Origin of the sequence: Longimicrobium sp., from assembly GCA_036377595.1 — a bacterium.
Taxonomy (GTDB): domain Bacteria; phylum Gemmatimonadota; class Gemmatimonadetes; order Longimicrobiales; family Longimicrobiaceae; genus Longimicrobium.
Genome location: DASUYB010000026.1, coordinates 55,407 through 108,929 on the forward strand (window position 1 = coordinate 55,407; position 53,523 = coordinate 108,929).

Genomic DNA, 53,523 nt, shown 5'->3' on the forward strand with positions numbered 1-53,523 from the left:
TCTCCACGCCGCCGCGCATGTACAGCCGCCCGGACGCCTCCGGCAGCGGCTCGGGGATGACGTTCACCACGCCGCCAACCGCGTCGGAGCCGTAGAGGAGGCTCGCCGGCCCGCGGATCACCTCCACCCGCTCCGCCAGCCGCGCGTCGACCGACGGCGCGTCCTCGTCGCTCCACGAGTAGTCCTCCAGCCGCAGCCCGTCGGCCAGCGTGGCCACGCGCGAGCCGAAGAGGCCGCGGATCACCGGCTTCCCCACCTGCTCGCCGGTGGTCAGCGCGCGCACGCCGGGGAGCGTCGACAGCGTCCGCGCGAGCGACACCGAGTGCTCGCGGCGCAGGCGCTCCGGCCCGAGCGTCGACGTCGCCAGCGGCGAATTGGCGATGAGTTGCGGCGAGCGCGACGCGGTGACGGCCACGGGCTCCAGCTCGAACGAGCGCTCCTGCATCACCACCTCGCCGACGGCCTGGCTGGCGGTGACGCGGAGCGAGGTGGACGCGTACCCCGGCGCGGTGACCCGCAGCGTGTACCACCCCGCCGGCAGCCCGCCGATGGCGAAGTTGCCGTCGCGGTCCGCGCGGGTGGCGCGCTCCAGCTCCAGCACGGACACCTGCGCGCCCGCCAGCGGCTGCCCGCTGGGGCCGAGCACGCGCCCGCGCAGCGTGTCGTCCACGACGGCAATGGCGGCGGGGGATGATGCGCCCGCGTGCGCGTTCGCCGGCATCGCGGCACCCAGCGCGGCGGCAAGGAAGGGGATCGCTGTGATCATCGATGGAGATGGTGGTGATCGATGGAGATAGCGGTTGATGCGCGATTGGTGGGAGTTGAATTGAAGACTAGACTTAGCGCCGCGGGCGGGCAACCCGGGAGGACGGCGCCGGGCACCGGCCGGGGACAGGCGGTAAACCCGCGGCTGGAACATTGGAAAGCCTCGCAAACCGCGCGAGGCTTCAACTGCGTGAGGGGGACATGGCGGCACGAATGGCCGCCGCTTGCGCGGGTGCCAGCCGTGGAGCCTGCGCAGCAGGCTTCCCAATGTTCCAGCCGCGGCTTTAGCCGCCCGTCTCCCACACCCGCCCGGCGCCCTCGTTGCCGCGCACCGCCGCCGCATCTACCATGTAACGATCCCGTCACATCTCCGTATCGCCATCCCCATCTCCACCCGACCCGACATGCCCCGTGACACGCACCTGCTGGTCCGCTCGACGCTCCTGATCGCCGCGGGGATCGCGGTGCTGCTGCTGGTGCAGACGCTGGCCGACGTGGGCTCCATCCGCGGCACCCTGGCCACGGCGTTCTCGTTCAACCCGGACGAGGCGCGGCTGCTAATGACGGCGCTGAACCGCAGCTTCAACCAACTGATGGCCATCATCCTCACCGCCGTGGCCATCGCCGTCCCGCTGACCGCCAACACCTACTCGGTCAAGCTGCTGGAGACCTTCATCGACGACCGGGTGAACCGCGCGGTGCTGCTGGCGTTCGTCTTCGGCGTGTGCAACAACCTGTGGCTGCACCACGTGATCGGGCATGGCGTCGTCCCCCGCGTGCAGCTCGCGATCTCGCTGGCGATGGCGCTGCTCTACCCGTCGCTGCTGGTGCCGTACCTCTACTACGTCTTCCGCTTCCTGCAGCCCGACACACTGCTGCGCCGCCTCTCCGGCGAGCTGCTGGCCGGCGTCGAGGCCGCGGCGGCGACGCCATCGCGCGCTGCGGAGGTCGCGGAGAATGCGCCGGCGCTGGTGGAGCACGTGGGGAGCATCGGCATCCGCTCGGTGGACCGCATGGACCGCACGACCGCGGTGGAGACGGTGCACACGCTGCGGGCCATCGTCGAGCGCTACCGGACGGAGAAGCGCGGGCTGCCGCCGGCGTGGACCGAGGCGGGGCGGCACGCGTTCGGCGGGAGCGCGCACGACGCCGAGGTGTGGCTGGAGGCGCGGGTGTTCGCCGAGCTGCGGGCGCTGCTCTCCGCCGCCGTGCCGAAGATGCACGCCGCCGTGGCGGCCATCGCCGACGACGCGTGCGCCATGGGACTGGCGCCGGACGCCCGCGGCGACGAGGACGTGGACGAGCTGGTGGTGGAGTACTTCAACACCTTCATCCGCCTGGCCGTCAGCCGCAAGGACGTGCGCTCGCTCTTCATCCTCTTCCACCGTTACCGCGACTACGCGGCGGGGATCAACGCCGATCGGCCCGAGCGGGCGCTGGAGATCGCCTTCTACTTCCAGTACTACGCGCGCGCGGCCTGCGACGCCGGGATGCCGTTCGCGGTGGAGACGGTGGCGCACGACCTGGCCGTGCTGGTGCGCCGCGCGTGGGAATCGGGCGCGCCCAACCGCGGCAAGCTGCTGGAGCGGATGCTGGCGTTCGGGCGCGAGGCCACCCCGCGGCCGCTGGCGGGGGTGAAGAAGGCGGAGGCGATCCTGGCCGCGTTCTTCCTTCTGCGGGGGGATGGAGATCAGGCCGCGCGCATCGCCGAGGGCTTCCGCGGGCTGGAGCGCGGCTTCGTGGACCGGCTGCGCGACGACATCGTGCACGTGCGCCGCGAGCGCTACTGGGAGGTGACGGACCGCCGCGTGAACCTCGATTACGTCCCTGACGATCAGCGCGCCAAGGTGGAGGAGTTCTTCGCGATGGTGACGGAGGCGGAGAGGACCGTGGAGGCGGCGCCGGCGGAGGTGGGGGATTGATGGCCCGCGGTTCGACGGATATCCCCACATCGATGGGTCGCGATGCGGATATCCCGAGAATGCGAGTGAACTCGCGGCTACAACCACACGCAGTCCGCCTTCGCGGACTTTATCGGCAGCTAGGCTATTTCGGTTCGGCGTGGGTGAAGGCGGCGAGGACCTTCTCTTCCGACAGCGGACGCAGGACGTTGTTCGCGGCGAAGTCCTCGGCCTGCGGATAGGCCGTCGCGCGGATGCGTGCGGCCGCGGCGGCGAGGTCGTACGGCGTGCGGCGGAGATCGACGGTGTCGCCGAGGAGCAGCCAGTACGCGCCGGGCTCGCCGAACGGCATCCCGACGCTGCCGGCGTTCACCACGCGCGTGCGGCCGGCGGTGCGGTCGAACTGCATGTGCGTGTGACCGCAGGTGACCAATGGCGTCTCCACCCCCTCGAACAGCGGCGCGAGGCGCTCGTCCGGTGTCAGCCGGGTGAAGATCTCCGTGTCGCTGCGCGGCGTGGCGTGGCAGAAGAGCACCTCGCCGATCCCCCCGATCTCCATCTCCAGCGTCGGCGGCCAGCCGGCGAGCAGGTCCTCGCGCCCCGCCAGCTCCCGCGCGGACCAGCGGATCACGTCGCGGAACGGCTCGGGGACGTCGGCGGGCTCCATCCCCCGCATCACCTCCAGCACCGACCGGTCGCCGTTGCCGCGGATGAAGCGGGCCGGGAGATCGAGCTCCAGCAGCACGTCCATGCACTCGCGCGGCATCGGCCCCGGCACCACGTCGCCGCCGACGACGACGAGGTCGGCGCCCGCGCGTCGCACGTCGCCGAGCACCGCCTCCAGCGCAGGGAGATTGCCGTGGATGTCGTACAGCGCCGCGACGGGCATAAGCGTGCCTTTCGAGCTGGATCGATCGGCGGCGGGCATGGCCGGGCGAATGAATTCACGGCAACAACTGCACAAAGTCCGCGGCGCGGACTGCGGCCGCGGCATCCGAACTCGCACCTGATCTCCGCGCGAATCCAACCTACCGCCGCGCTTCCGGAGACGCAGCCCCATCGCCCCCGCATGTAGTTGAAGCCTCGCGCTGTTTGCGAGGCTTTCCAATGTTCTAGCCGCGGCTTCAGCCGCCCGTCACGATGGAGACAGGAGCCGTAAGGGCCTCCGCGGCGCACCGCGGAGGCCCTTCCTGCTCCCGCCCTCAGCCGCGCGTCAGTCACGCACGCAGCTGCACTTGCAGTTCGTCGGGTCGGGCGTGCAGTCGCAGCACGCGTGGAACCCCGGGATGCAGAGGATCTGGCAGGTGGAGCTGCTGCAGTCGGTGCTCCCGTCGCCGGGGCATCCCGGAGGCGTCCCGGCCCGCTTCGTAGCGCCGGCTTTGGCCGCACTCCCACCGCAGCTCGCCAGGACCTGCCGCATCGTGGCCGCGGAGAGCCCTTCCGCGCCGATGCGCACCTCGCCCTTCCGCAGCGCGAGCCCGCGTCCCGTCCAGCGCTCGCCGACCCGCGTGGCGCCCAGGAACGACGCCGAGGCCGGGGAGAGCGCCTCGCGTCCGGCCAGGGACAGCACCACCGCCGGACCGCCGTCCGCCGGCGCGACGAGGATGGTCCCCTGGTCGTAGAGGACGCGCGCGCCGGTGTAGCGATGCACGCCGTTCCCCGCGGGCGCGCCGTCGCGCTGCAGCACGAACACGCGGTCGGCGATCCCGTCCGCGGCCTCGCCGCGGGTCCCGCCGTCCACCGCCACCACCACGCTGGGGCTCGACACCGAGCGCTGCACCACCACGGTGCCCGTCCGGGCCTCCCGCAGCGGCATCGGTGCGTGTCCGCCGCCGGGCGGGCGAGCAGCCACGGCCGCACCGGCGCCGGCCCATCCGGCGAGACCCAGCGCGCCCACCAAAAGAATGGCGGATCTCCTCATGGCACCCTCCTGTGGGTTCGGGGAGAGGGAGGAAAAAAGCGGGTCTGGATGATGCAAGAACTACACCTTTCATGATGCACTAAGGCGCAATACGGACGGTTCTGCGGGATTGGAGAAATGGTGAGCCGGAGCCCCACCTGGTGGCGAAACTCCGGCTCGATCCGGTGGAAGGCTCGTCAGACGGGCGATGATTCGAGGAACCGCCGCTCGGCCGCGGCCTTCACCACGGGGAGCGAGAGGCGGCGGACGAGCCTGATCCCCGGCGAGAAGACCGACCAGTAGCGCCGGAACTTCGCCCGCGCCCTGGCGTCCGTCGTCCGCACGCGCACGCGCGTCCGGGCGATGGACGCCTCGGGGCCGATGGGCTCCGCCTCCAGCGTCCACACGATCTTCACCCACCCCGGCTCGTTGAAGCCGCGGAACGTCTCCGGCTCCAGCGCGTGGAAGGTCACGTCCGCCTCCCACGGCTTCGTCACCGCGCCGACCACGATCTCCCGCCCCGGCACCTCGGCCAGCACGCCCCACCCCATCGCCAGCGTGGACGTCAGCAGCCCGCGCGGCAGCTCGCTCGCGTCCGCCTCGGTGCCCAGGATCAGCGCGCGGGCCTTGAAGATGGCGTGCACGAGGGGGATGCTCTCCAGGTCCGTCTCCTTCAGGGCCTCGAGGGCGAATTCCGCGGGCGCGGCCACCCGGATCTCGTGCCGGTCGCCCACCTCGTATTCGGGGATGAAAGTGTCGATCAGGATCGACTCGCCTTTCCCCGCCCCGCCGTTGCGGCGATGGTGGCCGTAGCGCAGCCAGGTGGCCGCCGCGTAGCCGCCCCATCCCAGCGCGAACGCCCCCGCCGCGCCCGCCAGCAGCCGCGCGGGGCGATGCTTCCTCGCGTGCGCGGACGTGCCGTTCCGCCCGCCATTGCTCGTCATCAGCATGGAGACACCTCCTCGTCCAGAGTCGATGCGAACCGCCTCCGAACGATCCGTCCGCACGCCCGCCACGGGAGTGGGGGAAAGGTCGCGCACGTGAGCGCAGATCCACGTCGGGTGATTGGCGGACGCGGTGCACTGGGGGCATTCGGGGTTTCTACGCTGGCATCCTGCCCGCCCGGCTGGCCCCCTCCCCCGCTTCGCAGGGGCGGGGGAGAACTCAGCGTGGACGCGCCGCGGGTGCGGAGTGCGATGTCGCCGAGCGGCGCACCCACCCTCTCCCGGTACGGGAGAGGGCGAGCTCTAAGGCGCGGGGAGAGGGCGGACCGATGCCCGCCACCCGCTACCCAATCTCGATTCACGACCCTTGCGCCCGAAGCATCTTCGCATTTTATTCGGATTGATATACCGAATGGAAGCCGAAGTAGACGAACGAGGAAGTACCGGGGCGACGGGACGAAGGAGGCGCAGATGGACGCGGACATGCCGCTGGAGCAGAAGCTCGACATCCTGATGGAGCTGGCAGCCGACGACCACGACGGCGCGGGCGGTCGCGCGCGCGTGCTGCCGCCGCGGCTGCGGCACGCGAAGGAGGTGGGCGCGCTGCGGCCGCTGAACATCCGGCAGCTGCGCACGTCGGTGGGCAAGGTGGCGCTGATGCGCATCCTGATGACCAACGCCTGCTCCTTCAACTGCCACTACTGCCCCATGCGGCGCGACCGCAGCATGCCGCGCACGTTGCTGAAGCCCGAGGAGCTCGTCCGCGTCTTCCTCGAGGCGCACCGCCGCGGCTGGTGCAGCGGGCTGTTCCTGACCACGGGGATCCCCGGCCGCCCGGTGAAGGTGATGGACGACCTGATCACCGTGCTGGAGCTGCTGCGCGTGAAGCACCGCTTCGCCGGCTACGTGCACGTGAAGATGGTGCCCGGCGCCGAGCCCGCGCAGATCGAGCGGCTCACCGCGCTGGCCAGCCGCGTGTCGCTGAACCTCGAGGCGCCCTGCGGCCAGACGCTCACCCAGATCGCGCCGGAGAAGAGCTTCGACACGGCGATGACCTCGCTCGACCGCGCCCGCCGCCAGGTGCTGCGCGGCAAGGAGGAGACGGCGATGGGGCGCCCCGCCGACCCGCTCGCCCCCGGCGGCGCCAGTGGGATGACGATGCAGTTCGTGGTCGGCGCCACGCCCGACACGGACCGCACCATCGTGGGCAAGGTGACGGAGCTGTACGCGGGCGGCGGCATCCACCACGCGCACTTCAGCGCCTTCCGCCCCATCCGCGAGACGCCGATGGAGGACGCGCCCGCCGCGCCAGCGTTGCGCGAGGTGCGGCTGTACCAGACCGACTACCTGCTGCGGCAGTACGGCTTCAGGCACGACGAGGTGGTGTTCGACGGGCGCGGCAACCTGCCGCTGGCCAACGACCCCAAGACCACCTGGGCGCTCGCCCACCCCGAGCGCTTCCCGGTGGAGGTGCGCACCGCGCCGTACGAGGAGCTGGTGCGCGTCCCCGGCATCGGCCCCGGCGCCGCGAAGAAGATCGTGGCTGAGCGCGGGCAGGCGGTGCTGCGCACGCTGGCCGACCTGCGCGGGCTAGGGGTGGTCACCACGCGCGCGGCGGGATTCCTGACGCTGAACGGCCGCCGCTTCCAGGACGTGAAGTGGAGCGAGCAGCTGGGCTTCTGGGGCGCGGACGACGACACCGGCGCCCACCATTTCGTCTACGACGTCAGCCCGGGGACCTTCCGATGAGCGCCGACGCGCACCCCATCGCCGCGATCGGCGACGGCTGGGACGCGTCTCCGGCGCATCGTATGGCGACGGCCGCGAGGGAGGCGATGTTGCCGCGCATCCACCGCATGCGCCTCATCCCCCTCTGCGACGGCTACCCCACCGCGCGCGGCGGTGAAGCCTATGCCGCGCGCGAGTACCACCCGTACGGCCTGATGGTGTGGCACGGGTACGACTGATACGAAATCCGGGAATTTGGTTGATGTACCCAGGCCGATCCAACGCTGACGTCATCCTGAGGCCGGCCAGACCGTAACCAGCGTCTGCGCAAGAGCTTGCAGGCCGAAGGATCTATCATCGCATCAGCACGAGCTTCGATCGGACGCGCCAATGCTTCACCCGGACTTGGTATGAGTCCGTCGAAGACCTCAGCGGCAGCAAACAGCAACGCCGCCGGATCGCTCCCGCGGCGTTGATCCTTTCGATGCCCGTCGCGTGCCTGGATGCAGCGTCATGCACGCGATTCTGTAGTCCGCGAAGGCGGACTTCGTGTGGTTGTTGCCGCGAATTCATTCGCCCCGACCACCCTCGAATCCCGCCCCCGGACGCGCCTCACATGATCGGCGCGAGCTCTGTCTCCGTCAGCGCGCCGCGGCGGGGGAGGAACCATGCGAGCGAGGCGGCGCAGAACGCCACGCCGCCGGCGGCGGCGAAGACCGGGAGCGCGCCCGTCCAGCCGAGGACCGCGCAGGCGGCGCCGAGCACCAGCAGCCGCGCGGTCTCGATCGGCCCCGCCCACTTCGCGGACTCGAACACCCCGCCCACGCCCGCCAAGCTGATCGCCACGTAGAACCCCGCCGCGGCCACGTGCGCCCCCGGCATCCCCGCCGCGCGCTGCAGCAGCACGAAGCTCCCCGCCAGCGCGGCGGCGAACTGCACGAAGCCGTAGAGCGCCAGCCCCGCAGGGACGGCCGGGTCCCACGCCTCCGCCGTCTCCGCGGTCACCTCGGGCGGCGCCTGCGGTCCGCCCTCCGCGGCGGAGCGCCATCCCGGCGGGCCGAACACGTACATCAGCCGGTCGCGCCATCGGCCGGCGCGCCGCGCGTCGCGCACGATCTCCACGAAGCCGTGCACGTTGGCCCACAGCGGGTTCCAGCTCCGCAGCGGCGTCGTGATCCCGTACACCGGCTCCTCCTCCTCCGCCTGGAAGGTGCCGAACATCCGGTCCCACACGATCAGCACGCCGGCGTGGTTGCGGTCCAGGTACTTGGGGTTGCGCCCGTGGTGCACGCGGTGGTGCGACGGCGTGTTCATCACGAGCTCCGTCAGCCGTCCCATCCTCCCGACCGCGCGGGTGTGGATCCAGAACTGGTAGAGGAGGTTGAGCGCGTACGAGGTGACGTACATCACCGGCGGGATGCCGATCAGCGCCAGCGGCACGTAGAACACCCAGGTGAACAGCCCGTGGATCGAGCTCTGCCGGAGCGCCACGGCCAGGTTGTACTCCTCGCTGCTATGGTGCACCACGTGCCCCGCCCACAGCACGTTGATCTCGTGCGACAGCCGGTGGCTCCAGTAGTAGCAGAGGTCCACGAGGAGGAAGACGATCGTCCAGCTCGCCAGCTCGCGCGGCTGGATGGCAATCCACGGGAATCCGCCGCCGGTCCGCACGAACGCCGCGCCGTCCGCCCACGCGGGGAGGCCCGGAAGCCATTGCTGCACAGCGAGATGGCGATAGACCCAGACGTAGATCCCGATCGCGAACAGCTTGGAGAACACGCCCGAGACCTGGCTGAGGATGCCGCAGCTCAGGTCGGCGATGGAGTCGTTCAGCCGGAACAGCCGCCGCCGCGCGACCGCCGCGTACGCCAGCTCCGCGCCCATCAGGACGAAGAAGAAGGGGATGGAGAAGAGGATGATGCCCATGGGCCGGATTCGGGCGGGCGGGAGACGTGGGGATGCCACGCCAACGATATCCAACCCCTTGCGGCGCAACAAGCCCCGCGCGGTGATGCTCAGCCGGGGTTGAACGGAGACGGGTCCGCCGCGCCCCAGCGGAGGCCGGTGGCCCCGCGCGTCTCCACCACCTGCTCCACGGCGAAGGAGACGATCCGCTCGGCGCCGGGGAAGCGGACCGGGTCCGGCGCGTCCCACTCGATCTCCGCGCGTCCGGTCAGCTGCAGCGTCGCCCCGCGTGCGAAGTCGACGAACAGAAGCCCGCAGCGCGGGTCCACGGCCAGGTTGCCGAGCGTGTTGAACATCGTGTTGCCCGAGTAGTCCGGAAACCGCAGCTCCCGCGCGTCATCCACCCGCACGAAGCCCGGCGCGCCGCCGCGGTGCGACGCGTCCGCGCCGCCGCCGTCCGCGCGGCTGGCGATGAAGAAGGTGTCCGCCGCCGCGATCCATGCGCGCTGCAGGTCCGTCATCTCCGTCCCTCGCGCCGCGATCGCCGCGGCGGGATCGAGCGAACCGGCCACCACACGGGCCTGGATGTACTTCGGGCAGTTGCCGTACGCCTGCCGCACCGCGAGCCGCAGCCCGGCGCCGGCGCCCTCCACCCACCCGTTCACCCGCACCCGCCGCCGCGCCGCCAGGTCGATGGCCACCAGTCCGGCCTCGGCGCCGGCCGCAAGCACGTCCGCCAGCGGGTCGCCGGCGGGCGGGCGCGCGGAGATCTCGAGCACATGCGCGTTCGCGGCGCGCAGGAACCCGGGCGCGCCGGTCAGGAGCGACGCCCACACGGCGCCATTCCCGTCCGCGGCGGCGATCACCGCCAGGTGCTGGTCCTCGAGGAAATCCGCCGCGGCGGGCCACAGCTCGGGGTGGATGCCGCGCCCCACCCGCGCCGCCATCTCCTGCACGCCGGCGCGCGCCTGCACGGCCAGCTCGCCCGCATGGAACGGTGATGCCATCGTCTCCCTCCCCCCGTGTGCGAATCCCATCCCTCATCCAGTTGGAGGTTTCGCGGTTACGGCCGGAGACGTACCGGCTTGCGTTCCTGGCCTCGCCGCGCGCACGTTGTGCCTCACCATCCCACCAACGCCAACCCGCCGCTCCCCCGCACCGCCATGATCCGTGCACGCCGCGGCTTTATCGCCGCACTGGCCGTCCTCGCCGCCGCATCCGCATCGCCCCTGGACGCGCAGCTGAGCCCGCGGATGCTCGGCGGGCTGCGGTGGCGGATGATCGGGCCGTTCCGCGGCGGGCGAACAGTGGCGGCGGTGGGGGTACCGTCGCGGCCGGGAGTGTTCTACATCGGCGTCAACAACGGCGGCGTGTGGCGCACCACCGACTACGGCCGCGTCTGGACGCCGATCTTCGACGGACAGGCGACGGGCTCCATCGGCGCCATCGCCGTCTCGGAGTCGAACCCGGACGTGATCTACGTCGGCAGCGGCGAGGGGCTGCAGCGTCCCGACCTCTCCACCGGCGACGGCATCTTCAAATCGACGGACGGCGGGCGGACGTGGACGCACCTCGGCCTGGCCGACGCGCAGCAGGTGCCGCAGCTGATCGTCGATCCGCGCGACCCCGACCGCGTGTTCGCCGCCGTGCTCGGGCACCCGTACGGGCCCAACGCCGAGCGCGGCATCTTCCGCTCGACCGACGGCGGGCGGACGTGGCAGAAGGTGCTGTATCGCGACGAGAACACCGGCGGGATGGACCTAGCCTTCGACCCGCGCGACTCGCGGACGGTGTTCGCCGTGCTCTGGTCCGCGCGCCAGGCGCCGTGGGAGATCGGCGGCTCGTGGACGATCTCGCGCAACAACGGGCTCTACAAGTCGACGGACGGCGGCACCACGTGGCGGCAGATCACCAACGGGATCCCGTCGGCGGACGACGGGCTCGGGAGGATCGGGATCGAGGTGTCGCGCAGCGACCCGCGGCGGATGTACGCGGTGATCGGCGCACGGCGCGGCGGCGGCGTGTACCGCTCCGACGACGCGGGGGAGAGCTGGCGGCTGACGAACCCCGATCCGCGCCTGTGGGGCCGCGACGGCGACTTCAACGAGGTGCGCGCGGACACCAGGAACCCCGACGTGGTCTACGTCGCCAACATCGTCACCTGGAAGTCGACGGACGGCGGGCGGACGTTCGAGGCGCTGCGCGGCGCGCCCGGCGGCGACGACTACCACCGCATCTGGATCGACCCGAACAACCCGCGGGTGATCCTGAACGCGGCCGACCAGGGCGCCGTGATCTCCGTCAACGGCGGCGAGACCTGGAGCTCGTGGTACAACCAGCCCACCGCGCAGGTCTACCACCTCTCCACCGACAACGCCTTCCCGTACAACGTCTACGGCTCGCAGCAGGAGAGCGGCTCGGTCGTCATCTCCAGCCGCGGCAACGACGGCGAGATCACCTTCCGCGACTGGCACCCGGCCGGCGCGGAGGAGTACGGCTACGTCGTTCCCGATCCCCTGAACCCCGACCTCGTCTACGGCGGCAAGCTGAACCGCTGGGATCGCCGTACCGGCCAGGTGCAGGACGTGGCCCCGCGCGCCTTCCGCGAGAACGGCTACCGCGTCGTGCGCACCGAGCCGGTCGTCTTCCATCCCGCCGACCCGCGCACGCTCCTGTTCGCCAGCAGCGTGGTGTGGAAGACGACGGACGGCGGCGCGCACTGGACGCAGATCTCCCCCGACCTCACCCGCGACGCGTACGCCGTCCCCGCCAACCTGGGCGCGTTCACGGAGCTCGACCCGGAGAAGGGGCGACACCGCGGCGTCGTCTACGCGCTCGCGCCGTCGCCGCGGGACGCGGGGCGCATCTGGGCGGGGACGGACGACGGACAGATCCACGTGACCGCCGACGGCGGCGCGCACTGGCGCAACGTCACCCCGCCGCAGCTGGCGCCGTGGGCGAAGGTGTCGGTGCTCGAGGCGTCGCGCTTCGACACGGCGGTCGCCTACGCGGCCATCAACACCTTCCGCCTCGACGACCTGCGCCCCCACCTGCTGCGCACGCGCGACGGCGGGCGGACGTGGCAGGAGATCGTGACGGGGATCCCGAACGCGGGGATCACCAACGTCATCCGCGAGGACCCGGCGCGCCGCGGGCTGCTGTACGCGGGAACGGAGCGCGAGGTCTACGTCTCGTTCGACGACGGGGATCACTGGCAGTCGCTGCGGCTGAACATGCCCGCGACCTCCATCCGCGACCTGGTGATCCACGACCAGGATGTCGTCGTCGGCACCCACGGCCGGGGGTTCTGGATCCTGGACGACGTCTCGCCGCTGCGGCAAATGGATTCACGGACGGAGGGGACGGCGGCGATGCTGGTGCGTCCGCACGACGCCGTCCGCGCGCGCTGGAACACGTGGACCGACACGCCGCTCCCCGCCGACGAGCCGATGGGGCAGAACCCGCCCGACGGCGCGGTGATCGACTACTGGCTGGGCCGCACATCCTCGTCCCCCGTGACGCTGGAGATCGTGGACGCCGCGGGCCGGGTGGTGCGGAGGTTCGCCAGCACCGACTCGGTGACGCCGGTGCGGACGGAGGGGAACGTCCCCTGGTACTGGGTGCGCCCGCCGCAGCGCGTCTCCGCCGACGCGGGGATGCACCGCTTCGTGTGGGACCTGCACTACGCGCCGCCGGCGGTGCTGGAGCACGAGTATCCCATCTCCGCCACGCCGCACGACACGCCGCGGGAGCCGCGCGGGCCGTGGGCGCTCCCCGGCGCGTACACCGTGCGGCTGACGGTGGATGGGCGCGCGTACACGCAGCCGCTGGTGGTGCGCATGGACCCGCGCGTGCGCACGCCGATGCCCGGCCTCCGGCTGCAGTTCGAGACGGCGATGCGGCTGGTCGACGGTCTGCGGCGCGACGCGGAGGCGCTGGGGCAGCTCCGCGGCGTGCGCGCGCAGCTGACCGCGCTCAAGGGGAAGGGCTCGGCCGGGCTGCAGAGCGGCCTGGCCACCTTCGACCAGCGCGCCGCCGCGCTCGACGAGGGCGGCGACGGGCCGCGCGAGGCGAACGCGCCGATGAGCCTGGCCGCGCTGAACGGCGACCTGGCCACGCTCTACGCGCTCATCCAGAGCGCCGACGCCGCGCCGACGAGCCAGGCGCTGGAGGCCGTCGACCAGCGGCTGCGGGCGCTCGACGCGGCGCTGGCCGCGTGGCGCACGCTGCGCGAGCAGAACCTGGAGGAGCTGAACCGGCAGATCCGCGCCGCGGGACTCTCCCCCATCGCCGTGCGCGCCCTCGCCGAGCCGGACGACCCGGACCACGCCGCGCCCGAGGAGGAGGACGAGCCCTGAATCAATATCCCAAAAGAATTTGGCTCACGCAGAGGGCGCAGAGGACGCAGAGAAAAGCCGTATGATGCGGTGAGTTCTCTGCGTCCTCTGCGCCCTCTGCGTGAGCTAAAAAGATCGGCGGGCGTCGGAGATGTCTCCGCCGCCCGCCGTTGCCCTCACCTCGCCGTGCTCAGCAGGCGCAGGTCTCCCAGGTGCACCCGTCGCACGTATTGTACGCCGTGCAGAAGCGCGTGACCGACGCCAACTCGCCCACCGGCTGCCCGCCCAGGGCGAGGCTTTCCACGGTGAGGGTCTCGAGGTCGAGCCTCATTTTCTTCATCGTTCCCCCAGGATGTAGTCCGTGCTCAGCAGATGCAGGAGTCGGCGTTGCAGTTGGTGCAGGTGTCGTACAGCGTGCACCAGCGCGAGATCGACGCCATGTCACGCGCCGGCTGCGCGCCGGTGGCGAAGGTCTCCACGGCGATGGTCTCGAGGTCGAGCGTGTGCTTCTTCATCGTTCCTCCTGGCGAGTGGATGGTTCAGAGGCAGACCACGGGCGGGCACGAGTAGGTCGGGCAGCCGTCGCAGGTGTTCAGGCAGTCGCTGCGCCGCGGATCGGTGATCTGCCAGCCGCGCACGGTGCCGCCTTCCTGCTCCACCCGGTCGGTGTCGAACGTCTCCACCGCGAGCTTCTCCACGTTCAGCCGGATCTTCTTCATCGTGCCCCCCGTGGCTGGGAGTGAGCGGCGTTCCGTCACAGCGTGGCAGGTCGCGAGAGACGAATCGCCAAGGCGCATAAGGGATGCGTATGTAGGATAACTTCAATACTTCAGATGTTCAATGGAGATGATTTGTCTCCAACTGTGAAGAGGGAGCGGGCGCCGGATCCGCTCCGGGCGCCCGCTCCTGTCTTTCTCCATCAAGATCGCGTCAGTAGACGCGCGCTTCCCAGTAGTTCTCGACGGCGTCGGGCAGGCTCGCCAGGAAGTTGTAGCCCGTGTACCCCTCCAGCGCGTCGACGGTGGTCTTGTAGTTCGTCCACGGCGCGGAGATGATGCCCGTGGTGTTGGGCATGTCCACGGCGATCACCTGGATGCTGCTGGTGGAGGTGGCGTTGGCCAGGCCCTGACCGTACGGCATCACCACCACGATCTTCCAGGTGTAGGTGGGGATCTGCACCTTCCCCGCCCCGTTCAGCGTGCCCTTGCTGCCGCTGGGGCCGGAGATCACGTACAGCTCCTTGTTCTGGTTCTGCGCCAGGTCCTGCAGGAAGTACTCGAAGTCCAGCCACGGCCCGGCGTTCAGGTCGTGCGTCTGCGGCACGATGTTGGTCATCAGGAAGGTCGACTTGTTGTCGGTGACGTCCCAGGTGCGCTCCTCGCTGCGCACCTGGTGGCCGCGGTCGTAGCCGCTGTTGGTGTAGTCGCTGGTGACCACGTGGTAGCACGACGTGGGGAGCGAGGCGTCGCTGCTGAAGCTGGTGGAGCGCGGCGCGTCGCCGTAGTGCGTCTTGTTCAGGTTCCAGCTCACCCAGTTCGGCCGCCCCTTGGCGCAGTTGTAGGAGACGTAGTACTGGCGCTTGGAGAGGTACAGGTCGTCGGCCGAGTTGGAGTCGGTGGGCCTGCCGAACTCGATGTGGCTGCGGTAGATGGCGCTGGGGTAGGTGACCGCCCGCGGCGCCTGCGGGGTGACGGGTGCGGTGGGTGATGCGGGACGGTCGGCCGAGCAGGCTGCGAGCACGGCGGTGGCGAGCGCGGCCGCAAGGGAGCGGACGCGCGCGGGGGCGAGGCGCAGGGACATGACGTCTCCGGTCGCGATGTGTAGGGGATTGTCACGCAGGACGCGACGAAACTAATGTCGTCCCCCTCCGAAGGCGAGCATTTCGTGTAACACCCCAGCTTCAGGCGTGAACCGTGTCGCCCACGCGATTCTGATCGTCGCCAGACGCACGCGCGCGCCCGGCCGGTGGATGTCGGCGGGCGCGCGTTTTCATCCTTCTCATGATCCGATGGAGATCGTCGACGCTTACGCGACCTCGGCCAGCGGCGGCTCCGCGGGCGCGGCTTCCTTCGCGGGGATGAGGGACATCGCGCGCTCGGCCAGGGCGCAGATGGTGAGCGACGGGTTCACGCCGGGGTTGGCGGAGACGGCGGACCCGTCGACCACGTACAGGCCGGGATAGCCCCACACCTGGTGCCGCGCGTCGATCACCCCCTCGGCCGGCGAGGCGCCCATGGTGCAGCCGCCCAGGATGTGCGCGGTGGTGGGGATGCCGAAGAGCGTCTCCGTCGCCAGGCTCGCCGCGTAGCCCTTCGTCTTCGCCGCGATGCGCTCCGCCAGCTCCGTCGCCTCGGGGATGGCGGCGGTGGGCGCGGCGCCGTGGGTGAGCACCGACCGCATCGCCCCGAACAGCCGTCCGGGGCGCAGCGACAGGTGGCTGTCGATGCTGCGCATGTACAGCAGGATCATGGTGTGCCGCGCGAAGTCCGGCACCAGGAACGCCTTCAGCGACCGCCATGGGTGCCGCAGCGTGTGGCGCAGCGCGTTCCACATCCGCTCGAACGCCGTCGCGCCGGGACCGTGCGGCGCCATCAGCACGCGGAAGAAGCCGGCGCCGTCGGGATAGCGCACCGGCTCCAGCGTGGAGTGCTCGTCGGTGCGCAGGATGGAGGTGATGGCGATCCCCTCCGACATCTTCACGTCGCGCCGCTCGCTCACGATCCCCATCAGCACCTCGGAGTTCGTGCGCACGAAGCTCCCCAGGCGGTCGGAGACGAGCGGGAGCCCCCCGGCGCTCGCCTTGAGCCGCATCAGCAGCGGCACCGTCCCCAGCACGCCGCCGGCGAGGACCACGTTCCTGGCGTGGAAGACGCGCTTCTTTCGGGGCCGCCACCACCGCGCCGGCCCCTCCAGCGCTGTCACCTCGTAGTAGCCGCCGTCGGCTGGACGGATCCACACCACCTCGTGCTCCGATTTGATGCGCAGCCCGCGCTTCTCCGCGAGCCAGAGGTAGTTGCGATCGAGCGTGTTCTTCGCGTTGTGCCGGCACCCCAGCATGCACCCACCGCACTGGTTGCACCCCGTGCGCTCCGGCCCCTCGCCGCCGAAATAGGGGTCGGCGACGGTGACGCCCGGCGCGCCGAAGTACACGCCCACGTCGGTGGGATGGAAGTGCACCTCCAGCCCCAGGTCGCGCGCGAGCTCGGCCATCACCTCGTCGGGATAGGTCCTGCCGGGGAACGGCGTGGCGCCCAGCATCCGCCGCGCCTCGGCGTAGCAGGGGGCGAGCTCGCGCCGCCAGTCGGCCAGGTGGCGCCAGGTGGGGGATTCGAAGAAGCCGTCGCCGGGGACGGGGAGGGTGTTGGCGTAGACCAGCGAGCCGCCGCCCACCCCCACGCCCGAGAGCGCGGTGATGTGGCGCAGGAACTTCATCTGGAACGGGCCGCGGAAGCCCAGGCGCGGCATCCACAGCCAGCGCGGCAGGTTCCAGTTGGTGCGCGGGAAGTCGTCGGGGCCGAAGCGGCGGCCCTTCTCCAGCATCAGCACGCGGTAGCCCTTCTCCGCCAGGCGCAGCGCGCTGACGCTTCCGCCGAAGCCCGAGCCGACGATCAGCCAGTCCCAGCTCTCCATGACCGCTCCGCGTGCTGGAAGGGCGAAGAACGAAAGTTCTCGCCAGAAGTCTCGCGCCGATGCAGATTTGGGTGTCGGCAGGCGCACGCCCCGCCGTGGGGATTCCACGGACACCTCCAACCACGCACCTGCCGATCTCCGGTGATCCTACGGAGCTTACGGATGAGCGAGGCTCAGACAACACCGGGCCGCGCCGGCACGGGTCTCCTCTTCTCGCCCGTGCTCACGGCCAGCCTGGAGCACCGCCGCTCGCTGACGACCGCGCTGGTCCGCGTCCTCGAGTGCCGGCGCCTGGGCGCGGCGGAAACGGCCGCGCTGCTGGGCATCGGCGAGCCGCGCGTCCGCGTCCTCATGCGCGGCGACGCGGACGCGTTCAGCATCGAGGAGCTGGTGCGTCTCCTGGCCGCGGTGGGCATCGACGTGTGATCCGATCTCCGGGCTTGTCGGCGGCCGCGCCGGCGCCCATACTGGCGTGCAGCGCCGCCTTCATCGAACCGTATTTCCGCCTCCCGGCGTCCGCGCTCCGAGGCTCCCACCGAGCGAAACGATCGAGGTATCCCATGCCGACCCTGTCCGTGGCCACCGTCCTGCGCGAGCTCTACTCGGCGCCCCTCGAGGCCGCCGTGGCCGCCGAATCGGAGTACCGGCGCATCTGGGCCACCTGGCTGCGCGAGCAGCTGGCGCTGGTCACCGACGCCGCGGGGGACCTGCGGCCGGGTGTGGACCTGGCCGCGCTGCTGCAGACCGCGCCGGTGGTGCGGGTGGACGGGAGGGTCGACGTGGCCATCACCATGCGCATCGCCGCCGTCCGCGAGTCGCAGGGCGGCGTGAGCGGCGGGCTGCAGCTGGGCCCCATCCACGCCAGCGGCTCGTTCGGGTTCATGAACCGCACGACGGAAGAGAGCGTGCTGCAGGCCAGCACGGTGGTGGTGATCAGCAACACCGACCAGAGCCTGGTGGACTACCTGGCCAAGCACAACGTCCCGGTGCCCGACGCGGACGGGGTGAAGAACGCGATCGCGTTCCTCGACAAGGCGCAGGCCCCCGCCGGCGGCGGAGGCGGGAACGACAACCCGGCGGACGGCGGGAACGGAGGGGGCGGGAATGCCTGACACGCCGATCGACCCCACGCTCGACGACGTGCTCGTGGCGCTGCAGAAGTCCTTCAGCCGGGTGAGCGCGCGCTCCGCCGACCTCCCCGCGGATGCGGCGCGCGCCCTTGTCGTGGGGAAGGTGAACTTCGACATCGGGCTGAAGACGAACATCATCGCCGACCGCCTGGTGGTGAACGCCGGCGGGGCCATCGAGCTGAAGCTGAGCGGCACCATCCAGCAGGACATCCGCGAGGTCGCCTCGCCGCCGGCCGGCGAGACCACGCCGATGCCGGACGTCCCGCCCGCCCCGCCACCGGCCGACCAGCCCGACGCGCCGATCCCGGCGGACGCGTCGCCCGCGCCCGACGGTCCGGGCGCCGCCAGCGACGAAGCGATGGGCGGACCCCTGCCCGTCGCCTGAGCACGACGAAAGGCGAACCGATCGATGCCCGCACCCCCGACCGTGGTCGAGAGCCCGCCGATCTCCGACGTGTTCCAGCAGCTGGCGACCGACCTCCAGAAGGTGGTTACGGCCACCAACGCGCCCGTGGACCTCAAGCTGACCTTCACCGCGGTGACGATCAGCTCGAGGGGCGTTCCCCTCTTCTCGCGCAAGAAGGAGGAGACGAGCATGGAGATCACCCTCGCCACGCGGATCACCCCCTGACGCGAGGCCGGCCGGCCCGAACGACGGAGGCGCGGAGATGTTCTTCATCTCCGCGCCTCCGTCTTTTCCTGCCCCTCTGGAGCCTGCTACTCGAACTCCCGCATCAGCTCCGTCAGCGCGGCACTTCCAGGGCACAGCTGCTCGTAGGGGAGATCGTAGAGCGGCGCGGCCACAGTCTGGTTGAGCGCGTGCATGTCGTCGGCGTCGTCCTCCAGGTACAGCAGGCCGGTGACGACCTCGCCCTGCTCCTGGTGCCGCTTCACGTGGGCGTACGCGGCGTCGCGGTCGGTGGGATCGTAGTCCTCCGCCAGCTTGCGGAAGCGCACCAGGCTGCCGTCGTGCATCGGCACCGTCATCGCCCCGCCGGGGTCGTACGACGCCTGGATCTCGCGGCGCAAGGGGATGAAGTCCACCGGCGCCAGCTCGCGGTGCCGCTCGCGGGTGCTCGCGTAGCTCTTCGTCGACCCCTCGTGGTCGTTGAAGGTGACGCAGGGCGAGATCACGTCGATGAACGCGAACCCCTGGTGCCTGAGTCCCGCCTTGAGGATGGGGACCAGCTGCGTCTTGTCGCCGCTGAACGAGCGCGCGACGAAGGTGGCGCCCAGCGTCAGCGCCAGCAGCACGGGGTCGATCGGCTTCTGCCGGTTGGCCTCGCCCTTCTTCGCCTTCGACCCCACGTCGGCGGAGGCGGAGAACTGGCCCTTGGTGAGGCCGTAGACGCCGTTGTTCTCCAGCACGTAGAGCATCCGCACGTTGCGGCGGATGGCGTGGCAGAGCTGGCCCAGGCCGATGGAGAGCGAATCCCCGTCCCCCGACACGCCGACGATGGCCAGCTCGCGGTTCGCCGCGGAGACGCCCGTCGCCACGGCGGGCATCCGCCCGTGGACGGAGTTGAAGCCGTGCGCCTCCTTCAGGAAGTACGCGGTGGTCTTCGACGAGCAGCCGATGCCGGAGAGCTTGGCCACGCGGTGCGGCTCCACGTCCAGCTCGTGGCAGGTCTGCACCAGCGCGGCGGTGACGCTGTCGTGGCCGCATCCCGCGCAGAGGGTGCTCATCGCCCCCTCGTAGTCGCGGCGGGTGAGGCCGAGCGCGTTGGGCTCCAGCGCCGGGTGGCGGACCGGCGGCTTGGCGATGGAGGTCATGCCGCCACCTCCGCGAGCTGGGCCATCACCCCCTCCACCACGGCGCGGGCCGAGAGCGGCACCCCGCCGTAGTCACGGAGCGACAGCAGCCGGTCGCCCGCGATCCCCGTCTCCAGCTGCAGGAGCGAGCGCAGCTGCCCGTCGCGGTTCTGCTCGACCACGAAGACGCGGTCGTGCGCGCGCAGGAAGTCTTCCACCGGCGCGTCGAAGGGGAAGGCGCGGATGCGCATGTAGTCGAGCGCGATCCCCTCCCCCGCCAGCCGCTCCACCGCCTCCAGCACCGCGCCGTGGCAGCCGCCGAGCGCGATGATCCCCATCTCCGCCCCCTCGCGTTCCCTGATCTCCGGCGCGGGGACGGCCTTCGCCGCCGTCGCCAGCTTCAGCGCCAGGCGGTCGACCACCTCGCGGTACGCGTCCGCATCCTCGGTGTACGCGGCGTGCTTGTCGTGCCCGGAGCCGCGGGTGAAGTACGCGCCCCTGGGATGCACGCCGGGGAGCGACCGCGCGGCGACGCCGTCCCCATCCACGTCGAGGTAGCGGCTGAAGCGCTGCATCGCCGCCAGTTGCTCGGCGGTGACGACCTCGCCGCGGTCGGGGCGATACGCGTCGTCCCAGGTGAGCGCGGGGATCATCCAGTCGTTCATCCCGATGTCGAGGTCGGAGACGACGAACACCGGCGTCTGGAAGCGCTCCGCCAGGTCAAACGCCTCCACCGCGAAGCGGAAGCACTCGCCGGGATCGCTGGGGAAGAGCGCGACGTGCTTCGTATCTCCGTGACTCGCGTAGGCGACGGAAAGGAGGTCGCCCTGCTGCGTGCGCGTGGGCATCCCCGTGGACGGGCCGGTGCGCTGCACGTCGAAGAAGACGGCGGGGATCTCGGTGTAGTAGGCCAGGCCGATGAACTCGCCCATCAGCGAGATCCCCGGCCCCGCCGTGGGCGTGAACGCGCGCGCGCCCGCCCACCCCGCGCCGATCACGACGCCCGCCGCGGCCAGCTCGTCCTCCGCCTGCACGATGCAGTAGCGCCGTTCCCCCGTCTCCGCGTCGACGCGATAGCGCGCGCAGAAGCGCCCGAACGCGTCCATCAGCGAGGTGGCGGGGGTGATGGGATACCAGGCGCCCACCGTCGCCCCCGCGTAGAGGCAGCCGAGCGCGGCGGCGGTGTTGCCGTCCAGCAGCACGTGGCCCCGGGTCGCGTCCATCCGCTCCAGCCGGATGGGGAGCGGGCAGGCGAAGTGCTCGCGCGCGTAGTCGTAGCCCAGGTGCAGCGCGCGGAAGTTGGAGTCGATCAGCTTCGGCTTCTTGGCGAACTCGGCGCGGATCGACTCCTTCACCACCTCCAGGTCGATGTCGAGCAGCGCGGCCAGCGCGCCGGCGTAGGCGATGTTCTTCATCAGCGTGCGCTCGCGGCCGCCGCTGAATGCCTCCACGCACATCCGGCCCAGCGGGATGCCGATGAAGGTGACGTCGTCGCGCAGGAGCGCCGCGTCGAGGGGCCACGACGAGTCGTGCAGGAGCCATCCCCCGCTGCGCACCTCGGCGATGTCGCGCTCGTGCGTGGCCGGGTTCATCGCCACGATCAGGTCGAAGTCGGGGGTGCGCGCGGTCCAGCCGTCGCGGCTCACCCGGATCTCGTACCAGGTCGGCAGCCCCTGGATGTTGCTGGGGAAGACGTTCTTGCCGCAGACCGGGATCCCCATGCGGAAGATGGACTGCAGCAGGAGCGAGTTCGCGCTGGCCGACCCGGTGCCGTTCACCGTCCCCACCTTGAAGGCGAAGTCGTTCACCCGGCCGCCGTCGTCGTGGCGGCCGTTCGACGAGGGGGACTCGGGGAAGAGGCGCGCTACGCGTGCGCCGCGCATGCGGACCTCCCGGCGTAGGGGATCATGAGCTCGAAGGTGCGCATGTCCCACGCGGCGGTGGGGCAGCGCTCGGCGCACAGGCCGCAGTGCAGGCAGATGTCCTCGTCCTTCACCATCACCCGCGCGGTCTGCGGCAGCGCGTCGGAGACGTAGATCTCCTGCGCGGGATTGACCGCCGGCGCGGAGAGCCGCGTCCGCAGCTCGTCCTCGCTCTCCCCGTCGTACGTGATGGTGAGGCAGCTGACCGGGCAGACGTCGATGCAGGCGTCGCACTCGATGCAGAGCGGCGCGGTGAAGTGCGTCTGCACGTCGCAGTTCAGGCAGCGCTCCACCTCGCGCTGCGCCTGCTCGAGGGTGAAGCCCAGCTCCACCTCGGTGTCGAGGCGGTGGAAGCGGGTGTCGAGCCCCACGTGCACCATCTTCGTGCGCTGCTCGATGCTGTAATCGTTGCTGTAGCTCCAGGCGTGCATCCCCAGCTTGGCCGAGACCAGGTTCATCCCCTGCGCCGGGCGCTCGGTGAGGGGGACGCCCTCGCAGCGGTTGTGGATGGAGATGGCCGCCTGATGCCCGTGCTCCACCGCCCAGATGATGTTCTCGGGCCCCCACGCCGCGTCGCCGCCGAAGAACACGCCCTCGCGCGTGGACTGGAAGGTGACGCGGTCGACCACGGGCATGTCCCACTCGTTGAACTCGAGCCCGATGTCGCGCTCGATCCAGGGGAAGGCGTTCTCCTGCCCGATCGCCAGGATCACCGCGTCGCAGGGGATGACGACCGAGTCGATCGTCTCGCTCTTCTGCCGTCCCCCCTCCTCGTACCAGCGGACGCGCTCGAACTCCATCCCCACCAGCACGCCGTTCTCCACGACGAAGCGCTTCGGCGCGTGGTTCTCCACGATCTCCACGCCCTCTTCTTCCGCATCTTCCAGTTCCCAGGGAGATGCCTTGAAGTGCGCGCGGCCACGGCGGGCCATCACCTTCACGTCCGTGGCGCCGAGACGCTTCGACGAGCGGCAGCAGTCCATCGCCGTGTTGCCCACGCCGATGATCAGCACGCGCTCCTGGATGGAGGTCACGTGGCCGAAGTGCACCGACTCCAGCCATTCGATGCCGATGTGCACGCGGTCCGGCACGTCCCACCGCCCGGGGAGATCCAGCTCCTTCCCCTTCGGCGCGCCGCTGCCGACGAACACCGCGTCCCATCCCTCCTCCAGCAATGCGCGCAGGCTGTCGACCGGCGACGAGTAGCGGACCTCGATCCCGCCGATCCCCGTGATCATCTCGATCTCCTCGTCGAGCACGGCGTGGGGGAGGCGGAAGGCGGGGATGTTGGTGCGCATCAGGCCCCCCGGCCGGTCGAGCTTCTCGAAGATCACGCACTCGTAGCCCAGCGGCGCCAGGTCGTTGCACACCGTCAGCGACGCCGGCCCCGCCCCCACCAGCGCGATGCGGCGGCCGTTGGAGACCGGCGGAGCCTTGGGGAGATACGCGGAGACGTCGTCGCGATTGTCGGCGGCGACGCGCTTCAGGCGGCAGATGGCGACGGGCTTGCCGTCCACGCGGGTGCGGCGGCAGGCGGGCTCGCACGGCCGGTCGCAGGTTCGGCCCAGGATGCCGGGGAAGACGTTGGACTCGCGGTTCAGCAGGTACGCCTCGGTGTGGCGCCCCTGCGCGATCAGCCGGATGTACTCGGGAACGTTGGTATGCGCGGGGCACGCATACTGGCAGTCCACGACCTTGTGGTAGTACTTCGGGTTGGTGACGTCGGTCGGGAGCATTCGGCACCCAGCGCTGGAGGAGCGTGACGTCCGGCTGTGGGCCGCTCGCGGGCGCGCGAATGGCCGTGGATCGGCCGCGGGAGGTGCGCGAGGAGCGGATTCCCTAGGTTAGCGGCAAACGTTCACCGGTTCAAGCTTCTGTCAGCTTTCTTGTGGAGAGGTTGTCTTAGAGCCATACTTGATGCCATACTTAGCGCAACAGAAATTTGTCACCCGAGGGTTGAGGGGGACGCATGAGCCTGGAAGCCGCGCATTTGTCTCGCCGGAAGCGCAGACGCAGCTCGACAGCGGATCCGCTGAAGAAAGTCACCTACCAGATGCGCGCCTCCACGCTGGATGCCATCCGGCAGGCAGTGGAGCGCGGCGGCTACGCGAGCCAGAACGAGTTCGTCGAAGAAGCGGTCGTTGCCCAACTCCGGGAACTGCGGCGGGCGAAAGTCTACGCGGCCTACCAGGAGGCGGCGCGCGACCCCGAGTTCATGGCCGAGCAACGGGAAACGACGGCAGCGTTCGACGTGGCGCTGCTGGATGGGCTGGAGGACGCTGCAGGGGGGCGGTGATGGCTTACCGCGGCCCGGTCCATCGCTGGGACCTCTACTGGGCGGACCTGGATCCAGCCGTGGAAAGCGAGCAGGGAGGCAACCGCAGGCCCGTGCTCGTGGTCTCCAACGACGGATTCAACTCCGCGTTCGATGTGGTGACGATCGTCTCGCTGACGAAGCTGGAGGGCAAGCGGCGGAGGGTGTATCCGTTCGAGGTTCTGCTGCCACCAGAGATCGTGGGGACCGGGTTCGGGAGCATCGTCATGCCGCAGCAGATCCGCACCATCTCCAGGCTGCGGTTGATGGAACGAATCGGCGTTCTGGAAGATGAGGCCAAGCGCGAGGAGATCGAGAACCGCCTCCTGGAGCACCTCGACATCGAATTCGAGGCGGAACTCCCGGAGTAGACCGAACCAGCATGGAAGATACAGCGGCGTCAGCGGATTTCCCTGGCGCCGCTTCCGTTTCCATTGGTGGGAGAGATCAGCACCCCTCCTTCCCGCGCACCTCCACGTCGCCCACGACGATGTCCGCCCAGATCACGTCCGTGGCGGAGACGCGCACGACCTTGTCGGCGTCGTCCAGCAGCTGCCAGTAGATGCAGTAGCGTCCAGCCTTAGCCGGGGCGTGGAACGGCGCGCGGAAGGTGAAGGTGCCCGACGGCCGCACGTCGCGGTCGATGGGGACGTCGGGGAAGGGCGGGTGCGCGAACTCCGGGTTCGAGCGGACGAAGCGCAGCCGCAGGCTTCCCGCCCCCCAGGTGCACTCGCCCCGGTTGTGGAGCGTCCACTCCTTCGGCACGAGCGCGCCGGGTCGGACGACAGTACCGTCCGCCACGCGCTCCGAGCGCAGGAACGAGGCGACCGCCTTCCCCAACGCGCATTCCGGCGCGCTCGCCCGCAGCTCCCCGGTGAAGACCTCGATGTGCACGTCGACCGCGGCTGCGTCGGAGACGGGCACCACACTCCCCGCGCCGTCGGCGAAGCGCCACGACTCGCGGTACGAGCCCGGCCGCTCGGGGGCGCGCATGGGGATGGAGAAGGTGTAGGCGTCGCTCGGCTGCACCCGCTCCTCGACCCGCACGGCGTCCGCCCCGGGCGCGCTGAGGCGGGGGCCGGACGCGGAGTCGAAGCGGAGCGAAAGCGAACCGTCCCACACGCACTCGCCGCGGTTGACCAGCGTCCACGAGTTGGCGAAGGGCTGCCCCGGGTGCATCGGGTTCTCGCGCCCGGGGTGGCTCTGCGCCAGGATCTCGGCGCGCGCCTCATTCGGGCCACAGGGGGGCAGCTCGGGAAGGCGCCGGAAGGTGATCTGCAGCGCCTTGCCGTCCTCCAGGCGGACAGGCCGTCCCGCGCGGTCGAGCAGCTGCCAGTCCTCCGCGTAGTTCCCGATGCGGGCGGGGCCCCGCATGGGGATGGGGAGGACGAGGACGCTGTCCGGCGGCACGGCACGGCGCACGCGGCGGACGCGCTCGACGACGGAATCGGCGGTGAGCGGCGCGGGACCGGAGTGGCGGACGCGCACCAGCCGCGCACCGCGCCGCCAGGTGCACTCTCCGACGTTCTTCAGGAACCAGGTCGGTGTCAGGCGCTCGCCCTCGCGCACGGCGGTTTTCGCCTCGGCGGGGTAGATCTGGCGGACGAGATGCGCGCGCGCCCGACCGGCGGCGCACTTCGGCGGCCCGCCCGCGAGGAGCGGCCGCAGGAGCAGCGCGGCGAGAACCAGCGACAGGACGGCCAGGATCGCCACCCTTCCCCGCTCCTTCCGCACCCCGCCTTGCCGCGCGCGCTCCAGCCATCGCCCCGCGTCCCAGCCGGCCACGCGCTCCGCACCGGCGGCGGCGAGCGCGCGCAGCGTGGCGCGGTCACCCCGCTCCTCCGCGCGGCTGCAGGCGTCCTCCAGCAGCTCCACCAGCCGGCGGCGGTACGCCTCGCGCCGCTCGATCACCCACTCGACGAACGCCTCGGCGCCCTCGCCCACCTGAAACTCGAACCCGTCCAGGAAGGGCGCGCGGTACGCCGCCAGCACGGCCTGCACCGCCGCTGCGTTGTCCGCCGTGGCGCAGAGTGCGTCCAGGTCGCACGGGATGTCGGCGGCCAGGGCGACGGGGTCCGCGCCGGCGGGGAGCGCGCCGGGAGGCAGCACGCGCCGCAGCGCGGAGACGGCGTTGTTGACGGAATGGTTGCGGCCGATGCTCGTCTTCCCCCACAGCAGCCCGCCGATGGCGCCGCGTGCCTGGGGGAGGCCGGTGGCGCGGAGGAAGACCAGGAGCGCGAGCTCCTTGGCATTGAGATGGATTTCCGCTCCGCCGGCCGTCAGCCGGGGATGTCCGAACGTCTGGAGGAAGTGCGCCATGAGGGCGGATGGGGCGATTACGACGGGATTTCGGACGGCTTTGGAGATCCTTTAGAGGCTCACCTGTTCCCCAAATGGCAACCGCGCAGCATCGTGTCTCTCGCCAGCAGGGTACGGCACCCGGGGAAAGTGGCAGGCCAGCCCGCTAATCTACCCGGCGCCTTTCGGGCCGGGAAGAGAGCGCAACCGATCCCCCCGTACCGGCCGGCAACGCACCACCGGATCTCCCTCCACAGCCCCGCAGCACGCACCCTTCTTCTACCGCACCGTTCTCCAGCATCCAGACCAGGACGCAACCGTTCTCGACACTCGGGTCCCGGTACGTCGGCGTAAATGTGAAGTGTTTCACCGCCACGGTTGCGAAAAGGGCGGCGTCAGCGGAAAAGCCTCGCTGGCGCCGCGCCTGTTTGGTGGGTCACGATGCTCTCGTGTGACGCGGGGGATGAATGTGCGTAAAGTGGACGAGATTCGGAGCGCTGAACCGCTTGTGACCGGCCACCGCGCGGCATAAATTCCCGGTGTACCCAAACTGAAAGTTCCCACTGTTCCCACTGGGGCGCGCCGTGACGCGCCCATCGGTGGAGATGCTCCGCGATGCGGTGCGGCGCGCGTCCGAGGCGCGGTCGCAGCGTTCCGTCGCGGCCGAGATCGGCATTTCCTACCGCACGGTGGGAAAGTTCCTGGCCGGCTCGGCGCCGTACGCCAGGACCTTGAAGAAGCTGCAGGAGTGGTTCGTCTCCACCATCGTCCCGCAGGACGGCGTGTCTCCGGAGGCGGCGACCGCAGCCGTGTTCATCATGCTCGACAACATCCCGCCGTCGTTCCGCGCCGAGGCCGTGCACAAGCTCGTGCAGGCGCTCGGTGACATCCACCGCGAGGTCGGCGTGAAGCTCCCCGGCTGGATCAGCGACCTCGACGCCGCGCGCTCCGGGTAGCAGCCCCTTTACGCCGCCGCCCGCACGGTCGCCGTCACGTGCGACGCCTGCACGCCCAGCTCCAGTGGCGGATTTCCGTTCTCCGCCAGCGCCCGACGCGCGATCGCCAGGCCGAACCCGAACCGCTGGACGAACCCGAGCACGCGCATCGCCTCGGCCAGGTTCGGATTGCGGTAATCCGCGGCTCCCGGTTCTCCGAAATTCTCCGCGCTCACGGTTCCGAACGGGCCTCCCGGGCTCGTGATCTCGATCCGGTCGTCGTACCAGTAGACTCGCACCGGCGCGTGCGTCGCCTCGTAGGTGCGGTGCATCACCGCATTGCGCACCAGCTGCTGCAGCGCGGCCAGCGGGTAGTCCGAGCGGCGCTCCTCGCGCGGGCCACTGGTGATGTCCACGGACGTCCGGTTGTGCGACTGCAGCTTCTGGTCGATCCCCTTCAGCAACTCCGACAGCGGCCCGTCCACCGCCAGCTCGTCGATCACCGGATCGCCGAGCTCTCTCCCGGCAATCCGCAGGAACTGGATGTACGCGCCGGGGATGAAATCGCGCGGATTCGTCCTGCCTATGACGAGCAGTCCGAGCACGGTCGGCACGGCCGAATTCGCCGCATCCACCATCTTCGTAACCGCGAGGCGCTGCTCGAAGGTGCGCTCGTTGGCCTCCAGCACGTCGGGCGCGAAGGCGGCCGGAAGGTATTCGTTCTCGAACCGCACCCGGTCGAGGTCGGCGAGCGTAGCGGAAACCATCGGGCGCACGTCGAACGGCGTATCGCGCGCGCGGCGCTTCTCGGTGAGGATGCGCTCATCCTGCGCGCTGGCGATCCCCCGTCTCGGGCCGATGCGGATGTGAACGCGCCCGCGGTACCGCACGGGTGGCGAGTCCGACGGCTCGACGGTGATCACCGCCATGTCCGCACCGCGCAACCTGCGCTTGGACACGGTCATCGTCGGAGGAGGGACGATGTTTCCGTCGGTCTTGATGTCCGAGAGTTTCAGCAGAAGATCGTCGGTGACCGCGATCGCGCTCGCCTCGCCGGTGCGGTCGCGTGCGCCGATGAACACCACGCCCGGCCGGCGATGGTCGGGAAGATCGTTGGCGAACGCGCAGACGGCCTCCCGAACCTTCGTCGGCGCGTCCCCTCCAAACGATTCCTTTCGCTCGGCGAGATCGGATTCGAGGTCCGAGAGCATCGCCTCGAGCTCCGCATCCGTGTAGTTCGTCATTCTCCGGCTGTTTCGGCTCGTAATCGCAATCGCAGTGAGTTCGGCAAGCTATTTCCTGCACGACGTGCGGAACAGTAGCCAAAGATAGCCGCGCGGGGCCATCAACCCGCTTACAACCTTCCGCTCCTCCGGCGAATCACAGGGGGCGCATTCCCGCCGCGGCCGCGCCCAGCCCCGCGCGCCGCCCGATCCGTCCGCCGGTTCGAGGAGCCTTCCGATGAAGCATCTCCCCTGTATTTGCGCGGTCGCCATCTCCCTTGCGGTCACTGCGATGGATGCCGTCGCGCAGAACGCCGCGTCCACTGATCTCGTAGGGCTGTGGCAGGCGAAGCGCGGGTTCGACACCGGCGCGGCGGGGCGGCTGGTGGTGGACCGCGCGGGTGGCGGATGGCGCGCGGCGATCGCGGGGCGAACGGCGGCGGTCCGCGTGGCGGGCGACACGGTGGCGTTCGCGCTGCCGGACAGCTCGGGACGGTTCGTCGGGCGCTTCGACGCGGGGCGCTCGCGCATCACCGGGCATTGGGTGCAGCCGCGGACGGTGACGAGCGGCAACTGGTACGCATCACCGCTCGCGCTGGCGAGCTGCGGCGCGAACTGCTTCGCGGGCACCGTCATCCCTGCGGCCGACGAGCTCACCTTCTTCATCCGCGTGGAGCGGCGGCCGGACGGGCGGCTGGCCGCGCTCCTCCGCAACCCGGAGCGCAACCTGGGCGGCCAGTTCATCCGCCTCGCGCGGATCGAGGCGGACGGCCCCGGGGTGCGGCTGCTCGACCGGCGCGACTCCGTGCTCTTCCGCGGCGAGTTGCGCGACGGGGTGATGACGGTCTACATCCCCGGCCGCGGCGGCTCGTACGACTTCCAGCCGGTGCGCGGGGACGCGTTCACCTTCTTCTATCCCCGCGGCCGTCCCACCGCGAGCTACACCTACGTCCCGCCGCGGCAGCGCGACGACGGCTGGCCGGTGGGTACGCTCGACCAGGCGGGGATCTCGCGCGAGCGGATCAGCGCGGCGCTCGACTCGCTGATCGACACGCCGGTGGACTCGATCGGCGCGCACAAGCTGCACTCGCTGGTGATCGCCCGCCACGGCAGGATCGTGCTGGAAGAGTACTTCTACGGCGCCGACGCCGACATCCCGCACGAGACGCGCTCGGCCTCGAAGACGGTGACCACGGTGATGGCCGGCGCGGCGATGCAGGCGGGCGCGCGCGTCGGTCCGGCGACGCCCGTGTACGCGACGCTGCGGCCCGGCGCGGCGGGGCTCGACGCGCGGAAGCGGGCGCTCACGCTGGAGCATCTGCTCAACATGGCGTCGGGGTACGACTGCGACGACAGCGGCGACCGTCCGGGCGACGAAGACGTCATCACCCAGCAGGCGGACAATCCCGACTGGGCTTCGGTGATCCTGGCGCTGAACCTCGTCCGCGAGCCCGGCGATTCCGCCGTCTACTGCTCCATCAACCCGCACCTCGCCGGCGTCGTGCTGTCGCGCGCGACCGGGCGCTGGCTCCCCGACCTGTGGCACGACCTGGTCGCGCAGCCGCTGGGGATCGACCGCTACTACATCCCCCTGACGCCGACGGAGGACGCGTACATGGGCGGCGGGTGGCTCCTGCGGATCCGCGACTTCATGAAGCTGGGGCAGGTGTACCTGAACGGGGGGACGTGGCAGGGCCGGCGGATCGTGAGCGAGGATTGGGTGCGGCGCAGCACCGAGCCGCGCTACCCGATGGGCACGCGCGCGCGGTACGGCTACCTCTGGTGGATGATGGACTATCCGTACGCCGGCCGCACCATCCGCGCCTACTTCGCGTCGGGCAACGGCGGGCAGTACGTGATGGTCATCCCCGAGCTGGACCTGGTGATCGGCGCGAACGGCGGCAACTACAACGACCGCGCGGGCTTCCAGACCGTGGTGGACCTGATCCCGAGGGTCATCCTCCCCGCAGTCGCAGCGGGAAGGTAGATACGGAAGGATTATCACACGGAGGGAGCGGAGGGAACGGAGGACTGACCTGAGTTCCCTCCGTTCCCTCCGTTCCCTCCGTGTGATTTCATCATTTTTCGTTCGAATGCACGGTCGTTCGATCAATCCGGCATGAAACCAGGATCGCCGGATACCGAAACAGAAGCGGGCGCGGGAGAACTCGTCTCCCGCGCCCGCCTTGCTCATCGTCCGTACGCTCAGCCGTTGGCGGCGTCGCCGGCCCAGGGGTCCTGCTCCAGCCACGTGCGGTCGCGGGGGGAGAACAGGAACACCATCCCGCCGTTGCTCAGCTTGGGAAGCAGCGCCCGCGCGCGGGCCGGCTCCACCGCCGGGCACCCCTCGCTGCGGCCGGCGCGGCTGGCCGTCACGTACGGCGCGCCGTGCGCCACCACGCCGCGCGCCCGTGCGGCCCCGTTGAACTTCCCCGACACCCCCGCCAGCCGCAGCCCCACGCTGCGATAGGCCTTGCCGCCCGTGTGGCCCACGAACGCGTAGGTCTCCTGCGCCAGGTACAGCCCCAGCGAGGTGGTGGCCGCGCCCATCTTGTTGCCGAAGCGGGTCGGCACGCCCACGCCCGCCGGCGCCGAGCCGCGCCCGTGCGCCACCATGAAGGGCCCGTCCACCACCTTCAGCGTCTTCATGTCGAACACGTAGCCGCGCGGCGTGGTGGCGCTCAGGCCGTAGTCCACGAAGTACAGGTACGGCTTGCGCACCTTGCCCGGGTTCTCGGACTTGTACGCGTAGTACGCCTTGAAGGCCATCTCCAGCGCTTCCGGGCTGCTCAGCTTCTTCACCTTGGGCGACAGCGCGTTAAGCGCCACCTGCACCGGCGAATTCGCGTCCGGACGCTCGACGCCGCCCGCGGCCAGCACGGCGCGCGCGGCGGTCACCACCGTGGGCGCCGGCGCCGTGGCGGCGGCCGGGGCCGGGCGGGCGGCCGCAGCCTCCGCGAAGGTGGTGTGGCCGTTCTCGCTCAGCAGGGCGCCGCCCAGGCCCGCGCAGGTGGCGGCCGTGGCGATGGTCAGCAGGCGTGAACGCAGCATCGATTCTCCCGTCTGGTGATGGCGCCCGGGTGGCGGCGCCGAAACTCCGGTCACTCCGCGCGAAGCGCCCCCGAACCCGTGGTCTGGGAGCGCTTCGTCAGCGAAGCAAGGCCCGGGGATCCATCTCCCCGACAGCCCAATCGTTTTGGTGTGCCTCCAATCTAACGCAAATGTAAGTCCAAGTCAATTAAGGAGATAGTTGGACTCTCCAGCTTTCCTGCCCTGATTTCTGCTACTTCCCTGGGATTCTGGAAGGGAACTTTGAAGAGAAACTACCAATTGACGCCCTTTACTGAGATATTCCCGGACGCTATCTTCCGTAGCGAGACTGGTCGGCCACAAGGGCAGAGAACAAATAAGACACGCCAGGCTGCACTTCCAGATTAGATCATCTTAAGTCTTCGCGTCAGGCGAGACCCGACAAACTGATGTCTGCGCCACGAGAGACGGCCGCACGTGCTACGGGCGAGCGGCCGGGCACGCCGGTCCCGCGACTGCGGGCTGGCATCCACCGCACCACGAGGGAGAGCATCATGCGAGAGAAGGTCAAGCTGAGCCTGGACGTGGACCAGCTCCAGGTGGAGTCGTTCGTGTCGCAGTCCGCGGAGACCGCGCGCGGAACCGTGGTGGCGCACGTGTCGCTGGGCTGCGACACCCTGTACGACGGCACCTGCCGCGGATACGGCACCTGCGGGATCTATCCCTGCAAGCCGATCCCCTGAGCCACGCTGGCAACCTCACGTGAAGCACTGTAGCCGCGGGGGAGATCGCTCCCTCGCGGCTGCTCGCGTTCTGCCCCGCGTCCTGATAGTTAAGCATTCGCTTAAGTATCCCAATTTCCCTCGAAGAGATGATCGCCCCCAGGCGCGCGAGGCGGCCATGCGGCGATCCCCCTCGATCGATCAGTTGAGACAAGCCGACGCCAACAACTGGCCGTGGGAACCGCCTGCATTTCTGCCGTGCATCTCCACGGGTGTGAGCCACGGAGATGTGGGGATTCGTGCTGTCCAAGCTTTGCAACTTGTTGTGACCGCAGGATCTCCGGGCGGATTCTTGCATCCGCTCGGCGCAACCGGACGCGCCTGCTCGCTCGATTCCAGGGCATCCACCGCTGAAGCCCGACATGCCAGACGACATCATCGCCCGCAACAACGTGCGCGTCTCAGGGCGCGGCACGCAGCCCATGCTGTTCGCCCACGGCTTTGGATGCGACCAGAACATGTGGCGCTTCGTGGCGCCCGCGTTCGAGGACGACTATCGCGTGGTGCTGTTCGACTACGTCGGCTCGGGGAAGAGCGGCCTCTCGGCGTACGATCCGGCGAGGTATGCGACGCTGGACGGGTACGCGCAGGACATCCTGGACGTGGTGCACGCGCTCGACCTCCGCGACGTGATCCTCGTCGGCCACTCGGTGAGCGCGATGGTGGCGGTGCTGGCGGCCAATCGCGAGCCGGAGCGCTTCGAGCGGCTGGTCCTGATCGGCCCCAGCCCGCGCTACGTGAACGACCCGCCGTACGTGGGCGGTTTCGAGCGCGGCGACATCGAGGGGCTGCTGGAGATGATGGAGCACAACTACATCGGCTGGGCCAATTTCCTCGCGCCGGCGATCATCAGGAACCCCGACCGGCCGGAGCTGGGCGCCGAGCTGACGGAAAGCTTCTGCTCCACCGACCCCGTCGTCGCGCGCCGCTTCGCCGAGGCCACCTTCCTCTCCGACAACCGCGACGACCTGCGGCGGCTGACGGTGCCCTCGCTCATCCTCCAGTGCTCCGACGACATGGTGGCGCCGCTCGAGGTGGGCGACTACGTGCACCGCCACACGCCGGGAAGCACGCTGCGGGTGATGAAGGCGACGGGTCACTGTCCGCACATGAGCCATCCCGCGGAGACGATCGAGGCGATGCGCGCGTACCTCCTCCAGCCCGCGGCCGCCGCGTGAGCGACGCGGCGGGGGTCGGCGCGCGGGCGCTGGATCCGCTGCTGGACCACGCGCCCGCCGGGTTCCTTTCCGTGGCCGACGACGGCCTCATCACCGCCGCCAACGCCACGCTGGCGGAGATGCTCGGCTACGCGCCCGGCGAGCTGGAGGGGCGCCGCGTCGACGCCATCCTCACCACCGGGGCGCGCCTCTTCTACCAGACCCACTTCTTTCCCCTGGTGCGCATGCACGGCCACGCCGAGGAGGTGTTCCTGATCCTCCGCGGCGCGGACGGCGGCGAGGTGGCGGTCCTCGCCAACGCGGTGCGCCGCGAGCGCGCGGGCGCGTGGGCCAACGACTGCGTGCTGGTGCAGGTCCGCGAGCGGCGCCGGTTCGAGGACGAGCTGCTGCGCGCGCGCCGCGAGGCCGAGCGGGCGCGCGCGCAGGCGGAGGACCACGCCGAGGAGCTGCGCGTGGCCAACGAGCAGCTCGAGGCGCAGGCGCTGGAGATGGAGCTGCAGCAGGAGCAGCTGCGCGACCAGGCGGCCGAGCTGGAGATGCAGGGCGACCACCTGCAGACGCTCAACCACGAGCTGACCGAGCGCACGGTGGAGCTGGAGCGCCAGCGCGCCGCCGCCGAGGAGGCCAACCGCGCCAAGAGCGCCTTCCTGGCGGTGATGAGCCACGAGCTGCGCACCCCGCTGAACGCCATCGCCGGCTACGTGCAGCTGATGGAGATGGGGATCCACGGCCCGGTGACCGACGCCCAGCGGCTGGCGCTGGACCGTATCGGCCGCAGCCAGAAGCACCTGCTGCGGCTGATCAACGACGTGCTGAACCTGGCCCGCATCGAGGCCGGGCGCGTGGAGTACGTGCTGGAGGCGGTGGACCTGGCGGCGCTGATGGTGGACGTGACGCCCATGGTGGAGCCGCAGATGCAGTCCAAGGGGCTGGCGCTCGACGTGGCCGTGGCGGGGGAGATGGTGGCGCGGGCGGACCGCGAGAAGGTGCAGCAGATCGTGATCAACCTGCTCAGCAACGCGCTCAAGTTCACCCCCGCCGGCGGCCGCGTGCGCGTCGACGCCGCCCGCGCGGGCGAGGGGGACGCCGCCCGGGTGCTGCTGCGCGTGGCCGACACCGGCATCGGCATCCCGCCCGACAAGCAGGCGTCGGTGTTCGACCCCTTCGTGCAGGTGGACATGAGCCGCACCCGCGGCAGCGAGGGGAGCGGCCTGGGTCTCGCAATCAGCCGCGACCTTGCGCGCGGCATGGGCGGCGACCTGACCGTCGAGAGCGCCGTCGGCCGGGGAAGCACCTTCACCCTCACCGTGCCCGCGGCGACGGAGCCGCCTCCTGATGCAGTCTCGGACTGATCCCGCTTCCGCCGGTTGGTTGTCCATTGCCAGGACATCCCAACAGCATTGGATCACACGGAGGAAGCGGAGGGAACGGAGGAACTCAGGTCAGTCCTCCGTTCCCTCCGTTTCCTCCGTGTGATTTCATTGGTGATTCGAATGCACGGCCACCCTTCCCGCCCGCGAACAGACCGCCCTCGATCCCCTCAACGCTGATGGCAACGGGGGATCACGCAGCTTCGGCCATCTCCCCTGCGAGCAGCTGGTACGAGCGCAGCCGGGCCTCGTGCGAGTGGACGGCGGTGATGATCATCAGCTCGTCGGCCTGCGTCTCCGCCACGAGCGCTTCGAGCTGCGCGCGGACCTGCGCGGGCGTGCCGATCACCTGCAGGCGGCGGTACCCGGCGGCCACGGCGCGGTCCTGCGGCGTGTACTCGTACGCCGCCGCCTCCTCGGGGCTGGGGAGCGGGCCGAAGACGCCGCGCTGCAGCCGCACCCACGCCAGCTGCATCGACGTAGCCAGGCGCTCCGCTTCCGCCTCCGTCTCCGCGGCGATGACGGAGGCGGCGACGATGGCGTGCGGCCGGGGGAACGCGTCCGACGGCTGGAAGGCGTCGCGATAGGCCTGGACCGGCGGCGCGGCGGGCGCGGGGCTGAAGTGGCTGGCGAAGGCGTATCCCGTCCCCAGCTGCCCCGCCATGCGCGCGCTGGCGCCGCTCGAGCCCAGCAGCCAGATCGGCGGCAGGGCGACGCCCTCGGGCACCACGCGCACGCGGTGGAACGGGTGCCCGGGCGGGAACTCGCCGCGCGACAGGGCCACGAGCTCGGCCAGCTGCTGCGGGAACTGCTCGGCGTCGAACGGGCGCAGCGCGCTGCTGGTGACCGGGTCCGTCCCCGGCGCACGGCCGATGCCCAGGTCGATGCGCCCCGGGTGCAGCGTCTCGAGCGTGTGGAACGCCTCGGCGATGCGCAGCGGCGCGTGGTTGGGCAGCATGATGCCGCCCGAGCCCACGCGGATGCGCTCCGTGCGCGACGCCACGCGCTCGATCAGGATCTCCGGCGCCGAGCTGGCGATGTTCGGCATCCCGTGGTGCTCGGCCAGCCAGTAGCGCACGAAGCCGAGCCGGTCGGCCAGCCGCGCCAGCGCCTCCATGTTGCGGAACGCGTCGGCCGGCGTGCTGCCGGAGGGCACGGGAGCGAGATCCAGAACGGACAGCGGAAGCGCCATGTCGATCGTCCAGGGAGATGAGAAACGCCGCGCGCGGCGTCGCAACGGGCGGGCCGCGCGCGGCACAAAGATGCGCTGCACGTCAAGCGGCCCCGGTCGGGTGACCGGGGCCGCTCCTCATCTGCCGATCCCGAAGCGCGCCGTCAGAGGCAGCGCTCGGTGTTGCGGTTGCCGATGCCTATCACAGGCAGGTGCTGGTGTCCTGGCAGCGGTACCAGCACGTCCACTGGCAGGTGCCGTTGACCTGGCAGGTGGCCACGCGCGGGCTGCAGGTGCCGAGCTGGCTCCAGTGCCCCTCCACCGTCCCGCGCTCCCCCGACACCTCGCTCGTGGCGAAGGCGACGACGTTGAGCTTGTCGAGGTCCAGCCGGATCTTCCGCATCGATTCCTCCTGGTGGGATGGGACGTTACCGCGCGGCGCCCGGGCGCCTGGCGCGGTCAGACACAGTAGATCCCGGTGCATCCCGCGGTGCCGCACCCGTTGCCGCAGGTGCCGCCGACTTGGCAGGTTCCGACGTAGGCGTCGCAGGTGCCGCGCTGGCTGTAGTGGCCGTGCACGGTCCCGCGCGGCGCCTTCTCCGCCGCGTCGGCCTCGAAGGTCTCCACGTTCAGCTTCTCCAGGTCCAGCCGCATCTTGCGCATCGGGCAGTTCTCCGGTGAGAGAATGGATAAGGAAACGGAATGTAGAAAATAAGTCAGCAAACGCCATCTCGCATCCCCTGACTCGCCTCTGATGTCCTTACTGGAGCGACGTGGGGCTCAGGCAACCATGCGCATCCGATCCCGGATACAACCGTGCCGAGCGGCTGCGCCAAGGATGCTGTCTTCTACTCCACCGCGTTCCGAAAACGCACGTCAGCCGGAACAGAGCGAACTCCGCGCAGGCGGAGTGTGTGCCGTTGTAGCCGCGACTTGAGTCGCATCGTCCTACTCAGCACTCAGCACTGGAAGCGTCACGCCGCGAGCATCTCCGGCTCCTCCGCCTCCTCGGGCGTCTCGGCGCGGAGGCCCTGCTGCAGGCGCTCGCGGTCCAGCTCGCCGGTCCAGCGCGCGACCACGAGCGTGGCCACGCCGTTGCCGATGGTGTTGGTCAGCGCGCGTGCCTCGCTCATGAAGCGGTCGATCCCCAGGATCAGCGCCAGGCCGGCCACGGGCACGCTCCCCACCGCGCTCAGCGTGGCGGCCAGGACGATGAACCCGCTTCCCGTGACCCCCGCCGCGCCCTTCGACGTCAGCAGCAGCACGGCCAGCAGCGTGAGCTGGTGCGTCAGCGTCAGCGGCGTGTCGGTGGCCTGGGCGATGAAGACAGCGGCCATCGTGAGGTAGATGGCGGTGCCGTCGAGGTTGAACGAGTAGCCGGTCGGCACCACCAGGCCGACGACCGACTTGCTCGCGCCCAGGTTCTCCAGCTTGGCGATGAGCCGCGGCAGCACCGCCTCGGAGCTCGAGGTGCCGAGCACGATCAGCAGCTCTTCCTTGATGTAGCGCACGAAGCGGAAGATGCTGAACCCGTGGAGGCGCGCGATGACGCCCAGCACGACGAAGACGAAGAGGATGCAGGTGGCGTAGAAGCTCGCCATCAGCCCCGCCAGCGACGCCAGAGTACCGATCCCGAACTTGCCGATGGTGAACGCCATCGCCCCGAAGGCGCCGATGGGGGCCACCCGCATGATCATCCCCACCATCCCGAAGAGGACGGCGGAGACACGGTCGACCACGTCGTACACCAGCCGCCCGCGCTCGCCCAGCCGGTGCAGCGCGAAGCCGAAGAGCACGGCCACCAGCAGCACCTGCAGGATCTCGCCCTCCGCGAACGCGCCCACCAGGCTGTTGGGGATCACGTGCAGCAGGAAGTCCGTCGGCCCCTGCATCTGCCCCGGCTTCGTGTACGCGGAGACGGCGCCGGCATCCAGGCTCCCCGGGTTCACGTGCATCCCCGCGCCCGGCCGCACGACGTTGATCACCAGCAGCCCCACCACCAGCGCCAGCGTGGACACGAGCTCGAAGTAGAGCAGCGCCAGCCCGCCGGCCTTCCCCACCTGCTTCATGCTCTGCATCCCCGCGATCCCCGTCACCACCGTGCAGAAGATCACGGGGGCGATGATCATCCGCACCAGCTTCACGAACCCGTCGCCGAGCGGCTTCATGGCCGCGCCGGTGGCGGGCGCCAGCACGCCCAGGATCACCCCCAGCGCGATGGCGACCAGCACCTGGAAGTACAGCGAACGGTAGATGGGCCTGCGCGCCGATTCGGCCATGTGCGGACGGATTGGGGTGGAGATGGGGGATCGGGATGGCGAGATGGACTTCAAGGTGCGCTCCACGGCGCCACCACGCCACCACCGGCACAAACCGGATGCTTCTTCGTCGAGGTATGCGGCTGAAGCCGCGGCACCGCGAGTTTACTCGCATTGTCGAATATTCCCATCACGCAGGTGGGATCGCTCCCACACCGTCACGCCGGCTGCGCTTGTCGCGGTACGGGTGGTGCACAGGCGCGCGCGGCTGCCGCACGTGTCCCCATCCTCGCGCCGGACGAGCTCGGTTTGACGACGGAAGAACGCACGACCCATCGCCCGCTGGTGCTGGCCGCGCTGGTGCTGGCGATGTTCATGTCCGCCATCGAGAGCACCATCGTGGCCACCGCCATGCCCAGCATCGCCGCGGAGCTGGGCGGGTTCAGCCTGTACTCGTGGGTGTTCTCGTCCTTCCTGCTGATGCAGGCCGTCGCCATCCCCATCTGCGGCAAGCTCTCCGACATGGTGGGCCGCAAGCCGGTGTTCGTCGCCGGAGTGGTGGTGTTCCTGGCCGGTTCGGTGCTCTGCGGGATGGCGCCGACGATGGGGATGCTGGTGGCGTTCCGCTTCCTGCAGGGGCTCGGCGCGGGCGCGCTCCAGCCGGTGATCGTCACCCTGGCGGGCGACCTGTACACGCTCGAGGAGCGCGGGCGCGTGCAGGGCTACATCTCGGGCGTGTGGGGATTCTCGGCCATCGCGGGACCTCTGGCGGGCGGCTTCATCGTGCACGGCGCGGGATGGCCGTGGATCTTCTGGATGAACCTCCCTTTCGGCATCGCCGCCATCGCGCTGGTGACGCTGAACCTGCACGAGCGCGTGGAGGCACAACGCACCGCCGTCGACTACGGCGGTGCCGCGCTCCTGCTGGCCGCCGTCGGCGCGCTGATGGTGGCGCTGACGCAGGCGGGCACCTGGCCGGCGTCCGCGACCGTGCCGCTGCTGGCCGCTTCGGCGCTGGCGTTCGTGCTCTTCGCCCGGCAGGAGCGGCGCGCGCCCGACCCGCTGATGCACCTGGAGCTGTGGACCACGCCGCTGATCCGCTACGCCAACCTGGCCGCGCTGGCCTCGGGGATGATGATGATCGGCGTGATCACCTTCCTCCCCACCTTCGTGCAGGGCGTGCTCGGCGGCGCGCCGCTGGAGGCGGGGTTCACGCTCTCGGCGATGGTGGTCGGCTGGCCGCTCGCGTCGTACGTGGCGGGACGGCTGCTTGTCCCCGTGGGCGTGCGGCGGCTGGTGCGCGCCGGCGGCGTCGCCGCGGTGGCGGGGACGCTGCTGATCGCGCTGCTGGCCACGCGCGGCGCCATCGGGGCGGGCGCCGGCTCGTTCCTGCTGGGGGTGGGACTGGGATTCCTGAGCACCACGACGCTGGTCGCCATCCAGGCGAGCGTCACCTGGCGCCAGCGAGGCGTGGCCACCGCGTCGAACATGCTGATGCGCATCCTGGGGAACGCGCTGGGCGCGGCGCTGTTCGGCGGCGTGCTGAACTGGGGGATGAGCCGATGGCTGGCGCGAACGGGGCTGCGCGGCCGCGAGTCGCTGGACAGCATCCAGGACCTGATGGCACGCGAGGCCCCGCGCGCCGCGCCGCTCGCCCCGGAGGTGATGGCGCTGCTGCGCGAGGGCCTCTCGCACAGCCTGCAGATCGTGTTCTGGGGGATTGCGCTGATCGCCGCCGCCACCCTCGCCGCCGCCCTCCGCATCCCCGAGCTGGAGCGCCCATCGGACGAGCCGGTCGCCGAGAGCTGACGCGCGGACAGGATTACTGGAGCAGTCCCTCCGTCACCTCGTTCGACTCTCCTGCGACGGATGCCTGCGGATCGAGGTAAGGCTCCATCGGGTCCGAAGTCTTGACGAGATTCTCGAGCAGGGTGCGCAGTGTCCGTCGTAGTACGGGCCAATCGGGAGTACCTGCCTCCGGCAGCGCATCACGGACCTCTGCGGCGTCGGCGGCCTGGTCTTTCGGAAGACCCTGGATGGCCAGGATGCGCTCCACGCCCTTGCGACTTTCGCGGGCGCGGAAGAAGCGTTCGTCACGCGTGTTGGCCGCCAGGCGAGCCGCCTCGGTCCACGCCCCCGCGCGGAAATAGTCCGGGTCGCTGTTCTCGGCGATCCCCTTGTGTCCCTGCGCCAGCAGCGGCCGAAGCTGTTCCGGTGGCGCATTGGAACGCTTCGCGATGCTGTCGTAGGTCATGGTGTCCCTGGCTTCCCGCCCCATCCTCACGAGCCGGGCAACGTCGCCGGCAAGGGTGGAAACCATCGTGTCCCGCGACCGGGCTGCCACCTCGAGATCCACCAGCAACGCGCCCAACTGCGCCGATCGAGCCTCTTCAGAGATTTCGCTCCCGGGGCCACCTCCGCGTTTCCGGGGGATCACCGAGTCCGCGGCCGTCCATTCGCCGGCACGCGGCTGCGACGTCTCCAGCCGCGCAGCCAGCCGCTCGGGGTCGAACGGATCGCCGCCGCGGGCGCGGATGATGGGGATGAGCGCGAGCGCGGCGATGCCTGCGGCGAGGGCGCCCCACGCGGGTGCGGGCATCCCCCACCAGCGGCGGCGGAGCTTGATCACTTTCGTCGGGCCCGGCGCGGGAGCCGGCATGGGCTCCGCGGGATGCGCTGCCTCGACCGCTTCCCCGGCTTCGGGCGACTCGTCCGCCACGACCGGTGGTGTCGCAATCACCCCTCGCGCCTCCAGGTCGCGGAGGACCGCGGCGGCATCGGCGAACACCCGGTAGTCGGAATCGGAGTCGGCGAGCCGCGCGACCAGCTCCGCGCGCGCGTGCTCGTCCAGCCGACCATCGAGCAGCGCGGCGATCCGCTCGTCGTCGTCTAAGGACGGCGGCGCCTGCTGTGGGTGTGGATCGTATTCTTTCACACGGTTTCCCCCTCCCGGGGTAATCCTCTGCTAACCTGATTGGATGGACCGGCGGCGGCGGCCTACCGCTTCCCGCCGCTCATCCGCCGCCGGGGTCGAGGAATTCGCGCACGTCCGCGCGGGACACGCCCTCGCCTTCCATCATCCCCCGGAGCTGGTCGCGGATCCGGTGGATCCGCCGGTAGAGCGCCCGCTGGTCCAGGTGCAGCGCGCGGGCGACGTCGGCCACCGAGGTGCCGTCCTGCAGGTGCATCTTCACGATCATCCGCTCCTCCGGTCCAAGCCGCTCCAGCACGCGGAAGAGCGCCGCCAGCACGGCCGAGCGGTGCCGGGCCGCGTCCTCCCGCGACACGCGCTCGTCGGCGCGGCTGTCGCCCTGGGCGCTCTCCAGCGGCTCGTCGCCCACCTCGTGCGGGCGCAGCGGGCGGCGCACGGGCAGGCGGTCCAGGAGGCGCGCCAGCTCGATGTCGGACATCGTGGTGCGGCCCGCGGTGCGCATCCGCTCGGCGGCCTCGTGCAGCCGGCAGCCGTCGCGGAACACCAGCGTCTCCAACTCGCGCGCCACCGGCCCCAGACGCTCGGCCTCGGCGGAGTTGCGCCAGCGGCCCATCCGCTCGCGCCCGTGCGCGTGGAAGAGCCGCGTGATCACCACCGTCAGGAAGGTACTCAGTTCGCTTTCGCCGCGATACTTCCCCAGGACGGCGTAGTCGTTCTCGATCAGGCGCTCCCTGACCCACGAGACGAAGTCGTCCGCCTCGTCTCCCCGCACGTTGTACAGCCGGCAGAGGGATGCGGCGATCGCCTCGATCCGGGGGAGCGAATCGAGGAACAGGGTACGTGGGTCGATCGCGTCGAGCATTGTGAGCGAAACCATGGTGACCCGGAAGGGACGGCAAGTGCCCTCAATATGCGGCGCGGGCGCCGCGAAGCAACATCTGTCTATTCCATCAACGACCGCTGCAGTCGATCTAGTACGGATTCACCGGAAAAGTTTCATCGCGCCGCTTCACTTTCTCCTGTTTGAATAGATACCCGAAACCGCGCGGGCGTTGGGTCGAGACGTGAGCCGCTCGCCCGGCGGCGCGTCGGGAGCGCGGCTGCGTCACCGCTTCTCCGCTTTGACAGGAGATGAGAAGCGCCCCGGTCCAGCTCGGACCGGGGCACCTGGATATTTGACCTGGCGGGGATGGCGATTAGAGCCGCGTGAGCTCGTAGATCTCCGTCTCCGCGGCGCCGGATGCGTTCGCGACCGTGCGGGAAAAGGCGAACCCGAGCTTCTCGAGCACCCGCACCGAGCCGGCGTTCCCCGGCGACACCAGCGCGATCGCGCGCGTGAGGCCCAGCGTGCGCCGTCCGTGCTCCAGCACCGCCGACGCGGCCTCGACGGCGTAGCCCTTCCCCCAGAACTCGGGGAGAAATGCGTATCCCACGTCCACGTCGTCGTACTGCTCGCGCTTGAGCAGGCCGCACATCCCGATGCGCTCGCCCGTTTCCTTCAGCATCACGGCGTTCAGCCCGTGACCGTGCCGCGCGTAGCTGGCGATGGGCCCGTTCTCCAGGTAGCGCACCGCGTCGTCCACGCTGCGCACGCCGCGGTCGCCGATGTTCTGCAGGAACGACGGCTCGTTCAGCAGCCGCAGCACGAACTCCGCGTCGTCCGCGATGAAGTGCCTCAGCCGCAGCCGCTCGGTCTCGACGACGATCATCCAACCGCCCGAATGTCGAAGCGCATACTCTTCGCCAAACGATCAGGGTCGCGTTTCATCTTCAGGGCCCGCTCGACTCGATGCTCCTGCATCGCGGTGTTGTGCTTGAATCCGAGATTCTCATACCAGCGGACGACGTCCAACCGCGCGTCGAGGATTACGTACCGACAGCCAACGATTTCACCGAGAAGTTGGGCCAGCACGATTGCGTCGGCAACGATCCGTCGCCCGAGCCTTCTCGACTGGAAGGACTCGTCCACTCCAACCTGCGCAATCTTCACCGCACCGATGGTCTCGTAGCGAACTCGCACCCCGCGTTCGCGGCGGGAGAGCAGCAGGGAATCCATGCAGACAGTCACGAACCCCGCCAGTATTCCGTGCACATAGTACAGGTAGGTAACGGAGATTCCCTCCTCTTGATCCTCCCACGCGCGCCCGTACAGGAAGAGGTTCTGGTCCTGGTGGCCGCAGTCAAAACCGGTATCGGGAGGGCCGTCCAGCCTTCGAACGGCGACGTCGTCCAACGATATCGCGTCGATCGACATGGCTATGCGAGAGTGAAGGGCGATAAACAAACCGGGCGGCCCTCGGAGGAGAACCGCCCGGGTCGATGATACGAACCGATTGCTATTTCTTTACCGTCGTGGCGCTTTCCGCTGCGAGCCTCTTCCGTAGTGCAGCCATGGCCCGAACATGTTCGAACATCTCGCGACGCTCTGGCGTGTCCTCCGGTGGCCGCGCCATCTCTTCGTAAATCTTGCGCGAGTCTTTCAGCGAGAGGGCACGCGCGCGCTTCGAGCTCATGAGTTCTCCCGGCGGAGCGTGATCAGCGGTTTGCGAGCTTAACACTCGGATGATGAGCCCGGTTCGTCAAGCCCTTTCTTCACTCGTCCATGCACTTCTAAGTGCTAGGCGTCCGGCCACTTAGGGACAGCGAGAGTACACTTCTGCCGCTGGTGCGCAGACGCATTCTCCGCACCGACGTTTCGGGTTCTCGCGTCGTGGGCCATGGAAAATCGGACCGCTCTCGCGCTTATCAGGCCGCCGCGGGCGTGGTCGCGTTCACCTCGACCTGCACGTCGATGCCCTGCAGCACGCTCTGGCCGACGATGCAGAAGTCTTCGAACAGGCCGGCGCAGCGGGCGATCCGCGCCGCGTCCTCGTCGGCCAGCGCGGGCTCCAGGCGCACGCGGATGCCGCCGATGCGCATGCGGCCGCGCTCGTTGCGCACGATGGTGGCGTCCACGTGCGTCTCCATCCCCTCCACCTCGACGTGCGCCTTGCGCATGCAGAACAGCAGGCTGGCGGAGAGGCAGTTTCCCACCGCCGCGGCCAGCAGCCGCGACGCCGACGGGCCGGCACCCTCGCCCAGCGGCGCGGGCTCGTCCAGCAGCAGCGCGGGCACGCCCGGCAGGTGGAAGTCGGCCTCGAACGCGTAACCGCCGCGCAGGCTCAGGTCCACGCTCACGCTCTCCTCGCTCATCGTCGTCATCCCCTCGCGCAGTGTCGATAGTCGTCCCACCGACGCAAGCTTGCGGACGGACGGGCGGCGACGCTGTGGGGGGATGACGGATCGCGTGAGGGGCGATTCCGCCGCCGGGTGAAAGACTACGGCAGTCGCGCGGTCCCGCAGCGCTCGGGAACGGGTACGGGCTGCCCGTCCCGCGTGGTCAGCTGGAAGCGCGCCTCCTGCACGTCGCGCGAGCTGCCGCCGGTCATCACGCGGAAACCGCCGGGCTCGGCCACGCGCCGCATCCGCGCGTCGTAGAAGGAGAGGTCGTCCATCCCCAGCCTGAAGCGCACCACCGTCGACTGGCGCGGCTCCAGCCGGACGCGGCGGAAGCGGCGCTGGTCGATGTACTTCGAGGTGTAGTGGTTGTCCTCTGCCGGCGGCCGGGATAGCTCAGCGCGAAGCCGAAGGGAAACTGCGGAGTCAAGGGGTGAAGAAATCGGCATTGGGGCGACTTCGATCTCGTCCTCGATTCCCCAATCAGCAGCGGATTCGATGGGACAACATACACGCGGTGAAGCGACGCGGCAGAACCCGCGCTGAGGTCTCCGCGCCTCCGCGTCTCCGCGTGAATATGAGACCCAGGTCACTCTCCTCCACGCAGATGCAGAGAGGGCGCCGGGAAGCTTCCCGACGCCCTTTCGACGTGAAACCAGCGGGATCCGTCCGCGCGCTACTGGTTCGGCCGCGGGAGCGCCGTCGGCGGCAGCATGTTGTTCAGGCGCATGTAGTTGGCGATCTGGCTGTAGTGGTCTGCCATGTCCACCACGTGGCCCAGCACCATCCCCGCGCGCGTCACCTGCCGCGACTGGCCGCGGAACGTCATGGTGACCTGGTCGGCCAGCTTCGCGTCGTCGAGCTGCGCGAACGCGTTCTCGCAGAAGGTGAACGAAGCCCTGAGCTGCGCCATCAGCTTCTCCTTGGGCCAGGTGGCCTTCACGGAGTCGGCGGTCGTGGTCTCCTCCTCCGCCCGCGTCCCCTTCATGTCGCCGAACGCATCGCAGAAGATGTAGTTGTCGTTCGCCAGGTGCTGCGCGATGTAGCCGACGGAGAGCTGCGCGGGCGTCGGCTTGTAGCTGTACAGCCGCTCGGGGATCGAGTCGAACGCCTGGGCCAGGTTCCGCTGCAGGGCCATGGTCCGCCCGCGGAACACCGTGGTGATCGGGTTCGCCGGCGGGCCGGACGGCTGCTGGGCGGGGGGCGCCGACCGCGCCGCGCAGCCCGCGAGGCTCGCCGGCAGCGCCAGCGCGAGGAGCACCAACGACGTGGTCTTCATACATCCTCCCGCGAGGGTGGTTTGGGGGACAGGTGGTGAATACAGTCGGTGCCGCGGCCGATTTCCGCAACGGTGCCGAACCGGCCCGCGGCGTGCCTCCACGTCGGCCTCACCGGAGAGCGACGAGAGTCGTGCACGGACGCGAGCTTCCATCCACCTTCCGGCGACCTTCTCTCCACGGAATCCTTCGCGCGGAGGCAGCCAGACAGCCCTGTTGCAACACTATTGCAAACTGCTACCAACATACGTATCATCGCCGTTCAAGTGCGTGGCCGGAACACCTTCATCCCGCACCCCGTTCGTTTCTCCCGTCCTTCCCGCTTCCCCCTCGGACGCCGCGCCCGTATCCACCGGCGGCCTCCCCATCCATCCTTCAATACGAGAGGACCCGTCCACCATGGCGAGGCGCATTCTCAGTCATCAGCCCTTTCGCCCCTTCGAGAAGGGCGAGCGCCGCTACGACGTGGCGGTGATCGGCGGCGGCATCTCGGGCGTGTACACGGCGTGGCGGCTGAAGGAGAGCGATCCGGAGCTGAAGGTGGCCGTGTTCGAATACGGCAACCGCATCGGCGGGCGCCTGTACAGCTACCCGATGCCGGGGATGCCGCACATCAAGGCCGAGCTGGGCGGGATGCGCTGGCTGCTGTCGCACAAGATCGTGGTGGGGCTGATCGACCACCTGAAGCTGGCCACGCGCGAGTTCCCGATGGGGAAGGACGGCGGCGCCAACAACCTGATGTACCTGCGCCGCCGCCAGCTGCGGGTGAAGGAGCTGAACGACCCGGACAAGGTTCCCTACCTGATGAACCCCGACGAGCAGGGGATGAACCCCGACCAGCTGCAGGCCTGGGTGATGAACTCGCTGCTCCCCTTCAACAGCGAGCTGAGCGCCGAGGACTGGTGGACGGTGCCCGTGCTGAACGGCACGCCGCTGTACCAGCTCGGCTTCTGGAACCTGCTCTACAAGGTGCTGAGCAGCGAGGCGTACCAGTACATGAACGACGCCAGCGGCTACTACACCAACGTGGCCAACTCCACGGCGCCGCTCTCCCTTCCCATCACCGAGTACGACCCCAACAACAAGTACTACACGCTCGACGAGGGATACGAGGAGCTGCCGCGGGTCGTGGCCGAGCGCTTCCGCCAGCTGGGCGGCGAGATCCACATGAACCACCGGCTCGATTCGTTCGGCCGGCGCCCCTCCGATGGGCTGTACGCCCTCTGCTTCGCCCGCACCGAGACCGACGCCGCGGGGCGCACCCGCGACGTGGCGCGCCCCGACGCCTTCTCCGACGATCCCGACGCGGAGGCGGCGGACGCGGCGGAGGAGCACGAGACGCACATCGACGCCGACCGCGTGGTGCTGGCGCTGCCGCGGCGGTCGATCGAGCTGATCCGCTGGAACCGGCTGGAGCGCGACGCGGCACTCCGGCACGACCTGGAGGCGGTGATCAGCCAGGCGGCGTTCAAGATGTTCCTGGGCTATCCCTATCCCTGGTGGCGCTCGCTGGGGCTCGACGCGGGGCGGACCATCACCGACATGCCCATCCGCCAGACGTACTACTTCCAGACCGAGAGCGAGATGCCGGAGGGAGACCCGGAGAACCACAACTCGCTGCTGATGGTCAGCTACAACGACCTGGGAAGCGTGCCGTTCTGGAAGGCGCTGGAGGCCGGCGAGCCCTTCGAGGGCACGCCGGGGAGCCCGGCGAACGCCTTCGTGCAGGGCAACGCCGTCCCCGAGCACCGCTTCCAGATCAGCCGCGACATGGTGGAGGCCGCGCAGGAGCAGGTGCGCGAGGTGCACGGCCTGAAGTTCGTCCCCGAGCCGTACACCGCCGTCTACCACGACTGGAGCGAGGACCCCTACGGCGCCGGGTGGCACGCCTGGAAGGCGGGGGAGAAGTTCTGGGAGATCATGCCGCGGATGCGCGGGATCGAGGGCGAGAAGGTGCACGTCTGCGGCGAGGCGTACTCCATCGGCCAGGGGTGGGTCGAGGGCGCGCTGCAGACCGCCGAGCTGATGCTGAAGGAGCACTTCGGGCTGGGCCGCCCGTCGTTCATCCCCAGGGAGTACTACGACAAGGAGATGGGGCCGTGAGCGCCGCGACCACCACCGGCGGGTGCACCGTCGCCCGCTACCTGGCGCTGCGGCTGGCCGAGGTCGGCGCGGGGCACATCTTCGCCGTGCCGGGCGACTACGCCGGCGCCTTCCTGAGCACCATCGACAACGACGCGTCGATCGGCGTGACGCGCGTGGGCACCTGCAACGAGCTGGAGGCCGGCTACGCGGCCGACGCCTACGCGCGGCAGCGCGGCGCCGGCGCGGCGTGCGTCACCTTCGGCGTGGGCACCTTCAGCATCCTCAACGCGCTGGCCGGTTCGTACGTCGAGCAGGTGCCGGTGGTGCTCGTCAACGGCTCGCCCGCGTCGCAGTCGCGGACCACGGAGCGGCGCGAGGGCGTCCTCTTCCACCACTCCACCGGCACCCTCAGCGCAGACGAAGAGTCGGTGCGGAACGTGACCGTCGCGCGCGAGGTGGTGCGCGACCCGCTCACCGCGCCGGGGCAGATCGACCGCGCGCTGACGGCGATGCTGACGTGGAAGCGCCCCGTCTACATCGAGGTCTACGCCAACGTCTGGTCGCTCCCCTGCGCCGGGCCGGCCGGGAAGCTCGAGGCGGGCCCGCTCCCCACGCTGCAGGCCTCGCTCGACGCGGCGCTCGACGCCACGCTCGAGCACCTGTGGAAGGCCGAGCTGCCAGTGATCTGGGCGGGGCACGAGGTGCACCGCTTCGGGCTGCAGGACCTCCTCCTCGAGATCGTCCGCGAGACCGGCTTCCCCTTCGCCACCGACCTGCTGGGGAAGGGGCTGGTCCCCGAGAACACGCCGGGATTCGTGGGATGCTACGACGGCGCCTCGGCCAGCGAGAAGACCAAGCGCTTCGTGGAGAAGGCCGACTGGCTCCTCGGCCTGGGCAACCTGGTCACCGACGACTTCCTGCAGCTGGTGAAGGACAGCTACGGGACGATGTCGCTGGCGTGGAACAACTCCGTGCGCGTGGGCACCGCCGTGTGGGACTGCGCCCCCCTGCGCGACTTCATGGAAGGGCTCCTCCGCCGCCTGCGCGAGCGGAAGTACGGCGCCCCCGCCGATGCCGCGCCCGCGCTGGCCGCCGCCGGCGCGCCGTTGCTGATGGCCATGGCCGCGTCCGACGCGGCGGAGGCGGAGGACCCGCAGGTGACCTACGACCGCTTCTTCGCGCGGATGGAAAGCTGGGTCGACGAGGGGATGGTGCTGATGGCCGACACCAGCATCGTGCTCTACTCCGCGGCCGAGCTCCCCGTGAACCGGGCCGGCGGCTTCATCGCGCAGGCGGCGTGGAACTCGATCGGCTACACCACCGGCGCCTGCCTGGGCGTGGGCTTCGCGGAGGGCGACCGGCGCGCGGTGGTGTTCACCGGCGACGGCGGGTTCCAGATGGTGGCCCAGGCGCTCTCCGACGTGGTGCGCGCGAAGCACGGCGCCATCGTGTTCGTGTTCGACAACGCGCTGTACGGGATCGAGCAGGCGTTCGTGAACTACCGGTACTTCACCGAGGGCCAGCCCGCCGAGGCCTTCGACTTCCTGCACGCGTGGGACTACGCGCGCCTGGTGGACGTCTTCCGCGGCGGCTGGAGCGCCACCGTCACCACCATGGGCGAGCTGGAGGACGCGCTCGAGAAGGCGCGCGACAACGCCGGCTCGCTTTCCCTCATTACCCTGCGCATCCCGCAGAACGACATCACCCGCCAGATGCTGGAGCAGGCCGGCGCCTGATCTCCATCGCGGCGGACCGCCCGTAGACCGGGAGAAAAAAGAGCGAGGAGCCGCGCGGCTCCTCGCTCTTTTTCGGGTTCGTCGATCGCGGCACGATCCACGTCCCCGTGCATCCCAGGAACTGCCTTGTCTCACGCGGAGACACGGAGACGCGGGGAACTGCATGAGGTTTCTCCGCGTCTCCGCGGCTCCGCGTGAGGATCAAGAAGCGTCGTTCACGCAAATTCGAAGAGGGCGCGGGGATCTCTCCCAGCGCCCCCTCTCGACGCGTCTGCCTCGCGATCCGCGCGGGCGTCAGTGCACCGCGTTGATCATGTCGAACATGGGGAGGTACATGGCGACCACGATGCCGCCGATCACCACGCCCATCACCACGATCATGATCGGCTCGAGGATCGAGGTCAGCGCGCTCACCGCCGCGTCCACCTCGTCGTCGTAGAAGTCGGCGATCTTGGTCAGCATCTCGTCGAGGCCGCCGGTCTGCTCGCCCACGTTGATCATCTGCACCACCATCGGCGGGAACACGCCGCTCTCCTTCAGCGGCTCGGAGATGGTGGCACCCGCCGAGATGCTGGCGCGGCTCTTCATCACCGCGTCGTGCACCACGCGGTTGCCCGCCGTGCGCGCGGTGATCTGCAGCCCGTCGAGGATCGACACGCCGGAGGAGACCAGCGTGCCCAGCGTGCGGGTGAAGCGCGACACCGCGCTCTTGCGCAGCAGGTTGCCGAGGACGGGGAAGCGCAGCATCAGCCGGTCGAGCTGCAGCTTGCCGTTGTCGGTCTTGTAGTACTGCCGGATCCCGAACACCACCGCGATCCAGAAGAGCACCACCAGCCACATGTAGTGCTGCAGGAAGTTGCTGAGCGCCAGCACCACCCGCGTGGGCGCCGGCAGCTGCAGCCCCGCGCCGGTGAACATCCCCGCGAACACCGGCACCACCTTCCACAGCAGGATGGTGGTGCAGAGGATCACCACGATCAGCATCACCAGGGGGTACACCATGGCGCCCTTGATCTTGCGCGCCAGGGCGTCGTTCTTCTCCAGGAACACCGCCAGGCGCATCAGGATCACGTCCAGGATGCCGCCCGCCTCGCCGGCCGCCACCATGTTCACGTACAGCTCGGTGAACACCTTGGGGTGGCGCCGCAGCGCGTCGGCCAGCGTCTGCCCGGACTGGATGTCCTGCAGCACCTGGGCGATGATCTTCTTGAAGTTCTTGTTCTCCGTCTGCTCGGCCAGGATCGTCAGGCTCTGCACCAGCGGCAGGCCGGAGTTGATCATGGTGGAGAACTGGCGGGTGAAGATCACGACCTCGCGGGTCTTGATCCCCGTGCCGATCTGGAAGCTGATCTCCCGCGCCTTGGTGTTGACGGAGATCGGCCGCATGCGCTGGCGCACCAGCCACCCCACCACCTCCTCGCGGGTGGGGAGCTCGATCTCGCCGCTCTGGATCTCGCCGTTCAGGGCGCGGGCGCTGTACGCGAACGTGGGCATCGTTACCCCAGGGAACAGGGGACAGGGCACAGGGGACAGCGGGCGAGCCCATCACCCGCGTCCCATTCCGTCACCGCCGGGCGGAGATCCCTCCCCGCCGGGCGAACCATCACCGCGATCTCAAACGCACTTCCGCACTTTCGCACTTTCGCACTCAGGCGGGCACCGGCTCGCCCACCATCTGCAGGAACTCGTTGGGATCGCTGGAGCGCTTGAGCGCCTCCTCCAGCGCCACCTCGCGCTGCAGGTACAGCTCCTTCAGCGAGTCGTTCAGCGTCTGCATCCCGTGCTTCTTGCCGGCCTGCATGATCGAGTAGATCTGGTGCACCTTGTCGTCGCGGATGCAGGCGCGGATGGCGGGTGTGCACACCATCACCTCGGCCGCCATGGCCCGGCCGCGGCCGCGCGCCTTGGGAAGCAGCTGCTGCGTGACCACGCCCTCCAGCACGAACGCCAGCTGCGCGCGGATCTGCGGCTGCTGGTGCGCGGGGAACACGTCGATCACGCGGTTGATGGTCTCGGCCGCGCTGTTGGTGTGCAGCGTGGCCAGGCAGAGGTGGCCGGTCTCGGCGATGGTGAGCGCGGCCGAGACGGTCTCCAGGTCGCGCATCTCGCCCACCAGGATCACGTCGGGGTCCTGCCGCAGCGCGTACTTCAGCGCCCGCGCGAAGCTCTGCGTGTCGCTTCCCACCTCGCGCTGGTTGACCATGCACCCCTGGTGGCGGTGGATGAACTCGATCGGGTCCTCGATGGTGAGGATGTGGCCGCGCCGCTCCTTGTTGATCTTGTCGATGATCGCCGCGAGGGTCGTCGACTTCCCCGAGCCGGTGGGGCCGGTGACCAGGATCAGGCCGCGCGGCTTCTCGGCGAACTTCTGGATCACCGCCGGCAGGCGCAGCTCCTCGAACGTCTGGATCTTGAAGGGGATCTGCCGGATCGCGAGGGCGACGCAGCCGCGCTGGCGGTACACGTTGCCGCGGAAGCGCGCCAGGTTCTGGATGCCGAACGAGAAGTCCAGCTCGTCCTCGGTCTCGAAGCGCTTCTTCTGGTTCTCGGTGAGGATCGAGTAGGTCAGCTGCAGCGTGTCCTTGGGGGTGAGGACGTAGTCGGTCACGCTGTCGGTGATGTGCCCGTCCACGCGCACCTTGGGGCGCTCGCCGGCGGTGATGTGCAGGTCGCTGGCGCCGCGCTCGATCATCTCCTCCAGGAGCGAGCGCAGGTTCAGCGTCCGGGTCGCCTCGCGGGCGGTGGGGGCTTCGGCGGCGATGGTCATTCGTCAGGTCCTGCGGTTCAAGCGGAAACGGAGAAACGGTGGAGCGGCGGCCCGGTCACCCGGCCGCGGTCTCCTTGATCACTTCCTCGAGCGTGGTGATGCCCTTGCGCACCTTCACCATCCCGTCCATGCGCAGCGTCAGCATCCCCTCGGCCACGGCCTGCTGCTGCAGCTCGGCGGTGCTGGCGCCCTGCAGGATCATGCGGCGCAGCGTGGGGCTCATCGCCATCACCTCGTACAGGCCCTGGCGCCCCCGGTACCCGCTGCCGCCGCACTGGTCGCACCCCTTGCCGCGGTAGAAGGTGGTGTTGCGCATGTCGTCCTCGCTGATCCCGCCCACCTTCAGGTACTCGTCGGGATACTTCGCTTCTTCCTTGCAGTTGCTGCAGATGCGGCGGACCAGGCGCTGGGCGGTGATCAGGTTCACCGCCGAGGCGACGTTGAACGGCTCGATCCCCATGTCCACCATGCGGGTGATGGTGGAGGGCGCGTCGTTGGTGTGCAGCGTGGAGAGCACCAGGTGGCCGGTGAGCGCCGCCTTGATGCCGATGGACCCCGTTTCCAGGTCGCGGATCTCGCCGACCATGATGATGTTGGGGTCCTGGCGCAGGAACGCCCTGAGCGCCGCCGCGAAGGTCATCCCGACGTCCGTACGCACCTGCACCTGGTTGATGCCGTGCAGGTTGTACTCGACCGGGTCCTCCGCGGTCATGATGTTGACCTCGTGGGTGTTGATCTTCGACAGCGCGCTGTACAGCGTCGTCGTCTTCCCCGAGCCGGTGGGCCCGGTGACCAGCACCATCCCGTAGGGGTTCATGATCGCCTTCATGAAGTCGGCTTCGGCCTTGGCCTCCATGCCGAACTTCTCCAGGTCGAGCGTCAGGTTCCCCTTGTCGAGGATGCGGAGCACGATCTTCTCGCCGAACAGCGTCGGCAGCGTGCTCACGCGGAAGTCGATCACCCGCTTGCCGAAGCGCAGCTTGAGGCGGCCGTCCTGCGGCACCCGGCGCTCGGCGATGTTCAGGTCCGACAGGATC

The 53,523-nt window shown here is 69.7% G+C and carries 50 protein-coding genes (1 of these 50 cut by a window edge); 18 read left to right on the forward strand and 32 right to left on the reverse strand.

What is annotated here, in order from left to right; genetic code table 11:
• A protein-coding gene (locus tag VF092_04440; protein ID HEX6746521.1) for a TonB-dependent receptor crosses the window boundary here: on the reverse strand, positions 1-766 show its beginning. 1,550 nt of this gene lie to the left of the window's left edge; 766 of the gene's 2,316 nt are visible here — the first part of the coding sequence; its start codon is at positions 764-766; its stop codon lies beyond the left edge, outside the window.
• Positions 767-1,169: 403 nt separating this feature from the next.
• Here VF092_04440 and VF092_04445 point away from each other — a divergent pair, with 403 nt between their 5' ends.
• On the forward strand, positions 1,170-2,687 hold the full coding sequence (locus VF092_04445) for a DUF2254 family protein (protein ID HEX6746522.1): 1,518 nt from the start codon (positions 1,170-1,172) through the stop codon (positions 2,685-2,687).
• A 124-nt stretch (positions 2,688-2,811) separates the two neighbouring features.
• Here VF092_04445 and VF092_04450 read toward each other — a convergent pair whose 3' ends face one another.
• From VF092_04450 to VF092_04460, 3 genes are all read right to left on the reverse strand, one after another.
• Positions 2,812-3,555 carry a metallophosphoesterase family protein gene (locus tag VF092_04450; protein ID HEX6746523.1) on the reverse strand — a complete coding sequence of 248 codons (744 nt, stop codon included), beginning with the start codon at positions 3,553-3,555 and terminating at the stop codon, positions 2,812-2,814.
• 324 nt (positions 3,556-3,879) lie between these two features.
• A complete protein-coding gene (locus VF092_04455; GenBank protein HEX6746524.1) occupies positions 3,880-4,482 on the reverse strand; it encodes a hypothetical protein in 603 nt (200 codons plus the stop codon).
• A gap of 281 nt (positions 4,483-4,763) precedes the next feature.
• Positions 4,764-5,516 carry a hypothetical protein gene (locus VF092_04460; GenBank protein HEX6746525.1) on the reverse strand — a complete coding sequence of 251 codons (753 nt, stop codon included), beginning with the start codon at positions 5,514-5,516 and terminating at the stop codon, positions 4,764-4,766.
• A gap of 465 nt (positions 5,517-5,981) precedes the next feature.
• On the opposite strand from VF092_04460, the gene VF092_04465 reads away from it, so the two are divergent.
• Positions 5,982-7,259 (forward strand): radical SAM protein, encoded by a 1,278-nt coding sequence (locus tag VF092_04465; GenBank protein ID HEX6746526.1) that lies wholly within the window; start codon positions 5,982-5,984, stop codon positions 7,257-7,259.
• Positions 7,256-7,477 (forward strand): hypothetical protein, encoded by a 222-nt coding sequence (locus VF092_04470; protein ID HEX6746527.1) that lies wholly within the window; start codon positions 7,256-7,258, stop codon positions 7,475-7,477. Before VF092_04465 ends, VF092_04470 begins: the two co-directional genes overlap by 4 nt.
• Positions 7,478-7,850: 373 nt before the next feature.
• On the opposite strand, the gene VF092_04475 is transcribed toward VF092_04470, so the two are convergent.
• Together VF092_04475 and VF092_04480 are read right to left on the reverse strand one after the other, a co-directional pair.
• A complete protein-coding gene (locus VF092_04475) occupies positions 7,851-9,164 on the reverse strand; it encodes a sterol desaturase family protein (protein HEX6746528.1) in 1,314 nt (437 codons plus the stop codon).
• A gap of 89 nt (positions 9,165-9,253) precedes the next feature.
• Positions 9,254-10,150, reverse strand: a complete 897-nt coding sequence (locus tag VF092_04480) for a pyridoxamine 5'-phosphate oxidase family protein (protein HEX6746529.1) — start codon at positions 10,148-10,150, stop codon at positions 9,254-9,256.
• Positions 10,151-10,306: 156 nt separating this feature from the next.
• On the opposite strand from VF092_04480, the gene VF092_04485 reads away from it, so the two are divergent.
• Positions 10,307-13,501: a hypothetical protein gene (locus VF092_04485; GenBank protein HEX6746530.1), complete on the forward strand. Its 3,195-nt coding sequence runs from the start codon at positions 10,307-10,309 to the stop codon at positions 13,499-13,501.
• Positions 13,502-13,670: 169 nt separating this feature from the next.
• Here the strand turns inward: VF092_04485 and VF092_04490 are convergent, their stop codons facing one another.
• From VF092_04490 to VF092_04510, 5 genes are all read right to left on the reverse strand, one after another.
• Positions 13,671-13,820, reverse strand: a complete 150-nt coding sequence (locus VF092_04490) for a hypothetical protein (protein HEX6746531.1) — start codon at positions 13,818-13,820, stop codon at positions 13,671-13,673.
• Between the two features lie 25 nt (positions 13,821-13,845).
• Positions 13,846-13,995: a hypothetical protein gene (locus tag VF092_04495; protein ID HEX6746532.1), complete on the reverse strand. Its 150-nt coding sequence runs from the start codon at positions 13,993-13,995 to the stop codon at positions 13,846-13,848.
• A gap of 24 nt (positions 13,996-14,019) precedes the next feature.
• Positions 14,020-14,199 carry a hypothetical protein gene (locus VF092_04500; protein ID HEX6746533.1) on the reverse strand — a complete coding sequence of 60 codons (180 nt, stop codon included), beginning with the start codon at positions 14,197-14,199 and terminating at the stop codon, positions 14,020-14,022.
• Positions 14,200-14,410: 211 nt separating this feature from the next.
• Positions 14,411-15,280, reverse strand: coding sequence for a DNA/RNA non-specific endonuclease (locus VF092_04505; GenBank protein ID HEX6746534.1), 870 nt, complete (start codon positions 15,278-15,280; stop codon positions 14,411-14,413).
• A 225-nt stretch (positions 15,281-15,505) separates the two neighbouring features.
• Positions 15,506-17,110: a GMC family oxidoreductase gene (locus VF092_04510; protein HEX6746535.1), complete on the reverse strand. Its 1,605-nt coding sequence runs from the start codon at positions 17,108-17,110 to the stop codon at positions 15,506-15,508.
• Between the two features lie 162 nt (positions 17,111-17,272).
• Here VF092_04510 and VF092_04515 point away from each other — a divergent pair, with 162 nt between their 5' ends.
• The 4 genes from VF092_04515 to VF092_04530 all read left to right on the forward strand — a co-directional run bounded on the left by VF092_04515 (position 17,273) and on the right by VF092_04530 (position 18,871).
• The gene (locus tag VF092_04515; protein ID HEX6746536.1) at positions 17,273-17,536 is read left to right on the forward strand and encodes an XRE family transcriptional regulator; all 264 of its coding nucleotides are present in this window, start codon (positions 17,273-17,275) and stop codon (positions 17,534-17,536) included.
• A 134-nt stretch (positions 17,537-17,670) separates the two neighbouring features.
• Entirely contained in the window at positions 17,671-18,222 is a 552-nt protein-coding gene (locus VF092_04520) for a hypothetical protein (GenBank protein HEX6746537.1), read from the forward strand.
• A complete protein-coding gene (locus tag VF092_04525) occupies positions 18,215-18,625 on the forward strand; it encodes a hypothetical protein (GenBank protein ID HEX6746538.1) in 411 nt (136 codons plus the stop codon). The genes VF092_04520 and VF092_04525 overlap by 8 nt, the downstream gene beginning before the upstream one ends.
• 24 nt (positions 18,626-18,649) lie before the next feature.
• Positions 18,650-18,871: a hypothetical protein gene (locus tag VF092_04530; protein ID HEX6746539.1), complete on the forward strand. Its 222-nt coding sequence runs from the start codon at positions 18,650-18,652 to the stop codon at positions 18,869-18,871.
• An 86-nt stretch (positions 18,872-18,957) separates the two neighbouring features.
• On the opposite strand, the gene VF092_04535 is transcribed toward VF092_04530, so the two are convergent.
• From VF092_04535 to VF092_04545, 3 genes are read right to left on the reverse strand one after another with little or no spacing between them, the layout of a single operon-like run.
• Positions 18,958-20,013 (reverse strand): 2-oxoacid:ferredoxin oxidoreductase subunit beta, encoded by a 1,056-nt coding sequence (locus tag VF092_04535; GenBank protein HEX6746540.1) that lies wholly within the window; start codon positions 20,011-20,013, stop codon positions 18,958-18,960.
• Positions 20,010-21,875, reverse strand: a complete 1,866-nt coding sequence (locus VF092_04540) for a 2-oxoacid:acceptor oxidoreductase subunit alpha (GenBank protein HEX6746541.1) — start codon at positions 21,873-21,875, stop codon at positions 20,010-20,012. Before VF092_04540 ends, VF092_04535 begins: the two co-directional genes overlap by 4 nt.
• Positions 21,857-23,650, reverse strand: a complete 1,794-nt coding sequence (locus VF092_04545; protein ID HEX6746542.1) for an FAD-dependent oxidoreductase — start codon at positions 23,648-23,650, stop codon at positions 21,857-21,859. The genes VF092_04540 and VF092_04545 overlap by 19 nt, the downstream gene beginning before the upstream one ends.
• 233 nt (positions 23,651-23,883) lie before the next feature.
• Here VF092_04545 and VF092_04550 point away from each other — a divergent pair, with 233 nt between their 5' ends.
• Together VF092_04550 and VF092_04555 are read left to right on the forward strand one after the other, a co-directional pair.
• Positions 23,884-24,210, forward strand: a complete 327-nt coding sequence (locus tag VF092_04550; GenBank protein ID HEX6746543.1) for a hypothetical protein — start codon at positions 23,884-23,886, stop codon at positions 24,208-24,210.
• A complete protein-coding gene (locus VF092_04555) occupies positions 24,210-24,599 on the forward strand; it encodes a type II toxin-antitoxin system PemK/MazF family toxin (protein ID HEX6746544.1) in 390 nt (129 codons plus the stop codon). The genes VF092_04550 and VF092_04555 overlap by 1 nt, the downstream gene beginning before the upstream one ends.
• Positions 24,600-24,675: 76 nt before the next feature.
• On the opposite strand, the gene VF092_04560 is transcribed toward VF092_04555, so the two are convergent.
• Positions 24,676-26,547, reverse strand: coding sequence for an NBR1-Ig-like domain-containing protein (locus tag VF092_04560; protein HEX6746545.1), 1,872 nt, complete (start codon positions 26,545-26,547; stop codon positions 24,676-24,678).
• A 584-nt stretch (positions 26,548-27,131) separates the two neighbouring features.
• Between VF092_04560 and VF092_04565 the strand changes: the two genes are divergently transcribed.
• Complete coding sequence (locus VF092_04565; GenBank protein HEX6746546.1) at positions 27,132-27,482, forward strand: hypothetical protein; 351 nt, start codon at positions 27,132-27,134, stop codon at positions 27,480-27,482.
• Between the two features lie 8 nt (positions 27,483-27,490).
• Here the strand turns inward: VF092_04565 and VF092_04570 are convergent, their stop codons facing one another.
• Positions 27,491-28,705, reverse strand: a complete 1,215-nt coding sequence (locus tag VF092_04570; protein ID HEX6746547.1) for an ATP-binding protein — start codon at positions 28,703-28,705, stop codon at positions 27,491-27,493.
• Between the two features lie 217 nt (positions 28,706-28,922).
• Here VF092_04570 and VF092_04575 point away from each other — a divergent pair, with 217 nt between their 5' ends.
• Complete coding sequence (locus tag VF092_04575; GenBank protein HEX6746548.1) at positions 28,923-30,671, forward strand: serine hydrolase; 1,749 nt, start codon at positions 28,923-28,925, stop codon at positions 30,669-30,671.
• A 218-nt stretch (positions 30,672-30,889) separates the two neighbouring features.
• Here VF092_04575 and VF092_04580 read toward each other — a convergent pair whose 3' ends face one another.
• Entirely contained in the window at positions 30,890-31,735 is an 846-nt protein-coding gene (locus VF092_04580) for a murein L,D-transpeptidase catalytic domain family protein (GenBank protein HEX6746549.1), read from the reverse strand.
• Positions 31,736-32,268: 533 nt separating this feature from the next.
• Between VF092_04580 and VF092_04585 the strand changes: the two genes are divergently transcribed.
• From VF092_04585 to VF092_04595, 3 genes are all read left to right on the forward strand, one after another.
• Positions 32,269-32,457 carry a hypothetical protein gene (locus tag VF092_04585; protein HEX6746550.1) on the forward strand — a complete coding sequence of 63 codons (189 nt, stop codon included), beginning with the start codon at positions 32,269-32,271 and terminating at the stop codon, positions 32,455-32,457.
• A 401-nt stretch (positions 32,458-32,858) separates the two neighbouring features.
• Entirely contained in the window at positions 32,859-33,674 is an 816-nt protein-coding gene (locus VF092_04590; protein ID HEX6746551.1) for an alpha/beta hydrolase, read from the forward strand.
• Positions 33,671-35,026 (forward strand): PAS domain-containing sensor histidine kinase, encoded by a 1,356-nt coding sequence (locus VF092_04595; GenBank protein ID HEX6746552.1) that lies wholly within the window; start codon positions 33,671-33,673, stop codon positions 35,024-35,026. Before VF092_04590 ends, VF092_04595 begins: the two co-directional genes overlap by 4 nt.
• 211 nt (positions 35,027-35,237) lie before the next feature.
• On the opposite strand, the gene VF092_04600 is transcribed toward VF092_04595, so the two are convergent.
• The 4 genes from VF092_04600 to VF092_04615 form a co-directional block, all read right to left on the reverse strand.
• A complete protein-coding gene (locus VF092_04600) occupies positions 35,238-36,236 on the reverse strand; it encodes an LLM class flavin-dependent oxidoreductase (protein ID HEX6746553.1) in 999 nt (332 codons plus the stop codon).
• Between the two features lie 181 nt (positions 36,237-36,417).
• Positions 36,418-36,618, reverse strand: coding sequence for a hypothetical protein (locus tag VF092_04605; protein ID HEX6746554.1), 201 nt, complete (start codon positions 36,616-36,618; stop codon positions 36,418-36,420).
• A gap of 56 nt (positions 36,619-36,674) precedes the next feature.
• Entirely contained in the window at positions 36,675-36,878 is a 204-nt protein-coding gene (locus VF092_04610; protein HEX6746555.1) for a hypothetical protein, read from the reverse strand.
• Between the two features lie 311 nt (positions 36,879-37,189).
• Complete coding sequence (locus tag VF092_04615; GenBank protein HEX6746556.1) at positions 37,190-38,494, reverse strand: dicarboxylate/amino acid:cation symporter; 1,305 nt, start codon at positions 38,492-38,494, stop codon at positions 37,190-37,192.
• 288 nt (positions 38,495-38,782) lie between these two features.
• Here VF092_04615 and VF092_04620 point away from each other — a divergent pair, with 288 nt between their 5' ends.
• Entirely contained in the window at positions 38,783-40,282 is a 1,500-nt protein-coding gene (locus tag VF092_04620; protein ID HEX6746557.1) for an MDR family MFS transporter, read from the forward strand.
• A gap of 13 nt (positions 40,283-40,295) precedes the next feature.
• On the opposite strand, the gene VF092_04625 is transcribed toward VF092_04620, so the two are convergent.
• The 8 genes from VF092_04625 to VF092_04660 form a co-directional block, all read right to left on the reverse strand.
• The gene (locus tag VF092_04625; protein ID HEX6746558.1) at positions 40,296-41,408 is read right to left on the reverse strand and encodes a hypothetical protein; all 1,113 of its coding nucleotides are present in this window, start codon (positions 41,406-41,408) and stop codon (positions 40,296-40,298) included.
• Positions 41,409-41,487: 79 nt separating this feature from the next.
• Complete coding sequence (locus VF092_04630) at positions 41,488-42,282, reverse strand: sigma-70 family RNA polymerase sigma factor (protein HEX6746559.1); 795 nt, start codon at positions 42,280-42,282, stop codon at positions 41,488-41,490.
• Between the two features lie 319 nt (positions 42,283-42,601).
• Positions 42,602-43,114 (reverse strand): GNAT family N-acetyltransferase, encoded by a 513-nt coding sequence (locus VF092_04635; protein HEX6746560.1) that lies wholly within the window; start codon positions 43,112-43,114, stop codon positions 42,602-42,604.
• Positions 43,111-43,659 carry a GNAT family N-acetyltransferase gene (locus VF092_04640; protein ID HEX6746561.1) on the reverse strand — a complete coding sequence of 183 codons (549 nt, stop codon included), beginning with the start codon at positions 43,657-43,659 and terminating at the stop codon, positions 43,111-43,113. Before VF092_04640 ends, VF092_04635 begins: the two co-directional genes overlap by 4 nt.
• Before the next feature lie 82 nt (positions 43,660-43,741).
• Positions 43,742-43,918 carry a hypothetical protein gene (locus VF092_04645; protein ID HEX6746562.1) on the reverse strand — a complete coding sequence of 59 codons (177 nt, stop codon included), beginning with the start codon at positions 43,916-43,918 and terminating at the stop codon, positions 43,742-43,744.
• 232 nt (positions 43,919-44,150) lie between these two features.
• Positions 44,151-44,597: an OsmC family protein gene (locus tag VF092_04650; GenBank protein ID HEX6746563.1), complete on the reverse strand. Its 447-nt coding sequence runs from the start codon at positions 44,595-44,597 to the stop codon at positions 44,151-44,153.
• A 125-nt stretch (positions 44,598-44,722) separates the two neighbouring features.
• Complete coding sequence (locus VF092_04655; GenBank protein ID HEX6746564.1) at positions 44,723-45,070, reverse strand: fibronectin type III-like domain-contianing protein; 348 nt, start codon at positions 45,068-45,070, stop codon at positions 44,723-44,725.
• A gap of 227 nt (positions 45,071-45,297) precedes the next feature.
• Positions 45,298-45,900, reverse strand: coding sequence for a DinB family protein (locus tag VF092_04660; protein ID HEX6746565.1), 603 nt, complete (start codon positions 45,898-45,900; stop codon positions 45,298-45,300).
• A gap of 397 nt (positions 45,901-46,297) precedes the next feature.
• On the opposite strand from VF092_04660, the gene VF092_04665 reads away from it, so the two are divergent.
• Both VF092_04665 and VF092_04670 read left to right on the forward strand, forming a co-directional pair.
• Complete coding sequence (locus VF092_04665) at positions 46,298-48,001, forward strand: FAD-dependent oxidoreductase (GenBank protein ID HEX6746566.1); 1,704 nt, start codon at positions 46,298-46,300, stop codon at positions 47,999-48,001.
• Positions 47,998-49,719 (forward strand): thiamine pyrophosphate-binding protein, encoded by a 1,722-nt coding sequence (locus VF092_04670; GenBank protein HEX6746567.1) that lies wholly within the window; start codon positions 47,998-48,000, stop codon positions 49,717-49,719. The genes VF092_04665 and VF092_04670 overlap by 4 nt, the downstream gene beginning before the upstream one ends.
• Before the next feature lie 294 nt (positions 49,720-50,013).
• On the opposite strand, the gene VF092_04675 is transcribed toward VF092_04670, so the two are convergent.
• The 3 genes from VF092_04675 to VF092_04685 form a co-directional block, all read right to left on the reverse strand.
• Positions 50,014-51,213 (reverse strand): type II secretion system F family protein, encoded by a 1,200-nt coding sequence (locus tag VF092_04675; protein HEX6746568.1) that lies wholly within the window; start codon positions 51,211-51,213, stop codon positions 50,014-50,016.
• A 154-nt stretch (positions 51,214-51,367) separates the two neighbouring features.
• Positions 51,368-52,486: a type IV pilus twitching motility protein PilT gene (locus tag VF092_04680; protein HEX6746569.1), complete on the reverse strand. Its 1,119-nt coding sequence runs from the start codon at positions 52,484-52,486 to the stop codon at positions 51,368-51,370.
• Between the two features lie 55 nt (positions 52,487-52,541).
• Positions 52,542-53,523, reverse strand: a 982-nt coding sequence (locus VF092_04685) for an ATPase, T2SS/T4P/T4SS family (GenBank protein HEX6746570.1), incomplete at its 5' end; no start/stop codon positions are given.

Excerpts from the sequence above, each read along its gene's own strand:
- VF092_04445 (HEX6746522.1), top strand. The coding sequence starts at position 1,170 with ATGCCCCGTGACACGCACCTGCTGGTCCGCTCGACGCTCCTGATCGCC.
- VF092_04450 (HEX6746523.1), bottom strand. The coding sequence starts at position 3,555 with ATGCCCGTCGCGGCGCTGTACGACATCCACGGCAATCTCCCTGCGCTG.
- VF092_04455 (HEX6746524.1), bottom strand. The coding sequence starts at position 4,482 with ATGCCGCTGCGGGAGGCCCGGACGGGCACCGTGGTGGTGCAGCGCTCG.
- VF092_04460 (HEX6746525.1), bottom strand. The coding sequence starts at position 5,516 with ATGCTGATGACGAGCAATGGCGGGCGGAACGGCACGTCCGCGCACGCG.
- VF092_04465 (HEX6746526.1), top strand. The coding sequence starts at position 5,982 with ATGGACGCGGACATGCCGCTGGAGCAGAAGCTCGACATCCTGATGGAG.
- VF092_04470 (HEX6746527.1), top strand. The coding sequence starts at position 7,256 with ATGAGCGCCGACGCGCACCCCATCGCCGCGATCGGCGACGGCTGGGAC.
- VF092_04475 (HEX6746528.1), bottom strand. The coding sequence starts at position 9,164 with ATGGGCATCATCCTCTTCTCCATCCCCTTCTTCTTCGTCCTGATGGGC.
- VF092_04480 (HEX6746529.1), bottom strand. The coding sequence starts at position 10,150 with ATGGCATCACCGTTCCATGCGGGCGAGCTGGCCGTGCAGGCGCGCGCC.
- VF092_04485 (HEX6746530.1), top strand. The coding sequence starts at position 10,307 with ATGATCCGTGCACGCCGCGGCTTTATCGCCGCACTGGCCGTCCTCGCC.
- VF092_04490 (HEX6746531.1), bottom strand. The coding sequence starts at position 13,820 with ATGAAGAAAATGAGGCTCGACCTCGAGACCCTCACCGTGGAAAGCCTC.
- VF092_04495 (HEX6746532.1), bottom strand. The coding sequence starts at position 13,995 with ATGAAGAAGCACACGCTCGACCTCGAGACCATCGCCGTGGAGACCTTC.
- VF092_04500 (HEX6746533.1), bottom strand. The coding sequence starts at position 14,199 with ATGAAGAAGATCCGGCTGAACGTGGAGAAGCTCGCGGTGGAGACGTTC.
- VF092_04505 (HEX6746534.1), bottom strand. The coding sequence starts at position 15,280 with ATGTCCCTGCGCCTCGCCCCCGCGCGCGTCCGCTCCCTTGCGGCCGCG.
- VF092_04510 (HEX6746535.1), bottom strand. The coding sequence starts at position 17,110 with ATGGAGAGCTGGGACTGGCTGATCGTCGGCTCGGGCTTCGGCGGAAGC.
- VF092_04515 (HEX6746536.1), top strand. The coding sequence starts at position 17,273 with ATGAGCGAGGCTCAGACAACACCGGGCCGCGCCGGCACGGGTCTCCTC.
- VF092_04520 (HEX6746537.1), top strand. The coding sequence starts at position 17,671 with ATGCCGACCCTGTCCGTGGCCACCGTCCTGCGCGAGCTCTACTCGGCG.
- VF092_04525 (HEX6746538.1), top strand. The coding sequence starts at position 18,215 with ATGCCTGACACGCCGATCGACCCCACGCTCGACGACGTGCTCGTGGCG.
- VF092_04530 (HEX6746539.1), top strand. The coding sequence starts at position 18,650 with ATGCCCGCACCCCCGACCGTGGTCGAGAGCCCGCCGATCTCCGACGTG.
- VF092_04535 (HEX6746540.1), bottom strand. The coding sequence starts at position 20,013 with ATGACCTCCATCGCCAAGCCGCCGGTCCGCCACCCGGCGCTGGAGCCC.
- VF092_04540 (HEX6746541.1), bottom strand. The coding sequence starts at position 21,875 with ATGCGCGGCGCACGCGTAGCGCGCCTCTTCCCCGAGTCCCCCTCGTCG.
- VF092_04545 (HEX6746542.1), bottom strand. The coding sequence starts at position 23,650 with ATGCTCCCGACCGACGTCACCAACCCGAAGTACTACCACAAGGTCGTG.
- VF092_04550 (HEX6746543.1), top strand. The coding sequence starts at position 23,884 with ATGAGCCTGGAAGCCGCGCATTTGTCTCGCCGGAAGCGCAGACGCAGC.
- VF092_04555 (HEX6746544.1), top strand. The coding sequence starts at position 24,210 with ATGGCTTACCGCGGCCCGGTCCATCGCTGGGACCTCTACTGGGCGGAC.
- VF092_04560 (HEX6746545.1), bottom strand. The coding sequence starts at position 26,547 with ATGGCGCACTTCCTCCAGACGTTCGGACATCCCCGGCTGACGGCCGGC.
- VF092_04565 (HEX6746546.1), top strand. The coding sequence starts at position 27,132 with ATGCTCCGCGATGCGGTGCGGCGCGCGTCCGAGGCGCGGTCGCAGCGT.
- VF092_04570 (HEX6746547.1), bottom strand. The coding sequence starts at position 28,705 with ATGACGAACTACACGGATGCGGAGCTCGAGGCGATGCTCTCGGACCTC.
- VF092_04575 (HEX6746548.1), top strand. The coding sequence starts at position 28,923 with ATGAAGCATCTCCCCTGTATTTGCGCGGTCGCCATCTCCCTTGCGGTC.
- VF092_04580 (HEX6746549.1), bottom strand. The coding sequence starts at position 31,735 with ATGCTGCGTTCACGCCTGCTGACCATCGCCACGGCCGCCACCTGCGCG.
- VF092_04585 (HEX6746550.1), top strand. The coding sequence starts at position 32,269 with ATGCGAGAGAAGGTCAAGCTGAGCCTGGACGTGGACCAGCTCCAGGTG.
- VF092_04590 (HEX6746551.1), top strand. The coding sequence starts at position 32,859 with ATGCCAGACGACATCATCGCCCGCAACAACGTGCGCGTCTCAGGGCGC.
- VF092_04600 (HEX6746553.1), bottom strand. The coding sequence starts at position 36,236 with ATGGCGCTTCCGCTGTCCGTTCTGGATCTCGCTCCCGTGCCCTCCGGC.
- VF092_04605 (HEX6746554.1), bottom strand. The coding sequence starts at position 36,618 with ATGCGGAAGATCCGGCTGGACCTCGACAAGCTCAACGTCGTCGCCTTC.
- VF092_04610 (HEX6746555.1), bottom strand. The coding sequence starts at position 36,878 with ATGCGCAAGATGCGGCTGGACCTGGAGAAGCTGAACGTGGAGACCTTC.
- VF092_04615 (HEX6746556.1), bottom strand. The coding sequence starts at position 38,494 with ATGGCCGAATCGGCGCGCAGGCCCATCTACCGTTCGCTGTACTTCCAG.
- VF092_04630 (HEX6746559.1), bottom strand. The coding sequence starts at position 42,282 with ATGGTTTCGCTCACAATGCTCGACGCGATCGACCCACGTACCCTGTTC.
- VF092_04635 (HEX6746560.1), bottom strand. The coding sequence starts at position 43,114 with ATGATCGTCGTCGAGACCGAGCGGCTGCGGCTGAGGCACTTCATCGCG.
- VF092_04640 (HEX6746561.1), bottom strand. The coding sequence starts at position 43,659 with ATGTCGATCGACGCGATATCGTTGGACGACGTCGCCGTTCGAAGGCTG.
- VF092_04645 (HEX6746562.1), bottom strand. The coding sequence starts at position 43,918 with ATGAGCTCGAAGCGCGCGCGTGCCCTCTCGCTGAAAGACTCGCGCAAG.
- VF092_04650 (HEX6746563.1), bottom strand. The coding sequence starts at position 44,597 with ATGAGCGAGGAGAGCGTGAGCGTGGACCTGAGCCTGCGCGGCGGTTAC.
- VF092_04655 (HEX6746564.1), bottom strand. The coding sequence starts at position 45,070 with ATGCCGATTTCTTCACCCCTTGACTCCGCAGTTTCCCTTCGGCTTCGC.
- VF092_04660 (HEX6746565.1), bottom strand. The coding sequence starts at position 45,900 with ATGAAGACCACGTCGTTGGTGCTCCTCGCGCTGGCGCTGCCGGCGAGC.
- VF092_04665 (HEX6746566.1), top strand. The coding sequence starts at position 46,298 with ATGGCGAGGCGCATTCTCAGTCATCAGCCCTTTCGCCCCTTCGAGAAG.
- VF092_04675 (HEX6746568.1), bottom strand. The coding sequence starts at position 51,213 with ATGCCCACGTTCGCGTACAGCGCCCGCGCCCTGAACGGCGAGATCCAG.
- VF092_04680 (HEX6746569.1), bottom strand. The coding sequence starts at position 52,486 with ATGACCATCGCCGCCGAAGCCCCCACCGCCCGCGAGGCGACCCGGACG.